This window comes from Bacillus sp. FSL K6-0972 (assembly GCF_037976035.1).
GTDB lineage: Bacteria > Bacillota > Bacilli > Bacillales > Bacillaceae > Bacillus > Bacillus haynesii.
Genome location: NZ_CP150260.1, coordinates 445,537 through 502,693 on the forward strand (window position 1 = coordinate 445,537; position 57,157 = coordinate 502,693).

The 57,157-nt window shown below is 46.5% G+C and carries 55 protein-coding genes (2 of these 55 running past the window's edge); 27 read left to right on the forward strand and 28 right to left on the reverse strand.

The window, feature by feature from the left end:
* Positions 1-407 carry the end of an arginase gene (gene rocF / locus MKX80_RS02295; RefSeq protein ID WP_154998502.1) on the forward strand. 487 nt of this gene lie to the left of the window's left edge, so the window shows 407 of its 894 coding nt (coding positions 488-894); its start codon lies off the left edge, out of view; the stop codon is at positions 405-407.
* A 48-nt stretch (positions 408-455) separates the two neighbouring features.
* Here rocF and MKX80_RS02300 read toward each other — a convergent pair whose 3' ends face one another.
* Entirely contained in the window at positions 456-1,328 is an 873-nt protein-coding gene (locus MKX80_RS02300; RefSeq protein WP_154998500.1) for a LysR family transcriptional regulator, read from the reverse strand.
* A 121-nt stretch (positions 1,329-1,449) separates the two neighbouring features.
* Between MKX80_RS02300 and MKX80_RS02305 the strand changes: the two genes are divergently transcribed.
* From MKX80_RS02305 to MKX80_RS02320, 4 genes are read left to right on the forward strand one after another with little or no spacing between them, the layout of a single operon-like run.
* A complete protein-coding gene (locus MKX80_RS02305) occupies positions 1,450-2,019 on the forward strand; it encodes a non-oxidative hydroxyarylic acid decarboxylases subunit B (RefSeq protein WP_020450128.1) in 570 nt (189 codons plus the stop codon).
* Positions 2,020-2,032: 13 nt separating this feature from the next.
* Positions 2,033-3,454 carry a non-oxidative hydroxyarylic acid decarboxylases subunit C gene (locus tag MKX80_RS02310; RefSeq protein ID WP_154998498.1) on the forward strand — a complete coding sequence of 474 codons (1,422 nt, stop codon included), beginning with the start codon at positions 2,033-2,035 and terminating at the stop codon, positions 3,452-3,454.
* 19 nt (positions 3,455-3,473) lie between these two features.
* Positions 3,474-3,701 (forward strand): non-oxidative hydroxyarylic acid decarboxylases subunit D, encoded by a 228-nt coding sequence (locus MKX80_RS02315; RefSeq protein WP_154998496.1) that lies wholly within the window; start codon positions 3,474-3,476, stop codon positions 3,699-3,701.
* A gap of 15 nt (positions 3,702-3,716) precedes the next feature.
* A complete protein-coding gene (locus MKX80_RS02320; RefSeq protein WP_154998494.1) occupies positions 3,717-4,172 on the forward strand; it encodes a pyridoxamine 5'-phosphate oxidase family protein in 456 nt (151 codons plus the stop codon).
* 34 nt (positions 4,173-4,206) lie between these two features.
* Here the strand turns inward: MKX80_RS02320 and MKX80_RS02325 are convergent, their stop codons facing one another.
* The 11 genes from MKX80_RS02325 to MKX80_RS02375 form a co-directional block, all read right to left on the reverse strand.
* Positions 4,207-4,653 carry a hypothetical protein gene (locus MKX80_RS02325; RefSeq protein WP_268342659.1) on the reverse strand — a complete coding sequence of 149 codons (447 nt, stop codon included), beginning with the start codon at positions 4,651-4,653 and terminating at the stop codon, positions 4,207-4,209.
* Positions 4,654-4,678: 25 nt separating this feature from the next.
* Positions 4,679-5,023, reverse strand: a complete 345-nt coding sequence (locus MKX80_RS02330; RefSeq protein ID WP_261763612.1) for a hypothetical protein — start codon at positions 5,021-5,023, stop codon at positions 4,679-4,681.
* Between the two features lie 66 nt (positions 5,024-5,089).
* Positions 5,090-5,536, reverse strand: coding sequence for a hypothetical protein (locus tag MKX80_RS02335; protein WP_268293481.1), 447 nt, complete (start codon positions 5,534-5,536; stop codon positions 5,090-5,092).
* A 20-nt stretch (positions 5,537-5,556) separates the two neighbouring features.
* Positions 5,557-6,237, reverse strand: a complete 681-nt coding sequence (locus MKX80_RS02340) for a hypothetical protein (protein WP_182069319.1) — start codon at positions 6,235-6,237, stop codon at positions 5,557-5,559.
* 17 nt (positions 6,238-6,254) lie between these two features.
* The gene (locus tag MKX80_RS02345) at positions 6,255-6,512 is read right to left on the reverse strand and encodes a hypothetical protein (RefSeq protein ID WP_268342660.1); all 258 of its coding nucleotides are present in this window, start codon (positions 6,510-6,512) and stop codon (positions 6,255-6,257) included.
* A gap of 45 nt (positions 6,513-6,557) precedes the next feature.
* Positions 6,558-7,232, reverse strand: coding sequence for a hypothetical protein (locus MKX80_RS02350; RefSeq protein WP_154998485.1), 675 nt, complete (start codon positions 7,230-7,232; stop codon positions 6,558-6,560).
* Positions 7,233-7,596: 364 nt separating this feature from the next.
* Positions 7,597-7,869, reverse strand: coding sequence for a DUF4176 domain-containing protein (locus MKX80_RS02355; protein ID WP_035337240.1), 273 nt, complete (start codon positions 7,867-7,869; stop codon positions 7,597-7,599).
* An 18-nt stretch (positions 7,870-7,887) separates the two neighbouring features.
* Positions 7,888-8,562, reverse strand: coding sequence for a hypothetical protein (locus MKX80_RS02360; RefSeq protein WP_154998483.1), 675 nt, complete (start codon positions 8,560-8,562; stop codon positions 7,888-7,890).
* 23 nt (positions 8,563-8,585) lie between these two features.
* The gene (locus MKX80_RS02365; protein WP_268342661.1) at positions 8,586-10,016 is read right to left on the reverse strand and encodes a T7SS effector LXG polymorphic toxin; all 1,431 of its coding nucleotides are present in this window, start codon (positions 10,014-10,016) and stop codon (positions 8,586-8,588) included.
* Between the two features lie 17 nt (positions 10,017-10,033).
* A complete protein-coding gene (locus MKX80_RS02370) occupies positions 10,034-10,312 on the reverse strand; it encodes a YwqI/YxiC family protein (protein ID WP_268314365.1) in 279 nt (92 codons plus the stop codon).
* 13 nt (positions 10,313-10,325) lie between these two features.
* A complete protein-coding gene (locus tag MKX80_RS02375; RefSeq protein WP_003178893.1) occupies positions 10,326-10,709 on the reverse strand; it encodes a DUF5082 family protein in 384 nt (127 codons plus the stop codon).
* 508 nt (positions 10,710-11,217) lie between these two features.
* Between MKX80_RS02375 and MKX80_RS02380 the strand changes: the two genes are divergently transcribed.
* The 6 genes from MKX80_RS02380 to mmsB all read left to right on the forward strand — a co-directional run bounded on the left by MKX80_RS02380 (position 11,218) and on the right by mmsB (position 19,123).
* Positions 11,218-12,207 (forward strand): substrate-binding domain-containing protein, encoded by a 990-nt coding sequence (locus tag MKX80_RS02380; RefSeq protein ID WP_268314364.1) that lies wholly within the window; start codon positions 11,218-11,220, stop codon positions 12,205-12,207.
* Positions 12,200-13,963: a sensor histidine kinase gene (locus MKX80_RS02385; RefSeq protein ID WP_315941044.1), complete on the forward strand. Its 1,764-nt coding sequence runs from the start codon at positions 12,200-12,202 to the stop codon at positions 13,961-13,963. The genes MKX80_RS02380 and MKX80_RS02385 overlap by 8 nt, the downstream gene beginning before the upstream one ends.
* Entirely contained in the window at positions 13,956-15,158 is a 1,203-nt protein-coding gene (locus MKX80_RS02390) for a response regulator (RefSeq protein WP_182069311.1), read from the forward strand. The genes MKX80_RS02385 and MKX80_RS02390 overlap by 8 nt, the downstream gene beginning before the upstream one ends.
* Positions 15,159-15,284: 126 nt before the next feature.
* Positions 15,285-16,364 (forward strand): multiple monosaccharide ABC transporter substrate-binding protein, encoded by a 1,080-nt coding sequence (chvE, locus tag MKX80_RS02395; protein ID WP_326849667.1) that lies wholly within the window; start codon positions 15,285-15,287, stop codon positions 16,362-16,364.
* A 4-nt stretch (positions 16,365-16,368) separates the two neighbouring features.
* Positions 16,369-17,937: a multiple monosaccharide ABC transporter ATP-binding protein gene (gene mmsA, locus MKX80_RS02400; protein ID WP_268335143.1), complete on the forward strand. Its 1,569-nt coding sequence runs from the start codon at positions 16,369-16,371 to the stop codon at positions 17,935-17,937.
* The gene (mmsB, locus tag MKX80_RS02405) at positions 17,912-19,123 is read left to right on the forward strand and encodes a multiple monosaccharide ABC transporter permease (RefSeq protein ID WP_043925985.1); all 1,212 of its coding nucleotides are present in this window, start codon (positions 17,912-17,914) and stop codon (positions 19,121-19,123) included. The genes mmsA and mmsB overlap by 26 nt, the downstream gene beginning before the upstream one ends.
* A gap of 57 nt (positions 19,124-19,180) precedes the next feature.
* Here the strand turns inward: mmsB and MKX80_RS02410 are convergent, their stop codons facing one another.
* Positions 19,181-20,443: an MFS transporter gene (locus MKX80_RS02410; RefSeq protein ID WP_154995579.1), complete on the reverse strand. Its 1,263-nt coding sequence runs from the start codon at positions 20,441-20,443 to the stop codon at positions 19,181-19,183.
* A 15-nt stretch (positions 20,444-20,458) separates the two neighbouring features.
* A complete protein-coding gene (locus MKX80_RS02415) occupies positions 20,459-21,376 on the reverse strand; it encodes a helix-turn-helix domain-containing GNAT family N-acetyltransferase (RefSeq protein WP_268314356.1) in 918 nt (305 codons plus the stop codon).
* Positions 21,377-21,647: 271 nt separating this feature from the next.
* Between MKX80_RS02415 and MKX80_RS02420 the strand changes: the two genes are divergently transcribed.
* Positions 21,648-23,720, forward strand: coding sequence for a beta-galactosidase (locus MKX80_RS02420; RefSeq protein ID WP_268314354.1), 2,073 nt, complete (start codon positions 21,648-21,650; stop codon positions 23,718-23,720).
* A gap of 241 nt (positions 23,721-23,961) precedes the next feature.
* Here the strand turns inward: MKX80_RS02420 and MKX80_RS02425 are convergent, their stop codons facing one another.
* Together MKX80_RS02425 and MKX80_RS02430 are read right to left on the reverse strand one after the other, a co-directional pair.
* A complete protein-coding gene (locus MKX80_RS02425) occupies positions 23,962-25,107 on the reverse strand; it encodes a phytase (RefSeq protein ID WP_268315683.1) in 1,146 nt (381 codons plus the stop codon).
* 249 nt (positions 25,108-25,356) lie between these two features.
* Entirely contained in the window at positions 25,357-26,847 is a 1,491-nt protein-coding gene (locus MKX80_RS02430) for a peptide MFS transporter (protein ID WP_154995587.1), read from the reverse strand.
* A gap of 291 nt (positions 26,848-27,138) precedes the next feature.
* Between MKX80_RS02430 and MKX80_RS02435 the strand changes: the two genes are divergently transcribed.
* On the forward strand, positions 27,139-28,875 hold the full coding sequence (locus tag MKX80_RS02435; RefSeq protein WP_244958333.1) for a right-handed parallel beta-helix repeat-containing protein: 1,737 nt from the start codon (positions 27,139-27,141) through the stop codon (positions 28,873-28,875).
* Positions 28,876-28,906: 31 nt separating this feature from the next.
* Here MKX80_RS02435 and MKX80_RS02440 read toward each other — a convergent pair whose 3' ends face one another.
* Positions 28,907-29,125 (reverse strand): hypothetical protein, encoded by a 219-nt coding sequence (locus MKX80_RS02440; RefSeq protein ID WP_154995591.1) that lies wholly within the window; start codon positions 29,123-29,125, stop codon positions 28,907-28,909.
* Between the two features lie 178 nt (positions 29,126-29,303).
* On the opposite strand from MKX80_RS02440, the gene MKX80_RS02445 reads away from it, so the two are divergent.
* Genes MKX80_RS02445 through MKX80_RS02460 form a run of 4 tightly spaced genes read left to right on the forward strand, consistent with a single transcriptional unit; the run spans position 29,304 to position 34,015 of the window.
* On the forward strand, positions 29,304-30,893 hold the full coding sequence (locus MKX80_RS02445; protein ID WP_339228534.1) for a spore germination protein: 1,590 nt from the start codon (positions 29,304-29,306) through the stop codon (positions 30,891-30,893).
* Positions 30,877-32,100, forward strand: a complete 1,224-nt coding sequence (locus MKX80_RS02450; RefSeq protein WP_268314350.1) for a Ger(x)C family spore germination protein — start codon at positions 30,877-30,879, stop codon at positions 32,098-32,100. Before MKX80_RS02445 ends, MKX80_RS02450 begins: the two co-directional genes overlap by 17 nt.
* 24 nt (positions 32,101-32,124) lie before the next feature.
* Positions 32,125-33,231, forward strand: coding sequence for a GerAB/ArcD/ProY family transporter (locus MKX80_RS02455; RefSeq protein WP_154995597.1), 1,107 nt, complete (start codon positions 32,125-32,127; stop codon positions 33,229-33,231).
* Positions 33,232-33,286: 55 nt separating this feature from the next.
* Positions 33,287-34,015, forward strand: a complete 729-nt coding sequence (locus MKX80_RS02460) for a MerR family transcriptional regulator (protein WP_268314348.1) — start codon at positions 33,287-33,289, stop codon at positions 34,013-34,015.
* Between the two features lie 30 nt (positions 34,016-34,045).
* Here the strand turns inward: MKX80_RS02460 and MKX80_RS02465 are convergent, their stop codons facing one another.
* Positions 34,046-34,729 (reverse strand): ABC transporter ATP-binding protein, encoded by a 684-nt coding sequence (locus MKX80_RS02465; RefSeq protein ID WP_268314346.1) that lies wholly within the window; start codon positions 34,727-34,729, stop codon positions 34,046-34,048.
* 15 nt (positions 34,730-34,744) lie between these two features.
* Positions 34,745-36,184: an ABC transporter permease gene (locus MKX80_RS02470; protein WP_268343111.1), complete on the reverse strand. Its 1,440-nt coding sequence runs from the start codon at positions 36,182-36,184 to the stop codon at positions 34,745-34,747.
* A gap of 217 nt (positions 36,185-36,401) precedes the next feature.
* On the opposite strand from MKX80_RS02470, the gene MKX80_RS02475 reads away from it, so the two are divergent.
* Both MKX80_RS02475 and MKX80_RS02480 read left to right on the forward strand, forming a co-directional pair.
* The gene (locus MKX80_RS02475; protein WP_154995603.1) at positions 36,402-37,088 is read left to right on the forward strand and encodes a response regulator transcription factor; all 687 of its coding nucleotides are present in this window, start codon (positions 36,402-36,404) and stop codon (positions 37,086-37,088) included.
* Positions 37,078-38,505, forward strand: a complete 1,428-nt coding sequence (locus MKX80_RS02480; protein WP_268324424.1) for a HAMP domain-containing sensor histidine kinase — start codon at positions 37,078-37,080, stop codon at positions 38,503-38,505. The genes MKX80_RS02475 and MKX80_RS02480 overlap by 11 nt, the downstream gene beginning before the upstream one ends.
* 32 nt (positions 38,506-38,537) lie before the next feature.
* Here the strand turns inward: MKX80_RS02480 and MKX80_RS02485 are convergent, their stop codons facing one another.
* Entirely contained in the window at positions 38,538-40,256 is a 1,719-nt protein-coding gene (locus MKX80_RS02485; protein ID WP_339227882.1) for a methyl-accepting chemotaxis protein, read from the reverse strand.
* Between the two features lie 136 nt (positions 40,257-40,392).
* The gene (locus MKX80_RS02490) at positions 40,393-41,754 is read right to left on the reverse strand and encodes an aspartate kinase (RefSeq protein ID WP_268343109.1); all 1,362 of its coding nucleotides are present in this window, start codon (positions 41,752-41,754) and stop codon (positions 40,393-40,395) included.
* Positions 41,755-42,030: 276 nt separating this feature from the next.
* Here MKX80_RS02490 and MKX80_RS02495 point away from each other — a divergent pair, with 276 nt between their 5' ends.
* From MKX80_RS02495 to MKX80_RS02510, 4 genes are read left to right on the forward strand one after another with little or no spacing between them, the layout of a single operon-like run.
* A complete protein-coding gene (locus MKX80_RS02495) occupies positions 42,031-42,984 on the forward strand; it encodes an ABC transporter permease (protein WP_076791861.1) in 954 nt (317 codons plus the stop codon).
* Positions 42,974-43,918: an iron chelate uptake ABC transporter family permease subunit gene (locus MKX80_RS02500; protein WP_154995613.1), complete on the forward strand. Its 945-nt coding sequence runs from the start codon at positions 42,974-42,976 to the stop codon at positions 43,916-43,918. Before MKX80_RS02495 ends, MKX80_RS02500 begins: the two co-directional genes overlap by 11 nt.
* Positions 43,918-44,676 carry an ABC transporter ATP-binding protein gene (locus MKX80_RS02505; protein WP_182071076.1) on the forward strand — a complete coding sequence of 253 codons (759 nt, stop codon included), beginning with the start codon at positions 43,918-43,920 and terminating at the stop codon, positions 44,674-44,676. Before MKX80_RS02500 ends, MKX80_RS02505 begins: the two co-directional genes overlap by 1 nt.
* A gap of 14 nt (positions 44,677-44,690) precedes the next feature.
* Positions 44,691-45,638, forward strand: coding sequence for a siderophore ABC transporter substrate-binding protein (locus MKX80_RS02510; protein ID WP_154995617.1), 948 nt, complete (start codon positions 44,691-44,693; stop codon positions 45,636-45,638).
* A gap of 188 nt (positions 45,639-45,826) precedes the next feature.
* On the opposite strand, the gene MKX80_RS02515 is transcribed toward MKX80_RS02510, so the two are convergent.
* The 5 genes from MKX80_RS02515 to MKX80_RS02535 all read right to left on the reverse strand — a co-directional run bounded on the left by MKX80_RS02515 (position 45,827) and on the right by MKX80_RS02535 (position 50,239).
* Positions 45,827-47,248 (reverse strand): MDR family MFS transporter, encoded by a 1,422-nt coding sequence (locus MKX80_RS02515; RefSeq protein WP_154995619.1) that lies wholly within the window; start codon positions 47,246-47,248, stop codon positions 45,827-45,829.
* An 11-nt stretch (positions 47,249-47,259) separates the two neighbouring features.
* Complete coding sequence (locus MKX80_RS02520; protein ID WP_234112630.1) at positions 47,260-48,147, reverse strand: TetR/AcrR family transcriptional regulator; 888 nt, start codon at positions 48,145-48,147, stop codon at positions 47,260-47,262.
* Positions 48,148-48,241: 94 nt separating this feature from the next.
* Entirely contained in the window at positions 48,242-49,084 is an 843-nt protein-coding gene (locus tag MKX80_RS02525; protein WP_268343107.1) for an isocitrate lyase/phosphoenolpyruvate mutase family protein, read from the reverse strand.
* A 110-nt stretch (positions 49,085-49,194) separates the two neighbouring features.
* Complete coding sequence (locus MKX80_RS02530; RefSeq protein WP_154995625.1) at positions 49,195-49,932, reverse strand: NADPH-dependent oxidoreductase; 738 nt, start codon at positions 49,930-49,932, stop codon at positions 49,195-49,197.
* A 19-nt stretch (positions 49,933-49,951) separates the two neighbouring features.
* On the reverse strand, positions 49,952-50,239 hold the full coding sequence (locus tag MKX80_RS02535; RefSeq protein ID WP_154995627.1) for a putative quinol monooxygenase: 288 nt from the start codon (positions 50,237-50,239) through the stop codon (positions 49,952-49,954).
* 177 nt (positions 50,240-50,416) lie between these two features.
* Here MKX80_RS02535 and MKX80_RS02540 point away from each other — a divergent pair, with 177 nt between their 5' ends.
* Positions 50,417-50,713 carry a metalloregulator ArsR/SmtB family transcription factor gene (locus MKX80_RS02540; protein WP_154995629.1) on the forward strand — a complete coding sequence of 99 codons (297 nt, stop codon included), beginning with the start codon at positions 50,417-50,419 and terminating at the stop codon, positions 50,711-50,713.
* Positions 50,714-50,777: 64 nt separating this feature from the next.
* On the opposite strand, the gene MKX80_RS02545 is transcribed toward MKX80_RS02540, so the two are convergent.
* Positions 50,778-52,208, reverse strand: a complete 1,431-nt coding sequence (locus MKX80_RS02545; protein ID WP_154995631.1) for a PLP-dependent aminotransferase family protein — start codon at positions 52,206-52,208, stop codon at positions 50,778-50,780.
* Between the two features lie 102 nt (positions 52,209-52,310).
* Here MKX80_RS02545 and gabT point away from each other — a divergent pair, with 102 nt between their 5' ends.
* Genes gabT through gabD form a run of 3 tightly spaced genes read left to right on the forward strand, consistent with a single transcriptional unit; the run spans position 52,311 to position 56,421 of the window.
* Complete coding sequence (gene gabT, locus MKX80_RS02550; protein ID WP_268293484.1) at positions 52,311-53,624, forward strand: 4-aminobutyrate--2-oxoglutarate transaminase; 1,314 nt, start codon at positions 52,311-52,313, stop codon at positions 53,622-53,624.
* A gap of 33 nt (positions 53,625-53,657) precedes the next feature.
* Positions 53,658-55,049, forward strand: a complete 1,392-nt coding sequence (locus tag MKX80_RS02555; RefSeq protein ID WP_182069292.1) for an APC family permease — start codon at positions 53,658-53,660, stop codon at positions 55,047-55,049.
* Positions 55,024-56,421, forward strand: coding sequence for a succinate-semialdehyde dehydrogenase (gabD, locus tag MKX80_RS02560; RefSeq protein ID WP_154995637.1), 1,398 nt, complete (start codon positions 55,024-55,026; stop codon positions 56,419-56,421). Before MKX80_RS02555 ends, gabD begins: the two co-directional genes overlap by 26 nt.
* A gap of 42 nt (positions 56,422-56,463) precedes the next feature.
* Here the strand turns inward: gabD and MKX80_RS02565 are convergent, their stop codons facing one another.
* Positions 56,464-57,157, reverse strand: partial view of an EamA family transporter gene (locus MKX80_RS02565; protein ID WP_182069290.1) — the 3' portion only. Its footprint extends 191 nt past the window's final position; the window shows 694 of its 885 coding nt (coding positions 192-885); its start codon lies off the right edge, out of view — the gene reads right to left on this strand; its stop codon occupies positions 56,464-56,466.

A 57,157-nucleotide genomic window follows, 5' to 3' on the forward strand; every position in this document is an offset into this window, starting at 1 on the left:
AACCGGAGCACGTCGTCATCATCGGTGCGCGCTCGCTTGATGAAGGAGAGCGCAAATATATCCGTGAAACCGGCATGAAAGTCTACACCATGCATGAAATCGACAGGCTCGGCATGACAAAGGTGATAGAGGAAACGATCGAGTATCTGTCAGCAAATTGCGACGGCATTCATCTGAGCCTCGATCTGGACGGTCTTGATCCGAGCGACGCTCCGGGAGTCGGCACCCCTGTCGTCGGAGGCATCAGCTACAGGGAAAGCCATTTGGCGATGGAAATGCTCTATGACGCAGATATCATTACATCTGCCGAGTTTGTTGAAGTCAACCCGATACTGGATCACAAAAATAAAACCGGTGAGGCGGCCGTCGAACTGATCGAATCGCTGTTAGGGAAGAAGCTGCTGTAACCAATACAAAGGAGAGGGCATCGGCATGATGCCTTTTCTTTTTTATTATCAAAATAAAGCCAAAAATTCTCTTACGGGCTTCGGCAGAAAACTGCCGGACCGCCAAACGACAGACGGCTGCAGAATGAACGGATTGTCTTGAATCTCCAACGTCTGAACATGCCGTGCAAAATGCGCCGGCAGCATGGATAGCGGCAGAATCGTCGCTCCGAATCCCGAAGTGACGAGGCTGAGCAGCGTTGTAGAATCATGGCACTCACAGACGACCCTCGGCTCAAGGTCCAATGATTGAAATTGATGGACGACCTCATCGTAAATCCCTTTTCCGTGCGACGGCCTGAGCAGAATCAGCGGCAGGCCGGCAATTTCTTTCATTCCGGCTTCCCCTTTTAAGCCATACGACTGATTCCCCGGAAGAACGAGCTTGCATGGAACCTCCGGCAGGCTTTTTGATTCGATATTTTTGCCGTGGAAAGGCGTTGTCGTGACCGCCGCATCGATCTGCCGGCTTTCCAGGAGCTCGCTCAGCCGTGAAGGCTCACCTTCCCAAATGTTAAACATTAAATTCGGATACATGTCTCTGATCTTCGAGACTTTCGAAAGCAGCAAGGCCGCGCAGTAAATCGTTGAGCCGACGGCAAGGGTTCCGTTGACTTCTTCACGCAGCTCCCGAACCTCCAAGATGGAATCCTCAAGCTTGTGCAGGATTTCTTTTGCTCTTTTCAAAAACACTTCTCCTTCATAGGTCAGCGTCAGGTTTTTCTTTTTGTTCCGGTCAAATAAAACGACTCCGAGCTCCTCTTCCATCTGCTTCAACTGTCTGGAGAGCGGCGGCTGTGCGATATGAAGCCGCTTCGCCGCCGTTGTAATCTTTCCTTCCTGTGCGATCGTAACGAAGTACTTTAACTGGCGAATATCCATTTTCTCGGCCCTCCTTTTTATACCTTTAAAGTATTATATATAGATTTAACAGATATTTTCAATATGGTAAATAGAGGCGTATCATTTTAAGTGAAGCACCAAGAGGGAAAGGGGGACGCATATGAACATCATTGTCGGGATTACGGGCGCGACCGGCGCGATATTTGGCGTGCGGATGCTGGAGTGGCTGAAGAAAACCGACGCAGAGACACACCTAGTCATCTCTCCGTGGGCAGCGGCAACCATCCTGCACGAAACGGGATATACCATGAAAGACGTAGAAAAGCTCGCATCTTTTACGTATTCCCACAAAGACCAGGCGGCCCGCATTTCAAGCGGTTCCTTTCAAACGGACGGAATGATTGTCGCACCGTGCAGTATGAAGACGTTGGCGGGCATCCGTACCGGTATGGCGGATAACTTGTTGACCCGTTCGGCGGACGTCATGCTGAAGGAACGGAAAAAGCTTGTTCTGTTAACAAGGGAGACGCCGTTGAACCAGATTCATCTTGAAAACATGCTTGAGCTGACAAAAATGGGCGCGGTGATCCTGCCGCCGATGCCGGCTTTTTATAATCATCCCCAAAATCTGACCGAAATGGTCGACCATATCGTATTCCGGACGCTGGACCAATTTGGAATCCATCTGTCTGAAGCGAAGCGCTGGGAAGGAATGAAACAGAAGAAATAAGGAGGATAACAGAATGGCTTATCAAGATTTTAGAGATTTTTTAAATACGCTGAAAAAAGAAGGACAGCTTCTTGAAGTTCAGGAAGAGGTGAAGCCGGAACCCGATTTGGGAGCCGCTGCACGCGCCGCCAACAACCTCGGAGACAAATCACCCGCTCTTTTATTCAACAACATTTACGGCTATAACAATGCCCAAATCGCGCTGAATGTCATCGGCTCCTGGCCGAACCACGCGTTAATGCTCGGCCTTCCAAAGGACACGCCGGTCAAAGAACAATTCTTTGAATTCGCGCGCCGTTATGATCAGTTTCCTGTAAAGGTGCAAAGAGAGGAGACAGCGCCGTTTCACGAAAACGACATCACAGAAGACATCAACCTGTTTGACATTCTCCCGCTCTTCCGCATCAATCAAGGCGACGGCGGCTTTTATTTAGACAAGGCATGCGTCATTTCCAGAGATGTCGAGGATCCTGAACACTTCGGCAAACAAAATGTCGGCATGTACAGACTGCAAGTAAAAGGAAAAGACCGCCTCGGCATTCAGCCCGTCCCGCAGCATGACATTGCGATCCACCTGCGCCAGGCTGAAGAGCGCGGCGAAAACCTGCCTGTCACGATTGCGCTCGGCTGCGAACCGGTCATTGCAACGGCGGCATCCACACCGCTCTTATACGATCAATCAGAATACGAGATGGCAGGGGCCTTGCAAGGCGAGCCTTATAAAATCGTCAAATCAAAACTGTCTAACTTAGATATCCCATGGGGCGCGGAAGTGGTTCTTGAAGGTGAAATTCTGGCGGGCGAACGCGAATATGAAGGGCCGTTCGGCGAGTTTACCGGCCACTATTCAGGCGGAAGAAGCATGCCGATCATTAAAATCAAGCGCGTCTGCCACCGCAACAACCCGATCTTTGAACACCTCTATTTAGGCATGCCTTGGACTGAGGTTGACTACATGGTCGGCATTAATACATGTGTGCCGCTTTACCAGCAGCTAAAAGAGGCATATCCGAATGAAATTGTCGCGGTAAACGCGATGTATACGCACGGCTTGATCGCCATTGTATCAACGAAAAGCCGCTACGGCGGATTCGCCAAAGCCGTCGGCATGCGCGCGCTGACGACCCCGCACGGCCTCGGCTACTGCAAAATGGTGATCCTCGTTGACGAAGACGTCGATCCGTTTAACCTCCCGCAAGTGATGTGGGCAATTTCAACGAAAATGCATCCAAAACACGATGCAGTCATCATCCCGGATTTATCCGTTCTGGCGCTTGATCCAGGTTCTGAACCGGCGGGAATCACCCACAAAATGATCTTGGACGCGACAACGCCTGCGGCCCCGGAAACAAGAGGACACTATTCACAGCCGCTCGATTCCCCTATAGGAACGAAAGAGTGGGAAGCGAAACTAATGAATCTGCTAAATCAATAAAAGAGGAGAGTGTTTCATCATGCATACATGTCCGCGCTGCGAATTAAAAAAAGCGGAAACCGTCAGCAAGTCACCCATTGAAGGAGCCTGGGAAGTTTATCAATGTCAGCACTGCTTTTTCACTTGGAGATCATCGGAGCCGGAGACGATCACAAATCCTGAAAAATACAATCCGGCCTTTAAAATCGACCCTTCTGAAGTCGAAACAGCCGTACAAGTGCCGGCGGTTCCAGATCGGAAAATCTAAAGGGAGGCATCCGGCATGGCTCAGCTATCAAACGAATTATTTCAGCTGTTAAACGGAGAGAAACTCGCCGGAAAGCGGCGCGAAGCGATGATGCTCCAGACCGTAACAGAAGACGGCTGGCCGCACACAGCGATGATCAGCGCCGGCGAAATCCTCGCCTTGAACAAAACCGACATCCGCCTGGCTCTCTGGCAAGGCACAACGACAACCGCGAACATCGCGAGAACAGGCCGGGCGCTCTTCGTCACTTGCTGGAAAGGCAAAGCACATTATGTGCGGCTGTCTTTAAAGAAACTGCCCGAATTAAAAGACGCCAAACACCCGAGAGCGCGCTTCGCCGGCACCGTCGAAGCGGCCCGGGAAGATATCGCAAAATATGCGGATATCATCTCCGGTGTTCAGATTGAGCTGAAGGATGAAGCGGCGGTTTTGCGGCGGTGGGAGGAGACGCTGGGGGAATTAAGGAAATGAAGAAAAGGACTATGGCGAATCATAGTCCTTTTCTTCATTTCTGCAACATTTTATTCGTCACTTTATAAGCCAAAATACAGCCAATTGTAATGATAATAATCGCGATCGAAAGGATCACGACCTTTTCAGCAACGGTATATATCGACATGGGAATAATAACAGCGCAGATGGAAAACACGCCGCCAAAATAAACAAACAGGATGAGCGGCTTTTTGTATTTTTTCCAAATCACTTGATTAATCCCGTTTTTTTCGGGGTCTGCCGGACGTTTGCGGTCTTCATCTTTCATCAATTTATTTAGCAGTAGATAAATGAGAAATGCGAATAAAGTTGCCGAGAAAATATTAAAACAGAGGATAAACAGCTTTTCTCCCAGACTCATCACCGGATTCAGAACAGAGCTGAGAACGGAGCCGCAAACGAAAAACAGGTAGACGGATAAGATGGCTTTGTTTCTTGGTTTTTGTAGAAATTTAGACATGCAGATTACTCCAATCGTAAATGATTTAAACGCTGAAAATGAGATGGATCAGAAAAGAAAAAATATAAAAGATGATGATGCTTAAAATGCCTCTGCCCACAAGATAAAGGGCGAAATACAGTTTTCTCAGGAACCAGTTGTATTTTAATAGCCGTTTGTAAACGAAGTAACCGGTGCCGACAAGAAGAAAAACGAATGTATTCGTAATTTTATGGGACCATTTTTCAGGTTTTAAAAAGACCATTTTTTCATATTCAATGATCATGTGACTCGCAATGATTAAAAAACCCAAACTGTAAGCGAAATGAGCGGCCAACATACCGGCGATTAAGTATTCGGTATATTCAACAATAGTTTCTGGTGACATCATAACTCCTTTATGAATGGCGGACTCCAGCGTTTTTTAACAAGACTTTTTTCTGATATAAAAAGCTTCTCATTCTTCGTCAGGCATTCTTTCCAAACAAGACCGGTTCAGCATTTGATTCGCCGTTTGATAAACCGCAAAAAAGCCGCACGATATCGCAGCACACAAAACCGTGAACACAGCGGATTTCCATAAGAAAGTGAGTCCGGTCATGGAAAACACGGTTGTTCCCAAAATCAGGATGCCGACGAAGTAGAAAGAGAGCGTGAACGGTTTTCTGTATTTCTTCCAAAAGATTTTCGCGACGATATTGCATCGGGGCGCGCCTTTATCTTTCTTTGGCTTATTTATGAACACATAAATGATGACTGCGAATAAAGAAATTGAAACGAACATAAAGCCGATGACGGCAAGCTTTTCCTTCCAGTTCATTGAAGGTTTGACAAGGCCGGTCAAAATAATGATTGCTGCAAGTAGGGAATAAACTGAGAGAATGATTTTATTTCTGCCTTTCAAACATGACCTCTCCTTGTGCATTAAATCCTATGCTGACTGATGATATCTTGATTCGCTTTGATGAAGAAGTATTTGTGGATGAATTTGACCCCCATCATAGAAAATAAACAAGCCATAAGCAGATAGACGGTACTCATCAACAAATAAACGGCAGACTCGGAAACTCGCAAAACGGCATGACTTATTACAAAACCGCCTGCCGGAACAGCTGCCAGGAGCATCCTTGTCGGAGCTGCTGTTTCCCTTTTGCCTTTTTTAGAATCAGGGAAAACAACCAGGTAATACCGAATGACGAGGAAGATAAAGGCGGCAAAAATGAATAGTGACAGACTGATCAGCGGTACATGAAAACCGATAGCAGAAACCATCATTTTTTGCGCTGTGATCAACTGGCAATATGACATCCCGCTGAATGATACGCCCATAAAACGAACATATTGAAGGTGGTGATGATATTCGGTCATGTTTCTAGTATTCATGATGATCATCCATATATTGATCAGGATAGCGACAGGGACGGCGGCAAAAGTGAAAAATTCGACTTTGCTCGCCAGCACAGGTAATATGCATAGAATATCCAGCATCAACACGATAAAACACGTCATTCCCCATTTCGTTTCCCGGCTGACGAGAGCTGTCAAATGTGATTGAATATTGTAAGGTAAATCTTTGTATGCAACCGTTTCTTTTAATCTCAGCAAAGCTTGTATTCCTCCGCTTATCCCTCTGAATTTTTATAATTCCCCATGTGTTTTTTCAGCCAGACCTTTTTTCTGAAGATATGTAATAGGAGTGGAGGAACGAAAAAAAATAAGCTGATAACCGAAACAAACAAGGGGATTTCTGAAGGGGCTTTTGCTCCTACCGCCCATATCGTCATAATGACTAAAAAGATACCCCCTACAGGAAATAAAATAGAGAAGATGATCATTGCCTCGTTTATTTTTTTATATAGAAAATTTTTTTCGTTTTTCATAAAAAGGCTCCTTTAGCAACACTTTATTTTTTGCTCTACTGCGTTTTAGCCTTTTTTAACAATCTGTCGATTAGCATTAATAAAAAAGAACTGATGTATAAACTTAGCGCTGATAAAAGAAAAAAGGCAGCCTGCAGCCAAAGAGAAAATGCTCATGAATAGGTTAATAACAGATTCAGAAAAATGAAGAACGATATGTGAAATCATATAGCCAGCAGCCGGGCCAGCTGTTAATAACCAGGCTGTCCAAGGAAGAACAGCTCTTTTTTGTTGTTGATGAATGGAAAACTTTATCAAAAAGTAGCGAAATGAACTTAGAGCTGCTACGGCAAGTATGAGAGCAGAAAAAATGAAAAACAGCCAATTGAATCCCAAAACTGAATAGTACATTTTCTGGGATAAAATAAACCAGCAATACGACATAGTACTAAATGAAAAACCTTTATAAAGGACAAATTCTAGATTGTTTCTATGTATTTCCATGTCTTTGAAGAATAAAATAAACATCCATAGATTAACGAATATAAGAGGTGGTAAAGCGACTAAAGTAAACAGCTTGATGCCGTTTGCAAGCAGCAGAAATAAGAGCAATACATCCAACATGAAAATATTTAATATACACATATTCTTTCTTTCATCTCGATCAACCAAAATAATTAAGTGATGTCTAGTATCTTCAGGCAATCTTCTGAATTTAGCCTTTTCATTTAATTTCAGCAATCTTATGACCCCCAATATCTGAAAAGACTTCAGGCATCCATGGCTACTTCTTTAAAGCACTAAAAAGCATTTTTTTCAAGGGATACAATGTTGAAGAGAATGTTAATTGGATTGCTTTCTTCCATTGTTTTATGGTTTCGAATGCACCGTTTCCAAGTCGGCTATTTTCGGCCTGTCTGTTTATCCCTTTATATAAATGCCTGTCGATGATGTTCTGGTTGGCTTTGTTTGAATTTCGTATTTGCCCTTTTTTAAATGCTCTATTGCTGCTCCAATTTCAGTTCCTGTACTTAGACTGCTTTTTACTTATATAGCGATCTTTTGTCCAAAAAGAAAGCGTCCCATGTATGAGACGCTTCCGTTTCTAATCGATGGCTGCTTCTTTTAAAACATGTTGAAATTCTCGTTCCTCTTCATCCTCGTAACCTTCGAAAATCACTTTCTCAATATCAGAATGGTTAAAAGCAAAAGTGTATTCTTGATTAATGTAGCCCTCGGGGTAAAAAACGCCGATATAGTCAAACATTTTCGGATCTTCGCTCACGACGATCTGTTTTCTTCCGTAAATCATTAATTTTTTTGTTCCGCCTTCTAGTAAGACGATTGAACCGGAAGGCAGAAGCTTATTTTCAAGCATCGAAAAAGTTCTCCTTTCTTATTTCCCATTAAATATATGTTGATTGGCTTTAATGAAAAGGTATTGGTGAATGAATTTGACCCCCATATAAGAAAAAAAGCAAGCTAAAAATAAATAAATATAACTCATAAACAAATGAACAATTGAATCTGCAAAGTGAAACATGAACTGTGCAATGATGTAGCCTAATCCCGGTCCTATTGTTAATAAATAGGTTCCCCATGAAGCACTTCTTTTCTCTTTTTTGCTGCGTTTTGGTAAAACAATTACGTAATATCGGATAAACCCAAGCGTAACAATGAAATAAGTTAGTAATGAAGCAATCATAAAAATAGGATTATAACCTAACACAGAATAAACATATTTTAGAGAAAGTATAAAATAACAAATCGAAGAAACAGCTCCAGTTCCTCCTTTGTATAAACCAAAGTAAGTAGGACTAATCTTATCGAGTTTTGTAAACATTAAAATGATTGTCCATAAGTTGATAAATATCATAAAAGGTAATGCTATTATTGTGAACGTTTTTTCCCCATTTACAAAGAGCGGAATACCGCAAATTAAATCTAAAAGCACAACAATACAAAATAACATTGACCATTTATCTTGGGACGATGCTTCATCTGCAATTAAATGGCGTTTGATATCTCTAGGCAATTTTTTAAATGTCGTATCTGTATCCAATCTTAACAAGACGGTTCACCTCCCATGTGAAATTACTTAAACCACCCTGCAACTGTTTTTAATCCCGATTCTACAGAGTCTTTTGCCATATCCGTAATGCTTTTTTTGTCTTTTCCCCATTTTACGCCGCCTAGAAGTTCTGATACACCAATTGTCACAACCAGGGCTGCAGCTGCACCGACTATCACAGGGGCTCCGACCGTTCCAATTACAAATGCGCTTGCAACTGCGCCAACTCCAATTGTTGCAGCACCTAATCCCACGTCTACTGCAGCATCCCCAATTACTTTTTCAGTGGAGACATTAGGGTCGTTTACATTATTCACTAAATCTTCTCCAGTGGTGATGGCTACACCTGCCCAACCCAACTTGCTTTTCATTGCGCCTTTAACTGCAGAAGAAGCCCTTGTATACTCAGCGATTTTTGGGTTGTTCCCCACTTTTAACTGTGATTTAGTCCATGTTTCTGGATAATTTTTGCCTTTGATTCCTATTGCTTTGCCGTTTTGTACCTTGTATCCGTTTATCTTCTTGCCACTATTGGTTTCTATACCTTTTTCAATTTTAAGCCCATCTTTAACAACATACTTCACACTCTTCCTAAAATCCATCGCAGCAGTAGTCGTCCCATACAAACTTCCTGCACTAGCTACAGGATACGTCCAATCGATCTCAAATGGAAGTTCTTCTTTTGTTGTGTCATCGATTTTGCCTTTTTCGTCTTTTTCGCTAAACCGTCCAAGCATCTTCTCCATCGGCGTTTCGCCGGGGTTTTGCAGGTCGTTTTGCAGGCTGCCAGGAGCTTGACTGATTGTTGAGTCATTTTGCGGTTTTAAAATTGAACCGCTTTTATACTCCGATATTTCAATCTTCGGTCCCGTATACATTTTCTCCAGCTGCTGGATGTACTGCTTCATCGTGTCGAGGTCTTCCTTCGCCGCTTTCAGCGCATTTGTCTGTTCGCGGTCAAAAGTATGAAGCTTTTCAAGCGTCTCGCTGATTTGCCTTTGGGCTTTTTTGGCGTTCTCGTTGACGGCTGAATCGTCGAGACCGGGCAGGTCGACGATGTGGCTGACAGTGGCCATCGTCTGATTGGCTTTTGCCGTCAATCTGCCTGTCAGCGATTCAGCTTGGCTGACGCCGTCATGGAGTTCGTTCTCAAGAAAGCTTTGCGAGATAAAGCCGTTTTGGTTCGGTTCAAGGGAATGAAGTGCACTTTTCGTCTTTTCTAAAAGTCCTTTGTACTCGGAAATAAAAGATTCATAAAAAAGAAGAAAAGTGGTGTGGCACTCTTCGTAGAACGAGCGGATCGCTTCACCGCCCGCGCCTTTTAAGGCGTCGTCAAGGGAGGTGAGGCCTTTGACGCTTTGTTTGACTTTTGAAATCTCGTCAGTCTGGTTTTTTAATTCGGTCAGCGTTTTGTCTAGGCCGGTTTGAAAAGCCTGAACATCTAGAGTTTTCAATGCGTAGTCCCTTCCTTCTACTTGGCTTTGATCGATGACGACAGCTTTTTGTCGGCGTCTTTTATGGCGTTGACTGCCTGTTCGGTTTGCGCAATTTGTTTAGCAAGAGCCGATGCGTATGCTTTTGTCAGGCTTTTCAAATCTTTGTTCATGCTTTCGATTTTTTTGACGACGTCAAGGTTGTTTTTGCCACTGATATCTGTCGGCACGTTCGGCTTCACAGCTTGGGCTGAATGCTTCAGTTTTGAGAGCGCCTGTTTGACTTCGCTCGTTTTGACTTTGATTTCTTGACCCATCGTAATCACTCCTTTAGCGGCGGGCTTCTCTTTCTTCTTTTTCCAGCTTTTCAATTTTCGTTTTTAATGAGCTGATATCCTTACCTAGCGAATCAATATCATCATTTAAAGAAGAGATTTTCTCCTTTAATTGTTTAAACACTTCATTTAATTGTTTTCCGCAAATATCATTGTAGGCCGTTTTCATATCGCTTCTGACGTTTTTAAAAGAATCAGCAAGGCTGCCCTGCCATGTTGTCGGCGACAGTTCGGGCTTTTTGATGCTGTCTTTTGAATCGTCAAATTCCTTTTTATCTGCTTCTAATTCGGTTTGGCAATTTTTCAGTTGTTCGAGCTGTTGTTTTTTGATGAGAAGTGTACCTTGCAGCCCGTATAAAACTGTTTTTTCCCAGATCATGTTACTGCCACCTCCCGGAAATTTGATTCAAATGACCTGTTGGGATCTGTTCATTAAAGGACCTTATTAATGTTACAACATGGTATAAATGAGTTGAATAGGAAAAATGTACCGTGATCAAAGAATCGATTCGGGCGGTGAAGTAGGGAATTCCTTATTATGACTGCGATTTTGCACTTTTCTCCATTTTCCTTCAAGGTCAAAAGGCATAGTTCTTAGGGTTGATTTTTTTATGATATTTATTTTTTGTTTCACAAACTTTAAGGTAATTTTAAGAAAGAGGCATCTTGTCGAACACTAAACAGGGTTTTTCGAACAAAATGTCAAATAGATTAGATATTTCGTATGAACAAGGGGGGGAAATTGTCTGTTTGTGATGAAAAAAGGGGACGGACGGAATTTCTGTCAGGATGCCTCAGCTGGATTCTTAGAAAAATATGCGGCCAAATATATACTTCATGATAGATTGTAAACGCTGTCTAGTCCTCTGACCAACAGGGGGATAAAGATGAAAAAGCTGTTAGTTGTTTATGCCGTAATGCTCTGTTTGTTTTTTCTGTATGTCTACGACTACTCCCGTGGCGATAAAACCGGCTCTACAGAAGCAAGCAGAAGGCCTGCGGCCGGAAGTCTGTCAGAAAAATACGTGATGGTTACGTTTCAATCGGGAATCGAATATTGGAAGAGCGGCCTGAAAGGCTTTGAGGATGCCGCGCAACTTTTCAACGTCTCTGTCGAGTATCGGGGGGCGGCCCATTATGATGTCCATGAGCAAACGACCGTTCTCGAGCAGGTGATTGCAAAAAAGCCGGCGGGAATCGCTCTTTCTGCAATAGATCCCAAAGCTTTAAACACTGTCATCGACAAAGCGCACGAGCAGGGCATTCCGATCGTTTTATTCGATTCAGACGCCCCGCTCAGCAAAGCCTCTACATATATCGGCACAAATAATATGGAAGCGGGTGCTGAGGCCGCAAGGCGAATGGCCGAGTTTTTAAATGGAAAGGGAGAAACCGCAGTCATTACCCAGCCGCGGCAGTACAATCATCAGGAAAGGACGAAAGGCTTTGAACAAACGATCAAGCAAAAATACCCAAACATGAAGGTCGCCGCTGTTTTAGACGGAAAAGGCGATGAACTGACGTCGAAAAAAGAAGCGGCGAAGATTCTGGCAAAAAATCCGTCCATCAAAGGAATTTTCACGACCGAAGCCAATGGAGCGAGCGGTGTGGCCCGTGCTGTGAAGGCGGCGGGACTAGAAGGGGAAGTATGTATCATCGGCTTTGATAAAGACAAGAAAACGCTGGACGGCATCAAAAACGGATCGATTTCCGCGACAATGGGCCAGGACACATGGCAAATGGGCTATTGGTCGCTGCACATGCTGTTTTTCTCAAATCACCATCTGAGGCATGAACGCCCGCTCCCGGCCGCGATCGATACAGGCATTACCATCATAACGAAAGAAAATGTGGAAGCTTATTATGCGAATGATTAAACGTTTGATCAATAATGCGCCGATCCGTTATAAGCTGATCAGTCTTCTCTTGTTAATCAGCATGCTGCCGACGATCGGCCTGGGCATTTTATCGGGATGGGCCGTTGAAAATATTATTGAAAAACAGGTGATCGACCAAACACTCCAGCTGATCGGCGAAGTGAACAAGACGGCTGAAGTGTATGTCAGCCACTTGCAGAACCTGACATATTTGATATCAATGAATGAAGAAATGGAAGCGTTTTTTAATCACGAAAAGGAGGACGGAGAGGCGGATTATAAGCGAAGGACGTTTTTGCAGGGCCTGACTTCTTTATATTCTGAAGCGGCGGGCATTCTCGTCGTCAATGATAAGGGTGAGATGATCAGCAATGAGATGTATGAACGCACGCCGACAGATTTGACTAAAGAACCATGGTATCAGGCGGCTGTCGATAATGAAGGGATTTTCAAGATGATCGGGAAGCCTGTCAACCGGAATATCAGAAGTCATGTGCACTACAAGGAAGACGAGGTCGTTTCTGCCGTCAGAGCTGTTATCGATCCTGAGACACAGCATGTGAAAGGCGTTGTACTTATCGATTTGAAACTGCGCGTCCTCGCAGAAGCGACAAAAAATATCCGCCTGGGGAAAACGGGTTATTTGATGATCATGGATGAGAATGGCGGCAATATTTATTCACCTGAGACCTCAAATCTGTTTCTGCCGAAAAAGTGGTTCCATCAAGACCGTTCCGGATATTTTTCGAAGCGGATCAAGGGAGAGGAATATCAGTTCATTTATGAGACGTCTTCCTTTACGAACTGGACAACGGTCGGCGTTTTTAAAGCGGGTGAACCGGTATTCGAAGTGAAGGAAATCCACTTGTATGTGCTTTTGTTTTTATTGACGGCGGCGTTTCTCGGAATGTCTGCTTCCTATTATTTGTCCCATTCCATGTCGCGGCCGATTTTGAAGCTGAATGCTGTCATGAAAACGGCGGAAAGCGGGAATTTTTCAACATTTTATCAGGAGGAAAGGGAAGATGAAATCGGGCTTTTGGGAAAAAGCTTCAATCGCCTGATGATGAGAATCAGGGAGCTGATGTCGGTCACAGAAAGACAAGAGCGCCAAAAAAGAGAAGCCGAATTAAGGGCGCTGCAGGCGCAGATCAACCCTCACTTTCTCTACAACACGCTGGATACAATCAATTGGATGGCGAGGAAGAAAGGAGCGGAAGAGGTCAGCGGTCTCGTGCAGGCTTTATCCAAGCTGTTCCGCATCTCCTTGAGTAAAGGGAAAGATATCATTCCGCTGTCTGATGAATTTGAACATGTAGAAAACTATTTGAAAATCCAAAAAGCGAGATACCGTGATAAATTAAACTACTCAATCGAAATGACCGGGCTTTGTGACGATCGCCTGATATTAAAGCTCGTGCTTCAGCCGATTGTCGAAAATGCGATTTATCACGGAATTAAAGAAAAAAAGGGGCCGGGTCATATTACGATCAAAGGCATGGAGGAAGACGGCTCGCTGATTATCAAAATCGAGGATGACGGAGCCGGAATGGATGAAGAGAAGCTAAAGCAAATAACCGATCAATTCAAACACAGGGACGATACAGCGGGCTACGGCATGATCAACGTCCATGAACGGATTGCCCTTACCTTTGGTGAGCCGTACGGTTTAACGGTTGAAAGTCGGAAAGGAGCTGGAACCGCCGTCACGATACGGCTTCCAATCTTAGCAAAAGGGGGAACAAGCCTTGCGTGAATGTTGGCGCGTACTGATTGCCGATGATGAACCGTGGATTCGGGAAGGAATACGGGATGCCGTCTCTTGGGAGCGCTATCAAATGTCGGTGTCAGCTGAAGCGGAGAATGGCGAGGAGGCATTCGAGCTCGCTCTCAAACACGGTATCGACTTATTGATTGTCGACTTGAATATGCCGATTGTAAACGGAATCACGCTGATGAAAAAGCTCCGCGGCGCACTGCCACAGTGCCGCTTTGTCATCGTGACGGGCTACGATCAGTTTGCATACGCACAAGAAGCGATCCGGCTGAATGTCGATGATTATTTGTTAAAGCCAGTTGATCCCGCTCATCTGGAACAAGTGCTCGAAAAGATCAGCGTGTCGCTGGCAGCTGAAAAAAAGAAGCTGAGCGAGCAAAAGCTTGCTGAGCAGCATATTCAACAAAACCTCAGCCTTCTGAAAGAGCATGTTTTCAGAAGCTGGATCGAAGGCCGGGCAGAGGAAGAAGATGTTTACCGGCAGCTCGAATGCCTCCGTCTGCCGGCCCGCTATCCTGAGACGCTCGGCGTCATCGCGGCCGGACATGTATGGAACAAGCCGTCTGAAGCCGACAGTCTGAAAGAAAAAGTAGAGCGCTTCTTTATCGATGAGCGGGATAAGGCTGTTTTTTTCGACGGAGACCGCCTGATTGCCGCCTGCCTGTGGCGTTCTGTTACAGAAGCTGAACAGCGGGCGCTTGCAGAGATGATCGAAGCCGAAATGCAGACAAGCGCCGCCGTCTGCTTCACGAAGCTCGCTGAAAACGGCCGCTCGGCCGCGCAATGCTACCAGCACTGCAGACAGCAAGTCTCGAAAACATTCAATATCTCGCCGGTTGTCACGAGGGCTAAAGAATATATGCAAAAGCATTTCACTGAAAGGGAGTTTTCTTTAAAACAGACGGCGGATGCGCTTCAAGTTTCTCCCGTCTATTTAAGCAGGATCATGAAGAAGGAGCTCGGCATGACATTTGTTCAGCTTTTGACGGAGATGCGCATAGACCAAGCGGTTCACCTGTTGGAAACAACCGCTCTTTCGATTCACGATATTGCCGAACAAACAGGCTATGATACACAGCACTATTTCAGCACTGTATTTAAAAAGACGATGGGTGTATCCCCCAATCAGTACCGGCGCATGTCGGGAATTGAACGAACAGGAGGAAAATTGTAATGTAAGCGCTTTAAAAAAGTCTGATTTTTATAAAAATAGTTAATTAATTCAAAAGACGGACATTCGAAAGACATGGTACAGTTGGCATGATTCATGATGGGAGAAATCAAAAGGGGGATACCAAGCATGAAAAAAAGCTGGCTGTTGATCACTGCAATGCTTTTCTGTCTCATCGTTTCCGCCTGTTCGGGGAATCAGGCAAGCGGAGGGGGAGACAAAGGCTACGTCGGAATCTCAATGCCGACAAAGTCATCGGAACGCTGGGTGTATGACGGGAAATACATGGTGAAAGAGTTTGAAAAGCTCGGTTATAAAACGGATCTGCAGTATGCGGAAGATGTCGTTGAAAACCAAGTCTCACAAATCGAAAACATGATTACAAAAGGCGTCAATGTCCTCGTCATTGCTTCGATTGACGGAGAAGCGCTGACCGACGTCCTTGAGAAAGCAAACAAGCAGGAAATTAAAGTCATTTCCTATGACCGGCTGCTCATGAACAGCAAACATGTCGACTATTATGCGACATTTGACAATCATAAAGTCGGAGAACTTCAAGGGAAATATATTGAAGAAAAGCTTGGCTTAAGAGACAAAAAAGGGCCGTTCAACATCGAATTGTTCGCGGGATCGCCCGACGACAACAACGCGCATTTCTTTTTTGACGGCGCCATGTCTGTTTTGAAGCCTTATATCGATTCTGGCAAATTAAAGGTATTGAGCGGCCAGACTTCATTTGAGCAAGGTGCGACGCTCAGGTGGGACGGCGCAACCGCACAATCCCGGATGGACAATCTGCTGAGTGCGCATTATACAAAGGCGAAGCTTGATGCGGTGCTTTCACCGTATGACGGGATCAGCATCGGAATCATTTCATCCTTAAAAGGTGCGGGCTACGGATCGGACAAGAAACCGCTGCCGGTTATTACTGGACAGGATGCAGAGCTTGCTTCCGTGAATTCGATCATTAAAGGGGAGCAGACATCAACCATTTTCAAAGATACGAGAGAGCTGGCGAAAAAAGCCGTTGAGATGGCTACATCCGTCTTAAAAGGCGAAAAAGCGGAAGTCAATGACTCAAAGACGTATGACAACGGAGAGAAGGTCGTTCCGTCATACTTGCTTGAGCCGGTCGTCGTCGACAAAGAGAACTATAAAAAAGTGCTCGTTGACGGCGGTTATTATAAAGAATCGGAATTAGGGAAGTGATCCGATGTCCGATTGCATTTTGGAGATGAGAGGCATCACGAAGGAGTTTCCCGGCGTCAAAGCGCTCGACAATGTCCACCTTCGCGTTAAAGCGGGCGAAATCCATGCCCTCTGCGGGGAAAACGGGGCGGGCAAGTCGACTTTGATGAAGGTGCTAAGCGGTGTATATCCGTACGGTACGTATACGGGCGACATTTTATATAAAGGGGAAGTATGCCAATTCAGAAATATTAAGCAAAGCGAGGAAGCGGGGATCGTCATCATCCACCAAGAGCTGGCGCTCGTCCCCCAGCTTTCCATTGCGGAAAATCTTTTTTTGGGCAATGAACAGGCGAGCCGCGGTGTCATCAATTGGCGAAAGACAAAGCTGGAAACGCTCGAATTAATGAAAAAAGTCGGGCTTCAAGAATCTCCGGATACGCTCGTTTCCCAAATCGGCGTCGGAAAGCAGCAGCTTGTTGAAATCGCCAAAGCTTTGGCAAAAAAGGTGCAACTCTTGATTTTGGATGAACCGACGGCGGCTTTAAATGAAGCTGACAGCGAGAATCTGCTGCAGCTCTTACTCGAACTGAAAAAACAGGGGATCTCTTCAATTATGATTTCCCATAAATTAAATGAGGTCACGAAAGTCGCAGATTCGATTACCGTGCTCCGGGACGGACAAACGATTGAAACGCTTGATGTTCAAAGCGGGCAATTGACCGAAAACCGGATCATCAGAGGCATGGTCGGCAGAGAGCTGCAAAACCGCTATCCTGACAGAAGCGCCAAGATCGGGGACGTCATCTTTGAAGTGAAGGATTGGACAGTTCACCATCCGCTTCAACAGGATCGCAAAGTGGTTAACATGGCGGCCCTTTCCGTTAAAAGAGGAGAGATCGCAGGAATTGCCGGACTGATGGGCTCCGGTAGGACGGAGCTGGCGATGAGCATTTTTGGAAGATCATATGGAAAAAACATCTCCGGCACAATCGAAAAAGACGGGCGGGAGCTTTACATCCGCCACCCTGAAGAAGCCATTAAAAACGGCATCGTCTATGTGACGGAGGACAGGAAAGGAAACGGTCTGATTCTGGAGGACAGCATTAAAGAAAACATTACGCTGTCCAAACTGGATAAGGTGTCGAGCCGATTGGTGATGGACGAACGGCGCGAAAAACATGAAGCGGAGGATTTTCGCCGGAAATTAAACATCAAGACGCCCGATATCAGCCAGCGGACCGGAAATTTAAGCGGAGGCAACCAGCAGAAGGTCATGCTGAGCAAGTGGATTTTTGCGGAGCCTGACGTTTTAATCCTGGATGAACCGACGCGCGGCATCGATGTCGGCGCCAAATACGAAATCTACGGCGTCATCAATCAGCTTGCCGAAGCAGGTAAAGCGGTTATTATGATTTCTTCGGAGCTTCCCGAGCTGCTGGGGATGTGCGACAGAATCTATACGATGTGTGAAGGGGAAATCACCGCCGAATTTTCCAAAGAAGAAGCTGATCAGGAGAAGCTGATGAAATATATGACCATCCGCATGAAGAGAGGGGGAGAGGCGTATGCAGACACCGGTGCAAACGGATAAAGACCGCGCTCAGCCCGGTTACTTTCAGCTGTTTCGCGACATGTATAAGCAGAATATCCGGAAATACAGCATGGTCATTGCGCTCGTGTTTATTATGCTGCTGTTTCAAATACTGACAGACGGGATTTTGCTGAGACCGCTGAACATTACGAACCTGATTTTGCAAAACAGCTACATTCTCATTTTAGCGATTGGGATGATGCTCGTCATCATCACGGGACACATTGATCTATCAGTCGGTTCAGTCGCCGCTTTTGTCGGCGCCGTCTCCGCGATGATGATCATCGAAAACGATATGCCGCTGTTTGCGGCGGTCGTCCTGTCGTTGCTTCTGGGAGCGGCAATCGGCGCATGGCAGGGATTTTGGATCGCTTATGTCAAGATTCCGGCCTTCATCGTGACGCTGGCGGGAATGCTTTTGTTCAGAGGACTCACGATGATCGTGCTTGAAGGGAAATCGATCGCTCCATTTCCTGTGTCCTTTCAAAAAATGGCGTCCGGCTTTATTCCGGACTGGCTGAACGGAGGCACGCTCCATATGACGACGATTGTCGCCGGAGCGGGTGTGTCGATTCTTTATCTCGTGTATCAGCTTCAGCAGAGAAACATGCAGAAGAAATTCCAATTTGACTTGCAGGGAAAAGGTCTGTTTGCAGTTAAGGTGTTTTTTATTATCGCCATTATCAACCTTTTTACCTACATTCTCGCGACGTACGAAGGTATACCTCTCATTTTGATCACATTGTTCGTCTTAATCGCCGGGTACACATTTGTCATGAAAAAAACCGTCATCGGGCGGAGAATCTACGCAATCGGCGGCAATGAAAAAGCGGCGGAGCTTTCAGGGATTAAAACAAAACGGCTCACCTTTATGGTCTTCGTCAATATGGGCGTCTTAGCCGCCCTTTCAGGCTTGATTTTTGCCGCCCGTTTAAACGCGGCCACTCCGAAAGCAGGAAACCTGTTTGAACTTGACGCCATTGCGGCCTGCTTCATCGGCGGTGCTTCGGCTTACGGCGGAATCGGCACGATCGGCGGGGCCATCATCGGCGGCCTTGTCATGGGGGTCATGAACAACGGCATGTCACTGCTCGGTCTCGGCATCGACTGGCAGCAAGCAATTAAAGGCCTCGTCCTTCTGATTGCCGTTGCATTTGATATTTACAATAAGAATAAAACTTCTTAATTTATAAAGAAAAACCTGTTTTTGAACATCAAAAACAGGTTTTTTTCACTAGCTTTGCTAGACTGAATGGCCTTTCTGATCCAGTGTTGGATTTATTTTTTTAGGTTCCGGCAGAAGGATGTTCAAAATGCTTGCTCCCGCCAAAATAACGATTGAAAGGTAGAAAGACAGGTTATAGCTGCCTGTTTGGCTGTACCAGACGCCGGGCAAATAAGCGCCGAGCGCCGAACCGAGCTGGTGGCTGAGGAACAGCCAGCCGAGAATGAACCCGACGGAATACTGCCTAAAATACTGGGTTGCGAGCATTTGCGTCGGGGCGACGGTCGCGAAGTCGACCAAACCGAACAAAACCGCGAAGCAAAGCAGGAGCATCGAGTTGTGGCTCGACAACAGAATGACAAGCGACAGCGCCCTTACGGCATATAAAAAGCACAAAATTTTTCGGCTGCTCCAGCGGTCTGCGACGACGCCGGAAATCAAAATGCCGATGATGTTAAACCCGGCCAGCAGGCTGACAGCGGCGCTTGTTACTTCGGTCGAAAACCCGTGGTCATGCGAAAAAGGGATAAGGTGGGTATCCATTAACCCAGTCGTTGTAAATCCGCAAATGAAAAACGGCAAGACGAGGAACCAAAACGTCCTTTTAAGAAAAACGGCTTTGTATGGAATCTTTTTAGGCTGGGCGTCCGGCTCTTCTTTTGTCTCGCCGCCCTGAGTGCCGCCGATCGGCTCTGCATTCTTTTCCGCAGGATGATTCCGCAATAACAGGATGACGATCGGAAATACGATAACAGCTAAAAACAATCCGAGAACGATGACAGTCACTTTCCAGTTAAACCAGTGGATCATCATGAGCGATCCAGGGACAAGCAGCATCTGCCCCGCGCCGAATCCCGCTTCCATAATGCCGAATGCAAGCCCCCGCTTCTCATTGAACCAGTTGGTCACGATCACGGTCGATGCGACATTCGACGCACCGCCGACACCGAGAGAAACGATGATGCCGTACAAAATAAACAGCTGCCACGGAGAAGTCACGAGGTATGTAAAAAAAATGCTCAAGCCGACCAGAAGCGTGCTGAGAGATAAAATGATCCGCGGTCCGAACCGATCGACAAGCCTGCCGATCACCGGCTGGGATACGCCGTAGACAATAAAGCTCAGCATGGAAATAAGCGAAATCGTGCCTCTGTCCATTGAAAATTCCTCTTCCCAAGGCTGAATAAAGGCCCCGAAGGAAAGGCGCACTCCTTGAACGGCCAAAAGCGTCAAAAACGTCACAAAAACGATAATCCAGGCGTAGTGTATTTTCCGTTTCATAGATCCTCCATTTCGTCAGCCTAACTCGGCATCCCAGCGTTCTTCCCGGAGCCGCTGCCCCCATAATAAAGCCTCGTCTTTCACTTCCGTCAGTCTGAATCCGAATTTTTCATACAAAGGCCGCGCTTCAGCCATCGTACTTACCGTCCATAGAAAAATTCGCTCAAACTGATTTTCTTTGCAATAATCGATGAGATGCTTCAAAAGGCGCGTGCCGACTCCCTGATGCCGAAAAGCGGCGTCGACCAGATACCATCTGAGCTGCACGGTTTTGCCGGGATGTTTAACGAGCCCGACGCATCCCGCAAACCTTCCGGCGCTCTCCGCGATCCAAATTTTTTCGATATCGGCATCAAATGTTTCGTGAAGGTAATCCAAAAATGAATCGTCCCAGCCGTGTGTCTCGGCGTAAAAGGCACGCTGTTTTTCGATCATCAGTTTGATATCGTCCGATATATAGTAATCTCTTATGGAAACGGCCGATTTTTCGGGAGGCAGGTGTTCCGACAATATGCATTGAATTGTATTCATCGCCTCCATCAGCTTTTCCTGATGGCGGCCGTCGATATGGTTCAGCATGTATTCGATTTGCTGATTGGCTTTTGCCTCCAGCTTCTTATAAATGGATTCGCCGAAGCTTGTTAAATAGATATAGTGGTTGCGGCTGTCCTCCTCGCTTCTCTTTTTATAGACCATGTTTTCCTTTTCGAACCGCTTCAGGATCCGGCTGACATAGCCCCGGTCCAGGCCGAGCGTATTTTGAAGCAGTTTGGCTGTGCAATCGGCCGTATTGTAAATTTCGAATAATATCCGGGTTTCCGTCAATGAAAAGGGGCTGTCATAAATATGTTCGTTCAAAAAACCGAGCACATTTGTGTAGAATCGATTGAACTTTCTGAATTTTAATGTGATAGAATGATTAATTTCCGTCATCTCAGAACCTCTCTCCCTGTAAATCGTTGCTTTAATCAATTATAATAAAATAGTTGATTTAGTCAAGTGTATGGAAATAAAGTTAAAAATGTTAATGATAGAGTATATTTTACAAATAAAGAAAGATAAATTCAATCATACAGGAAAATTCATCCACCAGGCAGGAAAGAGGGAAGAAAACAGAGTATATAATCTACAACCTGTTTTTGAAAGCGTTTAATGTCCGTCTCCGCGTCATATGAAAACGAGGAAGAAAGGATGAAACTTTAGGATGGTCAAACCGTATCCCCCGATCAGCCGGAAAGTTCCCCGACTGTTGCATGGAGCCGATTACAACCCGGATCAATGGCTTAAATATCCGGACGTTTTAAAAGAAGACATCCGCCTGATGAAGCTGTCCCGCTGCAATGTGATGTCTGTCGGCATTTTTTCCTGGGTTTCGCTCGAGCCTGAAGAAGGAAGGTTTACATTTGATTGGCTTGATCAGGTTCTTGATACTTTCAAGGAAAACGGAATTTATGCGTTCTTGGCTACACCGAGCGGTGCCAGACCGGCCTGGATGTCCAAAAAGTATCCGGAGGTGCTGAGAACGGAGCGTAACAGGGTTAGAAACCTTCATGGAAAGCGGCACAATCATTGCTATACGTCACCTGTCTACCGCAGGAAAACGGCGATTATAAACGGAAAGCTTGCGGAGCGCTATGCGCATCACCCGGCTGTCATCGGCTGGCATATCTCCAATGAATACGGCGGAGAATGCCATTGTGAACTTTGCCAAAACAAGTTCAGAGAGTGGCTGCTCGCGAAATACAAAACGCTGGACCGCCTAAATCATGCATGGTGGACATCGTTTTGGAGCCATACCTATACGGATTGGGACGAGATCGAGTCTCCCGCTCCGCACGGCGAGGATGCCGTTCACGGTCTGAATTTGGACTGGAAGCGTTTTGTCACGGATCAGACGGTTGATTTTTGCCGGCATGAAATCGCCCATGTCCGTTCTTTTAACCCCGAACTGCCTGTGACGACGAATTTTATGGGAACGTATGCCGGATTGAATTATTGGAAGTTTGTCGACTTGCTTGATGTCATCTCGTGGGATTCTTATCCGGCATGGCACAACAGCCGCCAGGAAGACAGCCGGCTTGGAGCCGATATTGCTTTTGTTCATGACATCAATCGTTCTCTTAAAGGAGGCCGGCCGTTCATGCTGATGGAAAGCACGCCGAGCATGACGAACTGGCAGGATGTCAGCAAGCTGAAACGCCCCGGTATGCATGAATTGTCATCATTACAGGCAGTCGCTCACGGTTCGGACACTGTTCAGTATTTTCAATGGCGGAAAAGCCGCGGCTCAAGCGAAAAATTTCACGGGGCAGTCGTGGATCATGAGGGATCAGAGCATACGCGCGTTTTTCAGGAAGTGAAAAAACTCGGGGAAAAGCTCGAAAAACTGGAGGATGTCGCAGGAACGACAGTCGAACCCGAGACCGCGATTATATTTGACTGGGAGAATCGCTGGGCTTTGGAAGATGCCCAAGGTCCGCGCAATATCGGGATGCATTATGAACGGACCGCCAAATCGTTTTATGAACCGTTTTGGCGGGAAGGCGTACCGGTTGATGTGATTCACATGGAGGCCGATTTTTCCCGCTATAAGCTTTTGGTCGCCCCGATGCTCTACATGCTGAAAGAAGACACCGCTGAAAGGATTGAACAGTTTGTACAAAATGGAGGTACATTTGTCGCCACTTATTGGTCGGGCATTGTTAATGAGAATGATCTTGTGTTCCTGGGAGGGTTTCCTGGAGGCTTAAGAAAAACGCTCGGCATTTGGTCTGAGGAGATCGATGCCCTTCATGACGGACAGAAAAACACGATTGTGATGGATGCAGATAACCGGCTCGGGTTAAGTGGAAGCTATGAAGCCAGCGAGCTTTGCGATCTGATTCATTTAGAAGGGGCCGAAGCACTCGCTGTGTACGAGGAAGATTTTTACGCAGGCCGGCCCGCGCTGACGGTCAATTTGTTCGGAGACGGGAAGGCCTACTATATCGCTTCAAGGAATGAGGCGGCGTTCCAAGAGGCGTTTATATCCAGGCTTATTGAAGAGTGCGGGATTGCCAAAGTGCTCGATACAGAGTTCCCGAAAGGCGTCACCGCCCAGCTCCGCACAGACGGCCGCCACGATTATATTTTCGTGATGAATTTTACAGCGGAAAACAGAAGTGTCTCGCTTCCGGAAGAAGCCTATACGGACGTGTTAAAAGGAACACGGAAAAAAGGCGCGCTCAAACTGCCTCCTTACGGAACGAGTATTTTAAAAAGAAGCCACAAGGTTTAGGGAGCCTCATTCTTCAGTCCGACGCTTCGTGCAAAATGCAGCAGCGAACAGGAAGATGACAGCCGAAGTGTACGCCAACACACCTTGATCAAAAACGTAAAGAAGCACCACATTTGATAAAACCGCCAACATGATAAACACTACAGCATAAAGATTTAGACGCAATACAATCCCTCCATTAATTGTTATCTTAACATAAAGAGATGTGAAAAATCCGCGGGAAATACCCGCGGATCCGTCGTTATTTGGCTCGGTTTTTCAGTTTTCGGGGATTGACTTGATCATCGATATCAGGCTTGTCGTCCAGCGCGTCGGCGATTTTTTCCCAGGAGACAATTTTGAAGTTCTGATTGACCGGTTGTCCGTTTTCCGTATTTTCGCCGTCTTGGGCGACAAAGATGCCGTATGGGTATTTTTTGCCGAGGCCGAAGCCGATGACGTCGATTCCGTCGGTATCGCTTGTCCCGTCGATTTCTTTACCGTCCTCAATTGAAAAAGCGGTGACATAGTCGTTTTTCCCGCGCCGGTCATAGATGGCATAACGGTTATCGCCCTGACTGGATGCGATCAAATACCCTTCTCCGTCCTCTCCGTAGTAAATCGTCAGCCCTTCAATATCAGCGGTTAAATGCGGTCCGTCTGCCCGATCGACGATTTTTCCTTTATCTCCACCGTTTGGCTCGGCGCTGAAAGACCAAATCGCAACGTCTTCTTCGGCGATGTACATTTTGCCGTATTCATCATCTGCTGCAAGCCCTTCTGTTTGAGAGCTCATTTTGAATGAGCGCACCTTTTTGCCCTCGACTTGTCCTTTTCCGTTGTCAAACAGTTCATATTGCTCGAATTCTCCGTTCTTTCCGGTCACCATGGCGTAGAACTTGCCGGTTTTCTGGCTGTGATAAAGGCTGAAACCATAGACCTCCTGAATATCGGTTTGAATAGGTTTTTGAGGATTGACGATGTTCTTCAGCTTGTTTTTTTCGCCGTCAAAGGCGTAAATTTCAACCGTGTTTTTGCCGTCTGACCGGTTTGAGGCTCCGGCAATATCAATTTTTTTGCCATCGAGTGGAAAATTGTAGCGCAGATCGACATTGTTTAATTTGCCAAACGGATAGGCCGCAAGCTGTTTTCCGTTTAAATCGTAAACAATTAAGCCCGATTTTTTATTTGTTGTGATCAGCCGGCTTTTTTCAGGATGCTTCGGATGAACCCAAATCGCCGGGTCATCTGCCGCATCGTCAGGGGTATCTACCGGCTCTGTTTCTGCATCTGCAGTCACCGTGAAGTTTTTATGAGCTGCAGCCTCGTTATGGGGGAGACTGCTCCATGAGGGAGACAGTAATGATGCTGCAAGTGTTGATAAAGCGAGCGTTTTGTAAAAGTTCATATCCTAACCTCCTTTTGATAACACTTATACTAGCAAATCAATGAAAATTATCATTTGAGGAAATGTAAACTTTTGTTAAAAAGCGGTGGTTTAAAGAAGCTACCGAGATTTAGAATACGAACCCGCAAAGAAAACCCCCGGAATTTTTTCCGGGGGTTGCCTTTAACAGGTATTCCCTATCTCTCATTGAATCGGAATGTATATATCCTGCAAAAAAACAGGGGAAAAGGAGTATCAGCCTGTTGCTTTTTAATTGACACCCTTCATAAATTTCTGAATTTTCGGTGACAGCAACATCAAAATGATTCCGAGCAGGATGGATACACCGCCGATGACTCCAAAGTAGGCGATCTCGGTATCAGCGCTGTAAAATCTGACGATCTGTGCGTTGATGGCCTGTGCAGAAGCGTTTGACAGGAACCATAGACTCATCGTCTGCGCTGAGAAAGCCGCAGGAGCCAGCTTTGACGTTGCGGATAACCCGACTGGAGACAAGCACAATTCCCCGAGAACGACGATCAGGAAGCTGAGCACAAGCCACATTGGATTGGCAAGTGATTCAGTGCCGTTGATGTAAGCAGGGAAAATCATGACGACAAATGACAGGCCGGCTAAAATCAACCCGAGTGAAAACTTCGTCGGCGTTGACGGCTGGCGATTTCCGAGCCTCATCCAAATCCATGCGAAAACCGGTGCAAGCACAACGATGAACAAAGGATTCAGCGACTGGAACCAAGATGAGTGCAATTGGACACCTAAAAATTCTAAATGAGTGCGTTTATCTGCATAGGTGGCTAAAATATTGGCGCCTTGTTCCTGAATCGCCCAAAACATCATCGATGCGACAAACAGCGGAATGTAAGCAGTGAGACGGGAACGTTCATCACTCGTCGTTTTCGAGCTTTTAAACATGACGATGAAATAAATCAACGGGATCAAAATACCGAGACAGCTGACGATCATCGTAAACAGCTCGATTGTCATCCATCCCATATAGATGGAATAGCCAAAGATGGCAGCGATCACCAAAATACCGATTCCAATTCGTCCGAACACCATTTTTCTTTCAGCGGGTGTCAGCGGATTCGGTACCGTTCTTCCGGCAGATCCGAGGCTTTTCTTCCGTGTCGCTAAATAGGTCAGCAGCCCGAACAGCATCCCGATGGCAGCAAGGCTGAAGCCGAGATGGTAGTTGTATGTCTGACCGACTGTGCCGACGATAATCGGCGCAAGAAATCCGCCAAGGTTGATCCCCATATAGAAGATGCTGAAACCTGAATCGCGGCGGGTGTCTTCAGGGCTGTATAAATCGCCGACAACGCTTGATACGTTTGGTTTTAAAAGGCCTGTCCCAATGATGATCAAGAACATGCTGATGAAGAACGCGGGGACGCTTCCCGGGAATGACAAAAGAATGTGTCCGAACATAATGAGCACGCCGCCGTAAAACACGGTGTTTGCAGTTCCGAGGAGCCTGTCCGCTATCCAGCCTCCGATAATGCCGGACATATAGACGAGGGAACCGTATACGGCCATAATCGAGTTCGCTGTGGTTTGATCAAACCCGAGTCCGCCTTTTGTCACCTCTGTATACAAATAATAGATAAGGATGGCTCTCATGCCGTAGTATGAAAAGCGCTCCCAAAATTCAGTGAAGAATAACGTGAAGAGTCCGCGGGGATGTCCAAAAAACCCCTTTTGCGGAATGTTTTGAAAAGTTTCTTTTTGATGGTTTGACATTCGCAATACTCCTTCTCTTTCTATGTCTATTATAAAAATCATATTCTTATATAATGTTCGTGTCAATACACCTTCAATCGATTTGAATTATTGATCGATGATGCAACAAGTTGTGAAGCGCTTTACAAGCGGATAGAAAAAAGTTTTGGAAGAAAATTTGGATTAAAAGATTTTTTAATAAAATTTTATCTATTAATGTACAAGCGGAGTTTACTAGATTGGCATATATATATAACGCGAACCGTTTTACAAAAGGAGGCTGAAAACAGCGTGCAGCAGCAACCTGATGAAATGAGAATGACAGTGGTTGACGCGACAAAGTTCGGTGCTGTCGGCGACGGCAAAACAGACTCCACAAATGCGATCAACGAATGTTTGGCATGGACAAAGTCGATGGGATACAACACGGTATGGATACCGAACGGCACATACCTGATTGACGGGACGAAAAACGGCGACCCGCGGGTTCCGTTTCGCGGCGCCGGCATCAATGTTCCGGGCAATATTCAAATTTTGATGGACGCGGAGGCCGTCATCAAGGTAAAGCCGAACAGCTCATGGGGATACACTGCTTTTTATATAGGCGGAACATCCAATGTGAAAATATCCGGAGGCAGCATCATTGGGGAAAGAGATGAACACACATATACACCGGCCCCGAGGCCTACTCATGAATGGGGATTCGGAATTTGTATTGAAGGGGCGTCAAATGTCGTCATTGAACACGTGAGAATAGCCGATTTTACAGGAGACGGAATCATTATCAGCAACGGAGGAGAAGGCTATAAGCCGTCAGAGCGTATTAAGGTAACCAATTGTGAAATCAGGCGCTCCAGAAGAAATAACTTGTCGATCACAGGGTGCGACAATGTTCTTGTTGAAGGATGCGAAATTACAGATGCGGGTACAGGCAACGGAACCGCTCCTCGCTTTGGCATTGATATAGAAGGCTATAGTGAAGGAAGTATCGTCTATGAAGAACCCGTCAATGTGATCATCCGAAACAACGTGTTAAAAGGCAATGTCAACAATGCCATTTCCAATTTCAACGGCACTTCTGTCATCATCGAAGGCAATGTCGCAGACGGTACCATTTCATACGGTTATGGAACGGGGACGACGATTGCAAACAATATCATCAAGAAAAACCCCGAATTCACCGGACAGAGCACCGGAATTAACGGCCTCGGTGTAGGGGCTTTGGAAGAAAGAAGCGATGCCGTCATAAAGGGAAATTTGATTTCCGGTTTTACGACAGGCATCGATATCCGCGGAAAAAGCGTTTTTGCTACGGGGAATAAAATCCGTGATTTTGTAAATGCCGGAATTCTTGCTTATCAAGCGTCGCAAATCTTTATTGAAGGAAATCATATTGAGAACGACGTCCCTGAACAAAGGTCCGGCACCGCTCTCAGCATCACGCAATCAGACAATGTAACGTTTTCCGGCAACCATATCGCAAATGTCGTTCTTGCGGTCAGGAGCACAGGGGACGACGTCCTAATGAAGCATAACGTCATTAAGCAATTCTCCAGGGGCATATGGATATCGCAAGGAAATGCTGTGATAGAAGGAAACTTTATTTCGCCTTCCGGCTTTCAAACGGTGCCGGAGTCATATGCTGTATCCGTCACAAATACGGCTTCCGCAGTCATTCAGCAAAACACCATCACCCGCTTCAGAAACTTTCCAATATACTGCTCGACAAATCAGCATACAAAAATAATCGGAAACTACATCGAAGATTCACCGCTGATCGTCACGATGTATCTCACCCGCGGAACACACGAGGTTATCGGCAATACGATAACGCTCAGCAGGCCGTCCTTGCCGGCTATCCTCATTTATCTTGACCAATCGTCGGACTCGGCGATCCTCAACAACACACTCCGCAGCAATACGGCTGCAAGAGTGACGGCAATTCAAACCAATACGTCCAGGCAAACCCTGATCATCGGCAATACGATTGTAAAAGGAATGATCCATTCCCACCAGACAGATACGGTCAATGGAAATATCGAAGTTTAAGCTCCCTTTTGATAGGGAGCCTTTTAGCCTTTTATGTCCTTTTTTTCTTCTTGCGAAAGTTTGCCGAGGCTTCGAGAAAAATGATAAACAAAAATAAAAGGATCATGATCCACTCGCCCACTTCTAAGATTGCAAACGTCAGGGAGTTTATGACGGCTCTTTGCAAGGTCATGCCTTGAAATACATCGAGGATGACGGCAAAAGCCTCTAAGGAAGCAAATAATAAAAGCCCGATTCCGATCAATTTCAACTTTGCACCACTCTCCGTTCCCCGTTATTTTTTCTCCTTTCATAAAGCACTATTCGCCCGGGAATAGTATAAATGTGCTTTTGCAAGGAAAAATATGAAAAACGAAAAGGGGATTCTGACAGCCATGCCATTCTTTTTTAAAGGTCGTCACCAACAGGATAACAAACAAGAATCTCTTATGAGCGGAGATAAAAACCCGGAAACTGTAAAAGTGTCTGGGTTTGTGCGTCCCTTGCTTGCCGAAAACCTGAGCATGATCAAAGAAATGACCGGAAACAGCGCGGATATCGTCATCCGCAAATTAAAAACGGGCGCTGACGAAAAAATCGAAGTAGCCGTCGTTTATGTCGGCGGCATTACAGATGAGAAAGCGATCCATGACTTTTTGCTGGAATCGATCATGAACTCCGAAGAATTGGCGAAAAAGGAGTACGGCAGGGAGGTTCTCGAGACGATTGCAAGTGATGCTGTTGCACTGGGCGGTGTCGAAAAAGAAAAGCGATTGGACAAACTGCTTGAATCTTTGATGGCAGGGGATACGATCATTTTGGCCGAGGGGACGGAAACAGCGGTTATTACGAGCACGAAAGGCGGGGAAAAACGTTCGATCAAGGAGCCTGAAAATCAGCAGGCATTCCGCGGTTCACGTGAAGGATTTATCGAAGCTCTCGACACGAATATCTCTTTGGTGCGCAGAATCATTAAAAACCCGAATCTTTGGGTTGAAAAAATGACGATGGGAAGCGTTACAAAAACCGATGTGGCGATCATGTATATCAATGGGGTGTGCGACCCGAAGACGGTGAAAGAAGTAAAAAAAAGGATGGATAGCATTGAGATCGACAGCATCCTTGAATCGGGTTATATTGAACAGTTTATCGAAGACGCCGTATTTACCACCTTTCCGACGGTATATCATACTGAAAGGCCGGATATGGTCGCAGGGAATCTGCTTGAAGGAAGAATCGCCATTTTTGTTGACGGTACACCGTTTGTCCTGCTAGTCCCTGCCGTTTTTATTCAATTTTTTCAATCTGTTGAGGATTACTATTCACGCTTTGACATTGCGACGTTCATCCGCTTTTTGCGCGTGTTGATCTTTTTTATTTCGCTTATTGCGCCTGCCGTCTACGTCGGTGCGACGACGTTTCACCAGGAAATGATCCCGACGGAGCTTTTGATCGTAATTGCCGCGCAGCGTGAAATCGTTCCGTTCCCGGCTGTGGTGGAAGCCCTGATCATGGAAATTTCGTTTGAAATTTTGCGGGAGGCGGGCATCCGGCTTCCGAAAGCGATAGGTTCAGCCGTTTCAATTGTGGGAGCCATCGTCATTGGACAGGCGGCCGTTCAGGCGGGGATTGTGTCGCCGGCGATGGTCATCATCGTAGCGATCACAGCGATTTCAAGTTTTGCTACACCTTCTTTCGCCATGGCGATTTCCGCCCGGCTCGTTCGGTTTTTCTTCATATTAGCCGCGGCGACGACGGGTTTTTACGGCATTATTCTTGGACTGATCATCATGTTTGTCCATTTATGCAGCCTGCGTTCGTTCGGTGTTCCATATATGACTCCTTTTGCACCATTTATTTTGAAAAACTGGGGCGACGCCATCGTTCGTTTGCCTTGGTGGACACATGAGAAGCGGCCTGAACTGATCGGCAATGACAATAAGGTGCGCCAAGGACAGCACCAGAAACCAGAGCCACCGGAGTCTGGCGACATGAAGACAAAACAAGAAGATGGTGATCCAAATGAAACAAAGCGTTAAGATTGTGCTCTTATTGGCCGCGATTGTCCTTCTTCAAGGGTGCTGGGATAAAAGAGAGCTGACAGATTTGCTGCTGATCACTGCCATCGGTATTGATAAAGGGAAAGATACAGAATACGAATTAAGCTATCAGATTGTCAATCCGATCAATGTGACAGGCGGTCTTCAAGGCGGACAAGGGGGAGACAGGCCGCCGATTTCAAGCTATTCTGTGACGGGCAACAATCTGACGGAAATGAGCAGGCACGCATCAGCGAAAATGTCGCGGGAAATTTATTACTCCCACACCAACCTTGTGGTTGTCGATGAAAAACTCGCCAAGGAAGAAGGCTTGATCAAAATTCTTGATGTTCTTGACCGGGACACCGATTTTCGTTCAACAGCGACGATTATTATTTCCCGGGGCCAAAAAGCAAAAACATTCATCAGGACGCTGACGCCGATCGATAAGATCCCGTCAAATAAAGTAAACAAAACGCTGCAATTTACTGAAGAGCATTTGGGAGAACAAATGAAAACGAGCGTACAAGATGTCGTAAAGTGCTTGACATCGAAGGCGAAGCACCCGATTATTTCTTCTTTTAAAGTAACCGGAAATAAGGAAAAGGGTGAAAAAATGGAAAACGTGCAGTCTACATCTCCTGAGGCAATAGTCGAAGCGGACGGGCTGGCAGTCATTAAAGAGGGCAAACTCGTCAATTGGCTTGAAGGCAAAACCGCGCGAGGCGTTTTATGGCTGCGCAATAAAATCAGCAGAACGTATTTGACCATTACATTGAATCACGAGAAAGATGCCGTCACATTTGACGTCATCCGCCAAAAAACAAAAATCAGATCTCACCTGAAAAACGGCAAGCCGGCGATTTCGGTTGACGTTGACATGGAAGGGGACATCGGCGAAACAACTGTGCCAATTCACTTGGATGATCCAAAAGTGCTGAGCGACATCGAAAGGAAGGTGGCAAAGGAACTGAAAAATGAATTGCAGAATACGATTGACGTTGTTAAGCGAAACAAGACGGATGTTCTGCAATTCGGCGATGTTGTCTATCGCGCCCATCCGCAAGTGTGGAAAAAGATGGAGGGTGAGTGGAGCAACCGGTACTTTCCTGACACAGATGTCGACATTACGGTTAACGCATATGTAAGGAGAACGGGTTTAAGGAACAACCCGAACATTTTGAATCATCACGAAGGGCGTTCTTGAATGAATGAGAGAGGAGGGCTTTAAATGGAGAAAGCGAAAATCAGTGCTGCACAGCTGTTCGTGCTGATTGTTCTGTTTGAACTCAGCAGCTCTCTGCTGATTTTTCCAGGACAATCTGCTGAACAGGACGCCTGGATCGCGATCTTGTTCGGAACAGTCGGAGGACTGGCTTTGTTTATGATGCACCACTTTTTCTACCAAGTGAATCCTGATGCCTCTCCCTACGAAACGCTGATGAATATTTTTGGAAAACCGGTTGGCTGGGGCCTGACTTTTATCTACATAGTTTATTATTGTTATATTGCGGCAAGGGTTCTGCGCGATTTTGGCGAAATGCTGCTGACATCGGCTTATCCGAACACGCCGATTATCTTCGCGAATGGATTGTTGATTGCAGTTTGTATTTTTACCGTGAGGAAAGGAATCGAGGTCCTGGCCCGTTCAGGCGAGCTGCTGTTTGGCATCATGTTTTGGCTTGCTGTCACGGGCCTCATCCTGATTGTTTCTTCAGGCTTGATTACACCGAAAGAGCTTTTGCCCATTCTCGGAAACGGCCCCGGTCCGATGCTCCATGCCGTGTTCACGCAAACGCTGTATTTTCCGTTTGGAGAAATTATCGTCTTTACATTGATCCTGCCGTATTTAAAGGAAAAGAAACAAGCGAAAAAAGCGGGGCTGTTGGGAATCGCCATCAGCGGCATTATCCTGGCTTTTAATGTGGCATTGAACATCAGTGTGCTCGGCGTTGACCTTAATATGCGGTCGCGCTTCCCATTGCTGAGTACGATCCAGACGATTCAAGTAGCCGAATTTCTGGACAGGCTTGATGTATTTTTCATGCTCGTATTGGTGATTGGCGGTTTTTTTAAGATGAGCATTTTCATGTATGCCGTAACAGAAGGCGTGACCGTTTTATTCAAGCTTAAAAACCCCTCCAAAATTGTTCATGTCATCGGCATTGTCATTTTGATTTTATCCGTCTCCATTGCCAGCAACATTTCAGAGCATGTCAAAGAAGGAATCGAGTTTGTTCCATTATATGTCCATTTGCCGATGCAGGTGATCCTTCCCGCTTTTATTTGCATAGTCGCGTATGTGAAAATGAAAAAAAATAAAAAAAAGGCCATGTAATGGATTGACCCCGCCCTTAGGGCACCCTTTAACATGACAGACGAGGTGAGGTTTGATGCTCTATACGGTAAAAGAAGTGGCCGGGTTGGCGAATATCACGATCAAAACGCTGTACCACTACCATAAAATCGGCCTTTTATGCCCCGCGGAGGTGACGGATGCCGGCTATCGCCTTTACGGGGGAAAAGAGCTGGAACGGCTGCAGCACATCTTGTTTTATCGGGAGCTCGAATTTCCGCTCAAGGAAATTAAACAAATACTGGACGGTGAAGCTGATCGACTGACGATTTTGTCTGAGCAGAAACGTCTTTTTACTGCCCGTTTGGACAGGATCAAACAGCTTATTTCTACGATCGATCTCTCGATTCAGCAGGCCGGGAAAGGAGAAGCAATGGATCAATCAAGCATGTTTAAAGGGTTTTCAAGCAGCAGGGAATGGGAGGATGCACTCGCTGAACAGAACCGCTATTTGAAGGAAGCATATGATGTCGATTTGCTGAAAGGAGAACCGATCATAGCGGAAGAAATGAATGAAAAAGCTGAAGAGGCAGCCCGTTTTATGAATGGAATGGCAGAAGCGCTCAGAGATGGAGTCAAATACAACCATGAACAAGTGAAGACCGCAATTAAACGGCACCTCGAGTTTTTGGGGATCACGCCCGACGATTTTCAGACCCAGACACGCTTCTTTATCGAAGACGATTTTCATCGCGGAATGCTTGAAAATCAGCAAACAGGCCTCTCGTATTATTTGGCGGCGGCTGCAGAAGCTTTTGCTTCATAAAAAGAAGAGGAACGGCTCATGCCGTTCCCCTTATTCTGCTGATCTGCGGTTTTTGACGGTAAAGCCGCCACTAGAAAGCCTGATGTTGACATCGGATACTTTCGCGATCTGTTCATCATGGGTGACCATGATGACACATTTGTTTTCTTGGTGGGCAAGGTTTTGGAAGAGCCGGACGATGTCCTTTGATGTATCTTCATCCAAGTTGCCTGTCGGTTCATCGGCGACGATTAAATCAGTGTCACAGCAGAACGCTCTGATGATGGAGACACGCTGCTGCTGGCCGCCGCTTAATGTCATTACTTTCTGTCTGGCCTGCTTTTCGCGGATGCCGACTTTTTCGAGCATCTCCAAAGCGTATTGTTCTTTGTTTTTGACCTGAGATCCGGTAATTTCCATGGCCGACGTGATATTTTGGAGAGCCGTCATATATGGCAGCAGGTTATAGGACTGAAAAACGATCGATACATATTGATTGCGGAAGCCGGTCAGCCCGATTTTTGAAATATTTTCTCCTTTATACAGGATGTCCCCCTCTTTTGGCACGTCAAGTCCGCCCGCCAACGATAAAAAGGTGGTTTTGCCGGAACCGGAAGTCCCGACAATCGTATATAAGAGTCCTTGGCTGAATTGAATGCTGATATCTTCGAAGAGAGGCTGATCCTGATTTTTATACCAATAGCGGACATTCTGAAATTCTAAAATACTGCCCATCATCTTCACTTCTTTCTATTCTTGTTTTGTTAAAATCGTTTTCGGATGGAGCCTTAAAACAGATATGGACGGAAGGAGTGTCGCGAACATCGTAATTAAAAGGCCGATTCCGCTGAGTGCCATTAAGTCCTCGAAGGATAATTGAATGTCGAGCTGATCAATGGCTGAGACTTGAGCGGTACTTTGTCCGAAGAAGCCTCCGCCGCCTGGGCCCATCATTCCGCCTGCAGACTGGCTAGCTGACGTTTGTTCGATTTGCTGGCTCAAGAGCTGGTTCCCGATTTGCCCCGCAATCAGGCTGCCGGTTAATGCTGAGATGCCGATGGCAAGCACTGCGCTCATTAAGATTTCGGTCAAAAACTGTCCGATGAGTTTCCAGCGTTTTTCGCCGATCGCCATCAGAACGCCCATTTCGTATTTTCTCTCCCTGATTGACATCATGACGATCAGGGAGAGAATCACCGCTCCGGCGATCGTGACAAGATAGACGACATTTTTCGAGAAGGATGCGACATTTTCAATCGGGCCGACCAACTGCTGGTACAATTGATCATTGGCGTCCAATGTGAATGTATCCAAATCAATACCTGTTTTCTTGGCAGACGCAATGAAAGCGTCGATGTTTGAGGCGTCGTCCATATTGTAGACCGCTTCATCAATCGCGTTTTTATAATCGTCGCCTTTTAAGGCCGATGCCGCCGTATACGGTGTGTAGATTTTGTTATAAGGATTTAAAAAGGAGAAGTTTTGCGCTTGATTGTTTCCAGATGAAGTCGTTTTATAGATTCCGACGATTTTCAAATTGATTGTTGTAGCTTCATCGCTGCTCGTCTTGACTTTGATCGTATCGCCGACCTTCAGCTTGTTTTCTTCAGCAAGCGTTTCTTCAATCACGGCGACTTTTTTATTCACATCATCCTTTGTTAAAGCACGGCCTTCCGTGATCTTGGACGTCCCTTCGGAAAATTCGCTGACGTGGGCTGTACTTGTTACACCTTCGATTGATACGTCAGCCTGCATCATTTGCCGGCCGCCCTGTTCATTGCCGCCCGGTCCGGCCGGCTCGTCGCTGTTTGAGTCCGATGAATCCTCGTCACCGCTTTCGATCGGATCGAAATTGTCCGCTAAAGCAGACGTTGAGGAGATGAAGTTATAGCTTTTGACATGGTCAAGGCTCGCAAGTTTCTCGGCTGATTTGACAGAAACGGGGGTCGATTCAAACCTTTTCCGGTCTCCTGATTCCTGCTGTTCTTTCATCATTTTTTCCCTGTCAACTTTGAGTGTGACGCTGCCTCCGAGCTGTTCCCTTGCCAGTTCGCTCGATTTCACGGCTGCCGACTGGATCGTAATTCCTGTCAGCACCAGCAAGCAAATCATCGTGAAAACAAACAATTGTAAAAGTGTTTTTCCTATTTTCGCTTTCATGCTCCAAAAGGCTCGTTTGAAAAAATTCATAACGCGTGATTCCTCCGTATCTATTTCATTTATTATGGCTGCGAAGTCAAACGGCAGCAGGACTTTTGCCTTATGCTTGATTTCATCTTAGCTGCTACTTATGAATAAATTATGACCAAACTGTTGCCAGACCTTTAAATGTTCAGAATTGAATTGAGAAATGGCTGAGCCCTATGTAAAATGAATCTAACGTTTGTCTAGCGGAGGCACATTAACGATGAAAATATTAATGATCGAAGATAATTTAAGCGTATGTACAATGACAGAAATGTTTTTTGCAAAAGAAGGATTTGAAACAGAGTTCGTCCATGACGGACTTGAGGGATATAACCGTTTTAAATCGGGTAATTGGGATTTGCTGATCATCGATATTATGCTGCCGTCCATGGACGGGGTCACGATCTGCAAAAAGGTCAGGGAAGAGAGCACGGTTCCGATTATTATGCTGACGGCAAAGGATACGGAATCAGACCAGGTGCTCGGTTTTGAGCTCGGGGCTGATGACTATGTGACAAAGCCGTTCAGCCCTTTGGCGCTTGTGGCGAGAATCAAAGCGGTGAGCCGGAGATATCAAAGCGCCGGCCGGCAGGATTCCGCTGACAGCGACACGCTTGAAACGGAACATTTTAAAATCAATAAAAAAACAAGAGAAGTGTTTTTGGACGGCGTTCAAATTCTAAATTTGACGCCTAAGGAGTTCGATTTATTGTATTACCTGGTGCAAAGCCCGAAACAGGTTTTTTCAAGGGAGCAGTTGCTTGAGCAGGTTTGGGGATACCAATTCTACGGAGACGAGCGGACCGTTGACGTTCATATTAAGCGGCTGAGAAAAAAGCTTGGCAGCGATTCGCGGCCGTTTCTTTACACCGTATGGGGAGTAGGGTACAAGTTCGATGAAGATTAAGTATCTCTATCAGCTGCTGGCCAGTCACATCAGTATATTACTCTTGGCTTTTCTCATCTCGGGGGCGCTGTTTTCCCACTTTGCCAAAGACTTTGCATATGAGAGCAAAGTCGATGAGCTGTCTTCCTACGGCTACCGCATCATGGGCGAAATGGAGATGCGGCCAAAAGGCGCGCCGGCCATTATGAAGCCGTTTGAGGAAATTTTGCGAAGCAGGAAAATCAGCTTCTTTTTATTTAATGAAAAGAAAGAGGTCTTGTTGACGCCGGCCGATTTGCGGCCGCGAAAACTGCTGCTCAGTGATGAAGAATGGAAAGAGCTTAAAGATGGAAAGGCCGTTGTCGTCAAAACCGACTTTAACCGTTTTAATGAGGAAGTATCGGTCGTCGCGCTGCCCAACATCGTCAACAATGAATTTCAGGGAGGCATTCTGCTGACCGCTCCGATCAGCGGGACCGAGGAAATGATCAGCGACATGAACCGCTTTATGCTCTTTACGGCAGCGGGTGTCATCTTAGTCGCTATTCTCTTAAGCTGGCTGACGTCGAAATTCCATGTCGCCCGCATTCAGAAGCTCCGCGATGCAACGAAAAAAGTCGCCGCCGGAGATTATGACATCCATATCGAAAACCGCAATAAGGATGAAATCGGTGATTTAGGCGACGACTTTAACATTATGGCCCGCAAGTTAAAAAGCTCAAGCGAAGAAATCGACCGGCTCGAAAAGCGGAGAAGGCAGTTTATCACTGACGTCTCACATGAACTGAAGACGCCGCTGACGACGATCAGCGGCTTAGTAGAAGGGATGAACAGCCAGACGATACCCGAAGATCAGCAGGATAAATGTATGAAGCTGATTACGGAGGAGACAAAAAGGCTGATTCGACTTGTCAACGAAAATCTTGATTATGAAAAAATCCGCTCCAACCAGATTACACTGCAAAAGCTGCATTATCCGCTGATCGAAGTGTTTGAAATCATTAAAGAGCAGCTGGCGCTTCAGGCGGAGGAGAAACAGAATCAGCTGATCCTCGATGTGGAGGATCATGTAATGGTCAATGCCGATTACGACCGGCTCATCCAGATTCTCGTCAATATCACGAAGAACAGCATTCAATTCACAACGAACGGAACCGTTTGGCTGAGAGGCCGGGAAGACTACAAGGAGACGGTGATCGAAGTAGAGGATACCGGAATCGGCATTGATGAAAAGGATATCGAAAACATTTGGGATCGTTTTTATAAAGCAGATTTATCACGGACGAACACCCCTTACGGAGAATACGGGCTGGGACTGTCGATCGTCAGACAGCTCGTCTCCCTACACAATGGCACGGTTGAGATTGAAAGCGAGAAAAACAAAGGAACAAAATTTATCATACGTCTGCCGCAGACGGCGAGAGATGATGATGAATAGAAACCCGCCAGACATCGTCTGGCGGGTTTTTGTTAACCTTTAATTTTGAATTTCTGGATCAGGTGCTGCAGCTCTTCGGCGTTTTGCGCGAGGATCTGTGATGCGGCGGCGATTTCTTCCATTGAAGCAAGCTGCTCCTGGGTTGCCGCACTAACCGTTTGCGTGCTTCCCGCTGCTGTCTCGGCTACTTCTTTGACGCCGGAAATGGCGGTTTCGATTTCGCTTGTGCCAGCTGTCAAGTTTTTCACCAAGTTTGTCACGTCATTAATCTGTGTGACGACCTCCGTTATCGAGTTTTCGATTTTTTGGAAAGCGCCTCCGGCTTCATGAACGACGACAAGGCCTTCTTTGACTTCTCCGGTTGCCGAAATGACCGAGTTCATCGTCTGCTTTGTATCGTTTTGAATGATCGTAATCAATCTTGTAATCTGTTCTGCTGACTGGGCCGATTGCTCGGCTAATTTCCTGACTTCATCCGCGACGACGGCAAAGCCTTTTCCTTGTTCTCCAGCCCGGGCCGCTTCAATGGCCGCGTTTAAAGCAAGCAGGTTCGTTTGTTCAGCGATGCTCGTAATCACTTCGGTAATATTCCCGATCTCATTGGAACGCTCTGTTAAATGTTTAAATGCTTCTGAGAGAGAGACGACCGTTTCATTAATAGACTTCATTTGTGCGCTTACTTTATCAATGGCTTTCGTGCCTTCAAGCGACATCAGCGCCGTTTGGTCAGCGGTGGCGGCAGCTTTTTCGGCATTGGAAGAAATTCTTCTGGCAAACTCGGTCATTCCCTTAATAACGGTTCTGCTGTTTTCAACGCTTTCCACCTGCTGATCTGAGCCTACTGCAAGCTCCTGGATCGTTGTTGAGATGTACTCGCTCGCCTTTGTGCTTTCATCCGCGCTGGCGCTCAATTCTTGTGATGATGAAGCAACTTGGTGCGACGTTTCGCCGACCGTTTCAATGATCGAACGGACGCCTGCTACCATTTTGTTAAACGATGCTGTCAGCAATCCCAATTCATCTTTCGATTGATATGTTCCTTTGACAGTAAAATCGCCTTGCTCTGTTTCTGCGAACAGCGCCTGAATGTCTTTGATCGGCTTTGTGATCAGCCTTGTCATTAAGAGTCCGATCGAGATGGATAAAACAAGCGATGCAGCAATGACAACGATGAGAAGCGTGATAATGGAACCGGCTTCTTTAGAATCCTGTTGATAGATTGTTTTGGCATTGTCAGCATTTAATGTTTGAATGTCTTCAATCAGCTGGTTGACCGTTTCCCTTTGAGGCTCCATCTCTTTTAGATAGACATCATATGCTTTATCATTTTCGTTCTTCACCGCCAAGCTGAGCATCTCGCTGCTGATATCTTGCAATTTCTTGTATTCATTTTTAAAGCTCTCGTATTTTTCAGATACGTTGTCCATTAATTTCAGCTGATCGATCTTTTCCATTAAGGTGCTGTTTTCTTCGTTTTTTTCCTTAATGTTTTTTTGCAATGTTTCATTTCGATCATCGTCTTTCGTCACCATCAACTCGAATTTGTACGTATCAAGATCAAGGTTGTTCGCTTTTAATTTTGCAAACAACTGGTTGGGAATCAATTGATCTTGATAAATCATCTCGGAACCTTTTGAAAGCTTGCTCAGCCCGCCTACCCCCTGGATGCCGACAATCGACAAAGACAGCGCTGATATGATAATGATGACAAACAGTTTGCTTCTGATTTTTATATTTCTCAACAGATTCATATGGTGTTCTCCTATCAATTTATTTACTTTACATATCGGCTTTCAAAACGGTTTTGTGAATCCATTTAAGGCAGGCAATTTAAGGGAAGGGGATATTTTCTGACAACAAAAAAACCCCATAAAAAAAGGGGTTTTTTTAAACGAGAACTTTTGCGAAAAATTCTTGGTATAATGCGCGGACCGCTTGTTTTTCCTGAGCTTCCTTAACGCCGAACATCATGCTGACTTCCGAGGAGCCCTGGTTGATCATTTCGATATTGACGCGGGCTTCAGACAATGCTTTTGACGCTCTTGCCGTCGTTCCGACGTTATGGCGCATGGCTTCGCCGACGACCATGATCAGGGCAATATTGTGTTCAATCGTCACTTCATCAGCATCCAGTTCTTCCTTGATCCGTTTGATCATCCGCTTTTCTGCTGCTTGATCCATTTGATCCTGCCTTAAAATGATCGTAATATCGTCAATGCCGGACGGAATGTGTTCATACGTCAGCCCGTCATCTTCAAGAATTTGCAGGATGCGGCGGCCGAAGCCGATTTCGCGGTTCATCAAATATTTGCTGATATAAATACTGCAAAATCCGCTGTCGCTGGCGATCCCGACGACAGGTCCGTTCGTGTTGTCGCGTGTGGCGACAACTCTTGTCCCCTCCGCGTCCGGGTTGTTTGTATTTTTGATCTGAACCGGTATGCGCGCCCGGAAAGCAGGGATCAATGCTTCATCATGAAAGACGGAAAAGCCGGCATACGACAGCTCCCTCATTTCCCGGTATGTCAGCTCGCGGATTTCTTTTGGGTTGGATACAATCGCCGGGTTGACAGAATATACGGCGTCAACGTCAGTAAAGTTTTCATACAACTCGGCTTTCAATCCATTCGCTAAAATGGAGCCCGTAATGTCAGAGCCGCTTCGCGAAAATGTCATCACTTCGCCTTCCTGGCTGAATCCGAAGAAGCCGGGAAAGATGATGATGCCCTTTTGCTGTCTCAGCTGAAACAGATTGTCATACGACTCGGGCAGCACTTGCGCGTTGCCGGGTTCGCTCGTCACGAACAGCCCGGCGTCTTTTGGACTGACATAATGTGCTTCAACTCCCCGGTGCCTGAAGTAAGCTGCTACCAGTTTGGCGTTGTTATCTTCGCCGCTTGCTTTGATCACATCAATAAACCGTTCCGGATTTGTTTTATCACCTTCGAGCAGCTGAAGCAGGTCTGCCCTGATCCGGTTGATCACGTCATCGGCAAGCCCGAGCTCAAGCGCGATATTGGCATACCGTCCGACAATCGCCTCAACCAGGCCGGGCGCTTCTTTCGATAATAAGTACTGTTCGGCGCATTCGATTAACAGGTCAGTTACTTTCGTATCCTCGGGATACCGTTTTCCGGGTGCCGATACGACGACGGCCCTCCTTTCCGGATCGGAAGTGACGATTTGAAATACTTTCTCTAGCTGAGCTCCTGATGCGAGTGAGCTGCCCCCAAATTTAACGACTTTCATTTGTTACATCTCCTAAAGTTTAAATTTTCGAAATAAATTTAATTTTAATTATTGCGCTTTTTACAAGAAGAATCAAGGTTTTTCTTTCAGGAAAGAACAAATGTGTTTTTAGGGAGGACTAATCATAGGGGAATCGCATGACTTCAACCTTTGTATCTATTAATCTTATTGACTATGTTAGAAAAAATGGTAAGATATATAAAGGCCCTTATTGATAATGATAATCATTAACGTCGGCGGAGGGGTTGCTTTGTTGTGCAAGGAGGCTACTGCAGCATGAAACTACGATACTTATTGCTAATGCTCATCATTCTTTCATTCAGCTCGATATTCATCGGCGTTAAGGAGCTTTCGCCTCTTGATCTTTTCCGCTTGAATGAGGACGAAATTCAAACGCTTTACATAAGCAGAATCCCGCGCTTGCTCAGCATCGTGCTGGCGGGAATGAGCTTGAGCATCTGCGGGCTGATCATGCAGCAGCTGACGCGCAATAAATTTGTTTCACCGACCACCGCTGGAACGATGGATTGGGCGAGGCTCGGCGTGATCATTGCGATCGTGCTTTTTTCGTCTGCAGGAATTGTGGTCAAAATACTGTTTGCCTTTGTTTTTGCACTGTTTGGCAGCTTTTTGTTCGTCAAAATTTTGGACAGAATCAAGTTCAAAGATGCGATTTTCATCCCTCTCGTCGGTATGATGCTCGGAAGTGTTGTCAGCGCCATTTCTACTTTCATGGCTTATCAGTACAATATTATTCAAAACGTCAATGCATGGTTTGAAGGGAATTTTTCGCTGGTCATGAAGGGGAGGTATGAGCTCTTATTTCTGAGTATACCGCTCGTTATCATTGCCTATCTGTTCGCCAATAAATTCACGTTGGCCGGGATGGGGGAGTCTTTTTCCATCAATCTTGGATTGAATTATAAGCGGGTGGTCAATATCGGGCTGATCATCGTATCTATTATTTCGTCCGTCGTCATCCTGACGATCGGCACGCTTCCCTTTTTGGGATTGATCATCCCGAACATCGTGTCCATCTACAGGGGAGATCATTTGAAAAACAGCCTGCCTCACACGGCGATTCTCGGAGCCGTTTTCGTCTTGTTTTGCGATATAGCGGGACGTCTCGTCATTTACCCGTACGAAATTTCGGTTGGCTTGATGGTCGGCATCATCGGGAGCGGCGTTTTTCTTTACTTGCTTTTAAGGAGAAAAGCCTATGCGTCATAAACAGAAAATGCTTGTACTCATCGTGATAGCAGCAGCATGCATCGGTTTGTTTCTGTTCTACGGCTTGCCGTCTGTATGGGAATATGCGCTTCCGCGGAGGTTTGCCAAAGTTTTTGCGATCATCGTTGTCGGTACAGCGATTGCGTATTCGTCGATGATTTTCCAAACGATCACAAACAACAGAATTTTGACGCCGAGCATTCTCGGACTCGATTCTCTCTATGTTCTGCTGCAAACCGGGATTATTTACTTTTTCGGTGCAGCCAAACTCGCTGACCTCGGCAAAAACGGCAATTTTCTATTGTCAACCGGTTTGATGGTCTGCTTTTCATTTGTGCTGTTTTTCCTGATGTTCCGCCGCGGGGGAAGGCACATCTTCCTGCTGCTGCTCGTTGGAATCGTGTTCGGCACATTGTTCAGAAGCCTGTCATCCTTTATGCAGATGCTGATCGATCCGAACGAGTTCCAAGTCGTTCAAAACAAGATGTTTGCCAGCTTCAACAATTTGAATACGGACATTTTAGTGCTTGCTTCGCTCATCATTCTGGCGATACTCGTTTACGCTTGGCGGTATAATCCGTACTTTGACGTCATTTCGCTTGGCAGGGATCAAGCCGTCAACCTCGGAATCGATTACGACCGGACGGTAAAGAAAATGCTGATCGTCGTCGCCGTTCTCGTTTCCGTGTCTACTGCCCTCGTGGGGCCGATCACATTTTTAGGGCTGCTCGTCGTCAATGTGGCGCGGGAAGTATTTAAAACGTATAAGCACAGCGTCCTGATTCCCGGAGCGGTTTTGTTCAGCATCATTGCGCTTGTCGGGGGCCAGTTCATTGTTGAAAAGCTGTTTGGTTTAACGGTGACGCTTGTTGTGATCATTGATTTTATCGGCGGGATTTATTTTATTTACCTGTTGCTGAAGGAGCGTAAATGATGATAGAAGTACGAGATATCATGAAACAATTCGGAGAGCAGACCGTTGTTCATCCCACGACTTTAACGATACAAAAAGGAATGATCACGTCCTTCATCGGACCGAACGGAGCGGGGAAAAGCACGCTTTTGTCCATCATCAGCAGGCTGATCGGCATGGACGCCGGAAAAGTGCTGATTGACGGCAAGGAAATCAGCGCTTACAAAAGCAATGATTTAGCAAAAAAAATCAGCATTTTAAAGCAGTCCAACCAGATCAACATCAGGCTGACTGTCAGGGAGCTCGTCAGTTTCGGCAGGTTTCCTTATTCACAGGGCAGGCTCTCGAAAGAGGACTGGGCATATGTCGACGAAGCGATTGATTATATGAAGCTGAGAGACATTGAGCATAAACACCTCGATCAGTTGAGCGGCGGCCAGTGCCAGCGCGCTTTTATCGCGATGGTCATCGCTCAGGATACCGACTATATATTGCTTGATGAACCATTGAATAACCTCGATATGAAACACTCAGTAGAGATTATGAAGCTCTTGAGAGACCTTGTCGAAAGTCGCGGTAAAACGATCGTCATTGTCATTCACGACATTAATTTTGCCTCGGTTTATTCCGACAGAATCGCAGCCCTGAAAAACGGGCGGATTGTAAAAGAGGGGCCGGCAGAAGACATTATCCAAACGCCGGTGCTGAAAGACATCTATGATATGGACATTCCGATCCAACAAATCGGAGATCAAAAAATCTGTGTATATTTTAAATGATGAGGTGACCTGAAGTGAAAAAACTATCTTTATTGATTATGGCATTGATAACCGTTCTTGTCGTAGCCGCTTGCGGAAACAAAGCTGCTGATACAGATGCAAAATCTTCCTCTAAAAAAGAAACCGTCACAATTAAACACAACAGCGACACAACAGATGTACCGAAAAACCCGAAAAAAGTCGTTGTCTTCAACTTTGGAATGCTTGATACGCTTGATGAGCTTGGTTTAAGCGACCGCGTTGTCGGCCTTCCGAAACAAACCCTTCCGTCTTACTTGAAAAAATATAAAGACAGCAAATATGAAAGCGTCGGCGGACTAAAAGAGCCAGATTTTGAAAAAATTGCAGAGCTTGAGCCTGATTTGATCATCATCGAAGGCAGACAGTCTGAACAGTATGACGAGTTTAAAAAGATCGCTCCGACGATCGACATTGAGCTTGACCAGAAGAACTACATGAACAGTTTTAAAGAAAATACCGAAAACATTGGAAAAATCTTCGGTAAAGAAGATGCTGTCAAAGAAGCCCTTGCGAAAATCGATGACAAAGTAGAGAAAGCCAACAAGCTGGCGAAAGAAAAAGGCGGCAAAGGATTGGTCGTCTTAACGAGCGATAAACAAATCAGCGCGTATGGAAGCGGCTCAAGATTCGGCTTGATCCACGATGTACTCGGCGTTGAACCTGTGGACAAAAAAATTGAGGTTTCCCTTCACGGTCAAAGCGTCTCTTCCGAATATATCTCTGAAAAGAATCCTGATTACCTGTTTGTCATCGACCGAAGCGCTGCCATCGGCGAAAAAGGAACAGCAAAAGAAGTCATCGAAAATGAAATTGTAAAATCAACAAAAGCCTATAAAAACGGCCATATCACATACCTTGATCCAGGCTACTGGTACCTGTCAGGCGGAGGTCTTGAGTCCGTATCTGAAATGGTGAAAGAAGTCGAAAATGGATTGAAATAAAAGAGCGAGGCTGCCGGTTCATATCCGGCGGCCTTTTTTTGGCTTGTTCAAGGAGAAAAGGCCAATTGAAATTCAAAAGGAGATGCAGAGCGGGTTTTCAATGTTCATAACGCCGCAAGGAACCCAGACTCAGTTAAATATCAAACCATAAAAAAACACGCCAGTTCGATTGAACTGGCGTGACATGATCAGCGCGCCGGCTGGCCTTGTTTGTCGGCCTGCGGCTTCTTTTTCAATGTAAACGAAAGGATAAATCCGATCAGCGCCAAGACAGCGGCCACGATAAAGGCGGAATTCATGCCGTGAATGAGCGCATTTAACGGATGAGATGCCGCAGCGTTTTTGGCTGAATTACTCATGACGGAAATCAAAACGGCCGTGCCGATCGAACCGCCGATCTGGCGCATCGTATTGTTCATCGCTGTTCCGTGCGGAATGAGGTGCGCCGGAAGTGCATTGATACCAGCAGTTGTGAGAGGCATCATAATCATGGAAGTTCCCATCATCCGCAGCGTATAAATGACGATAATAAATGTCAGCGAAGTATCCATTTGCAGATCCGCAAACGGGATCGACGTCAGCAGCAAGACGGCAAATCCGATAATGGCAAGGCCTTTTCCGCCGATCTTGTCAAAAATCCGGCCGATGATCGGTGACATGATGCCCATGGCTATCGCGCCCGGCAGCAGCATCAAACCGGAATCGAAAGCTGTCACGTCTCTGACGTTTTGCGTATACAGGGGCAAAATGGTTTCAGTACCGATCATTAATGCAAAAACGATCATACCGAGGAGCGTTGTTATCGTAAAAGTCCACGATTGGAAAACGCGAAACTCGAGTATCGGTCTTTTGATTCTTAATTGTCTAGAGATAAAGAAGAACAGGGCGACCGCACCGACTGCAAAGGAAATCAAAACAGTGTTGCTTCCCCAGCCTTCTGATCCGGCGTTGCTGAAGCCGTACAATAAACCGCCGAAACCCAGGCTGGACAGGATAATAGATATGATGTCCACTGAAGTTTCTCTTAATTTCGTGACGTTTTTCATCAGCAAGATGACAAGCACAAGATCGATCAGTGCAATTGGTAGAATAATATAAAATAAGTATCTCCATGTAAAGCTGTCGACGATCCAGCCTGACAATGTCGGTCCGATGGCCGGTGCAAAGGCGATCACCAAACCGACCATCCCCATTGCAGCTCCGCGTTTTTCAACCGGGAAAATCGTTAAAAAGATCGTCTGCATGAGCGGCATCATAATTCCGGCGCCCGCGGCCTGAATGATCCGCGCCGTCAAGAGAACCGGGAAGTTAGGCGCAACCGCACCGACGACTGTTCCCGCGGCAAAGATGCTCATCGCGGCGATGACGAGCGCGCGGCTCGAAAATTTTTCGATCAAAAAGGCGGTAATCGGAATGAGAATCCCGTTTGTCAGCATGAACGCCGTTGTCAGCCACTGAGCTTTTGTAGCGTCTATGTTCAAGTCTGCCATAATATGCGGCAGTGCCGTAACCAGGAGCGTTTGGTTCAAGATCGCGATAAACGCCCCGGCAATAAGCAAACCTACGATGATATTTCTGTTGTATGTCTGTTGTTCGGTTCCTGTATTCATATCAATCCCTCTTATTCTTTTATACTAATCGTTTGTATTTGTGAAACATCGTATTGGAGAGCCTCGATTTTTCCAAGGTAATCAAGGAGAGCCTTGATTAAATACGTGCGGGGCTCTTTGCTGAAAAGCTCCTCGCTCAGCAAATCTGCTGCTGACAGCAGTTCTGTCACGGAAAAGTCGTCTTGTGACAGGGAGGAAATCTTGGTTTTCAGTTTTTGCAAAAGGTCTTCAAGCAATTCCTCTTTTTTGGGCGGTGCCCAGCATCTTGAGAAATTCGTATAGGAGGCAATAATGTCTTCATTTAATGAACTTTTCTGATCTTCGTTCAGCTTTTTCTCTATGAAGAGATCCAGAACTGACATAATGAATGGTGGAATCGTTGTAACGTCAGGCTGCGCTTTTCCAGTGCCGACTAAAAACAGGAATTCCCTCATCAGCCCGTGGAAAATGATGACGATATCCCATATAAACGGCTCCACCTCTTCGCCGTACGCTTGAATGATAGAATCTTTATGCCAGCTGATGATCATCGATTTTGTTTCTTTTAGATGCTTTTTAAATACCGCGGTATCCGGGGATGATCCTTCATTGGAGATGAAATTGATAAATTGGCGGTTTTCTCTGAATTCCGTAATCTCCAAAGCGATTTTTTTAGCGAATCTTTCTTTTGGCGTCAGCGAGGTTTCCGTATTGATGATGGCGCTTTTGTTCAGCATTTCATGCTTTCTGAACTTGATCAATGCCAGCAAAAGATCTTCTTTAGATTGAAACAGTTTATAAATAGATGCTTTTGACATTTTGCATTCTTCAGCGATCGCTTGCATTGCAACGTTATGATAGCCTTTTTGGGCAAACAGCTTTTTGGCGGCCCTTAAGACTGCTGCTCTTTTTTCGTTCATTCCGGCTCCTTCTTTCGCAATGATAAAACTCATGGGTTACGAAAAAACCCATGAGTTTTCATAAATGAAATATTAACAGACCGAACTGTTTCGGTCAACGATTTTGTTTTGGGTCACGATGAAGGCTAATCCAATCAGCAGCTTCGCCATATGAAAGCACGCCGTCCGTCATATGACTGAAGGAGCCGCGGAGGATGATGTCTTCACCGATCTTTTTCACCAGCGACAGTGCGGCTCTGAAAGGGGCGGATCCGCAGCTGATTCGTTCGATCCCCAGTTCGGAAAGAATCTGTAAAGAGGGGGTGTGTGAGCCGGCCAGCACATTGAGCGGCCCGGATATACCTTTTCTCAGCCCGGCAATGGTGTCTGTATCACCGGCTCCGGGGATAAAAATGCAGTCCGCGCCTGCTTGTCTGTACCGATTTGCCCGCCGGACGGCTGTTTGAAGCCGGGAGCCGGGATCATCTGCATTGAGCCAGTACACATCCGTACGGGCATTGATCAAAACAGGAAGGTTCAGTTTTTTAACAGCCGCAATTTTTTCTTCCATTAATGTTGCATCACACAGCGGCTGGAAGGGGTCTTTCGTTCCGTCTTCAATATTAATACCGACAACGCCGGCCGCTGCTGCCTTTTTCACGTTTTCAGCGACTGTTTCCGGTGATTGGCCGTAACCCGCTTCAAGATCTGCGCTGACGGGAATATCCACGGCATCCATGATGGTTTTCAGTACGGAAAGCAATGCTTCAAAGGGGAGATGTTCGCCGTCGGGATAGCCGAGGGACATGGCAATTCCGGCGCTGGTTGTGCCGACAGCTTTAAAACCGCAGTTTTGAAACGCTTTGGCGCTGGCCGCATCCCAGGCATTCGGCAGAACGAATGGGCCTGACTGATGATGGAGATCCAGAAATGCTTTATACTTTGCAAATGATTTCATGTATTCCACTCCTTTTTTACATAGTGTAAATGTAAAGACCTTCGATGCTCATCGAAATGTGGAATGGAACGCATGAAAAAAGGCTATCGATCATCGATAGCCTAAAGTATCTATTCGAGTTTAAATCCTTGTTTCTCAAGCATTTCACGGATGTGAGGATAGTACACTTTATTGTAATAAGCGGATATGCCCTGCGACCAGTTTCTTGTTTCTTGTCCGTTTGTCCGTTTTGTCATGTATTCGGATATTTCTTCATCGTACGCGTCGATCAGCGGTTTTAAATCCGGTTGATACGTTTCGCTGTGCCTTACCGCTTGTTCCGGGAGGCGCGGCTTTTTCGCGGAGCGGTCTGCCGGATGGCCGACGACAAGTCCTGCGACAGGGAAGACGTATTCAGGAATATTGAGCAGTTCGATCAGCTCTTCTGCACGGCCGCGGACCGCGCCGATCGGCACAGTGCCAAGTCCCATCGATTCAGCGGCTGCTGTGGCCGTACCGAGGGCGATGCCTGCGTCGACAGCTCCGACAAGCACGGATTCCATTCCGTCTGTAATCGCAAGCGTTTCGCCGCTTTTCTCAAGGGCGATTTTCGCACGGTTGAAGTCCGCGCAGAACAAAAGGAAAACGGGGGCCTGCTCAATCCAGACCTGTCCGCCGGCCAGTTCGGCAATTTTCTTTTTCCGTTCCTCATCCTGAACCGTAATCACGGTGACCTGCTGGCCGTTGATTGAATTCGGCGCTGCTTGAACGGCTTGAATGATCTTGTCCAGCTGTTCAGGACTCACGGGCTCATCTGTATAGCTGCGAATCGATCTATGGTCTGTCAATGTTTTCAATACTTCATTCATTTCAAACGTCATCCTTTCTTTAATCCGTTGTGTGCGTTTTAACCACATTCAGAGGTTCTGATAAAAGGTCGCCCGCGGCTTGAACGAAAGCTTGAAAATGCTCTGTCTGATTATGGGCGTCAAGCGCGTCTTGATCTTTCCATTGCTCAAGCATGACAAATGTATTGGCATGCTCGGTATCTTCAAACAGCTGGTACTGGGCATTGCCGTCTTCAGCTCTTGAATGTTTAAGCAGCGGTTGTACGCTTTCGAGAAAGGCGTCGCGTTTTTCTGGTTTTACTTTCATATAGGCTTGCAATACGATCATCGGATCAAACCTCCGTCATGTCATTTAGAATTCCTTATCGTGTACGTTGTATACACAGTGAATCGATTGTTCGAAAATCATCGAACAATTGCATCGTAACATGTCTTTGCCTTGCCGGCAACCCATTTGCCTGCTTGACGAATTGTCTTGAAGTTAGGATTATGATACATTTAACCCATGAAAACAAATGAAATGAAGTTAACATCTGTTCTCCAGGCTTTGAGTGATCCATACAGGCTTGAGATTGTCAAAGCACTGGCTGACACAGCCGAAAAAACGTGCGGTACATGCACAAATCTCAATATCGCAAAGTCTACGCTGTCCCACCATTTCAAGGTGCTGAGAGAAGCGGGACTGCTCAAAGTCCGCATCGAAGGGAAGCATCATTACTACTCCCTCTGCAAACGGGAATTGGAGGAGCAGTTTCCGGGACTGATCGAGGCGGTTCTCCAGGTAGAAAAAGAACGGTGGTAAACGGGCAGACGTCGGCTTTCTAAAGCCAAGCTGATACCGGCAGGAGCGAACCTGCCGGTATTTTTTAAAGCTTCTCATCACCGCATACCGCTTCATAAAGCTTGGCAGTCCCTTCGTCGATCTGATCGGCAGCGATTTTGGCAAATCCAAGCACGAGCGAAACTGTTCCTTCATGTTTTGACTGCTCTTTCTTTAACGTAAACCGGTTCATGCCGTAAACTTCGACCCGTCTTTCCTTTGCTCTTGATAAAACCTCTTCTTCACTTCTATCCGTTTCAAAATCGGCCAAAAAGTGAAGGCCTGCGCTCTCGCCTTTAATTTTGACCCGGCCGTTAAAGGTTTTGACAAGGCTTCCGATCAGCCTTGTCCGCTTTTCTTCGTAAATCTGGTTCATTTTCTTGATGTGCTTTTGGTACTCCCCCGATTCGATCAATTCCTGCAGGGCGAGTTGCGTTAAAACGCTGCTCGATTGAATCGAGAAATGGTGCCTTTTTCTGTATCGCCTCAGCAGTTTTTGCGGCAGTACCATATAGCTGATTCTCAAGCCCGGAAGAAGCGATTTTGAAAAAGTGCCGATGTAGATGACTTTTTCAGAGCGGTCAAGGCTTTGCAGGGCGGGAATCGTATCGCTCCCGTATTTAAATTCGCTATCATAATCGTCTTCCACAATATAGCGGTTTTCCCCGTCGGAAACCCAGTTTAAAAGCTGAATCCTCCTCGATACCGGCATAATGATTCCTGTTGGAAACTGGTGTGAAGGCGTGACAAATAAAACGTCCGGATTCAGACGGTGAATCTCGCTGATCCGCATTCCTTTATGGTCGAGCTGAATCGTGGCCACCTCTTTACCTTCATTTTTCAGCAGTCGGTAAATGCGGCTGTATCCCGGCTCCTCCATCGCATAGACGGCTGAGGCGGGGAGAAGATCCTGAAGCGTGTGAATTAAGGACTGCGTGCCTGCGCTGATCACGATTTGTTCGGGGTGACACTTGACGCCTCTCGTTAAAGCGATAAAGCGTGCGATCGTCTGGCGCACTTCGTAGACGCCTTGCGGATGCGTCATTTCTCCGAGTTCGTTTACATGGGAAGAAACCGCTTTCTGTTCGCAGCGAAGCCATGTTTTAAACGGAAAATGCGCCGTATCGACGCTCATATGGGAAAACGATATCCAGCCGTCTTTATTTTCGTGCTCTTCAACCAGTTCTTTTTCCAATTGAAGGGGACCCGGCTGGCGGCTGGCGTGGAACGTTTCGATCTGCTCTACAAAAAAGCCTTTTCTTTCACGCGAATATAGATAACCTTCTGCCAGTAGCTGCTGGTAGGCAGAGTTTACCGAATTGATGCTGACGTTCAATGCTTCGGCGAGTTCGCGCTTGGATGGGAGTTTTTTCCCCGGTAAAAGGTTGCGGCTGAAAATTTCTTCTTTAATCCGTTGATAGATTTGATGATAAATATAATCCGCGTCCTTGGAGCGGTCAATCGGTAACGTAATCATAGCGCCTCCCTCTGGTACCATCAAAAATTAATGATTGGTACTTTTCATCATACCAAAAAATATTCAGAATTATAAGAAACAAAAGTGGGGGAGAGATTTTTTATGAGTTTGAACACAAAAGCATTTACAACGGAAGATTGGCAGGCCAAAAGGGATCAATTCGTGGCAAGGGGTGTCTCCAACGGAAACCGTCATCTGGCTGCTAAAGGGGAAGGTGCCGTTTTATATGATATTGACGGACGCCGTTTTATCGATTTTGCCGGGGCGATTGGCACATTAAATGTCGGGCATTCACATCCGAAAGTTGTGGAAGCTGTCAAGCAGCAGGCCGAACAGCTCATCCATCCCGGTTTTAACGTCATGATGTATCCGGCCTATGTTGAATTGGCGGAAAAGCTTTGCCGGCTTGCGCCGGGCGCCCATGAGAAAAAAGCGATTTTCCTGAACTCTGGTGCGGAAGCCGTAGAAAACGCCGTGAAAATCGCCAGAAAATATACGAAGCGTCAAGCCGTCGTTTCTTTTACCCGTGGATTCCACGGGCGCACAAACATGACGATGAGCATGACGAGCAAGGTGAAACCATACAAATTCGGATTCGGTCCATTTGCACCTGAGGTATATCAGGCACCGTTTCCTTACTACTATAGAAAGCCTGAAGGGATGACTGATGAAAGTTACGATGACATGGTTATTCAGGCGTTTGACGATTTCTTCGTCTCGTCTGTTGCTCCAGAGACAGTTGCTTGCGTTGTCATGGAGCCGGTACAGGGAGAAGGGGGATTCATTATTCCTTCAAAACGGTTTGTGCAGCATGTCGCAGCTTTCTGTCAAAAACACGGCATCGTTTTTGTCGCTGATGAGATCCAAACAGGCTTTGCCAGAACGGGCAAATATTTTGCGATTGAGCATTTTGATGCCGTTCCTGATCTTGTGACGGTGTCAAAATCGCTGGCTGCCGGCGTTCCGCTCAGCGGTGTCATCGGCCGGGCGGAAATGCTTGATGCGGCAGATCCTGGGGAACTCGGGGGCACATATGCCGGAAGTCCGCTTGGTTGCGTAGCTGCTTTAGCAGTGCTCGATATTATTGAATCGGAACAGCTCAACAAGCGCTCTGAAGAAATCGGTAAAGCCATCGAAGAGCGGGCGCTTGAATGGAAGATGAAATATCCGCAGATTGGGGAAGTCCGCAGACTTGGCGCGATGGCGGCGATTGAAATTGTCCGGGACGAAAAGACGCGGGAGCCGGACAAAGCAGCTTCGGCCAAGATTGCCAAGTACGCCAATGAACACGGCCTGCTCTTGTTGACGGCAGGAATCAACGGCAACATTATCCGTTTTCTGTCTCCGCTCGTCATTTCTGATCAATTGCTTGAGGAAGGACTCGACATCATCGAAGAAGCGCTGGAACAGCTCTAGTTTGACATCTTCTAAAAGAAGGGGCGGATTTTGATGGGTAAACAGCAAATGAAAAAAACGATGTCGCAAACGGATGTGCTATTTTTAGCGATCGGGGCTATGCTCGGCTGGGGCTGGGTCGTCCTTTCCGGCGACTGGATTTCGACAGCCGGCTTTTTGGGCAGCACCATCGCATTTATCATCGGCGGCATACTCGTCATCCTAATCGGGTTAACGTACGCAGAGCTGTCTTCTGCCATCCCTGAAACGGGGGGCGGCTTGATTTTCGTCTACAGGGCGTTCGGCCGAAAAACGGCTTTTGTCGCCGCTTGGGGTGTGCTTTTCGGCTATGTTTCGGTGATTACATTTGAGGCGGTCGCATTGCCGACCGTCATTGATTACGTCCTGCCTGTCGAACATCAGGGCTTTCTCTGGTCGCTAAGCGGCTGGGACGTGTATGCCACTTGGGTGTTGATCGGTTCAGGAGGTGCGGTCGTCCTGACCGCGCTCAATTACTTCGGCGTCAAGCCGGCCGCGATATTTCAGTCGGTTTTCACGATCGCGATTATCGCCACGGGCTTTCTCCTTTTGGGCGGGGCCTTGGTAAACGGTGACGTCGAACATGTACAGCCCCTTTTTAAAGACGGGTTCTCCGGTATGATGTCCGTCCTCGTCATGATACCGTTTCTGTTTGTCGGATTTGACGTCATCCCACAGGTTGCGGCTGAAATTAATGCCCCGAAAAAAATCATCGGCAAAATTTTGATTATTTCGATTGTCAGTGCGGTCGTGTTTTATTTGCTGATTGTTTTCGGCGTGACGATGGGGCTGTCAGAAAGCGAGCTTGCAACGACTTCTTTGGCGACCGCAGATGCAATGGTCAATCTGCTCGGGAACCAGCTGTTCGGCACGGTGCTTGTCCTTGGCGGAGTCGCGGGCATCATTACGAGCTGGAACGCATTTATCATCGGCGCGAGCCGCATTCTGTTTGCGATGTCGGAAAAAGGCATGGTGCCGAAATGGTTCGGCTTCATCCATCCGAAGTATAAAACGCCGACTAACGCGATTTTATTTCTGGGGGCGCTGGCGTTTTTTGCGCCGCTGCTCGGGCGCCCGGCCCTTGTTTGGATCGTTAATGCAGGGGGAACAGGTATTATAGTCGGATATTTGATCGTGTCGATTGCATTCATGAAGCTGAGAAAGACAGAGCCGGATTTAAACAGACCGTATAAAATCAATAAGTGGAAAACGACGGGTATATCTGCTATCCTCTTAAGTGTTATCTTTCTTGCCTTTTATTTACCAGGCATGCCGGCCGCGCTTACATGGCCGTATGAGTGGCTGATCTTGGCAGGATGGACATTGATCGGTTTTCTTTTATACAACAGCAGTTCAAAACGTAAAGGGGAGGAGATTCAACATGACCAGCATGCTAGAAGTATATAATCCTGCGACTGGAGAAAAAATCAAATCGGTTCCCCAGCAATCTGCAAAGGAAGTCGAAGAGGCTGTCGTACGCTCGCATGAAGCATTTCAAAAATGGTCGAAAACATCGGCTTCAGAACGAGCGGGCTTGCTGAAAAAATGGTTTGATTTGATTGTGGAGCAGAAGGACGAGCTGGCAAAATTAATTACGCTTGAAAACGGCAAGCCGTACGCTGAAGCACAGGGCGAAGTCATATACAGCGCAGGCTATATCGAATGGTATGCGGAGGAAGCGAAACGCATCTACGGAAGAACGGTTCCCGCATCTGTGACGAACAAGCGCATCATCGTTACGCGCCAGGGAGTCGGTCCTGTTGCGGCGATTACTCCGTGGAACTTTCCGGCGGCGATGATCACGCGAAAAGCGGCGCCGGCTTTGGCGGCAGGCTGTACCTTTATCATCAAGCCTGCGCCTGACACGCCTTTAACGGCGTTTGAGCTCGTCCGGCTAGGGCACGAAGCGGGCATTCCAAAAGACGTCCTTCAGTGTGTGATCGGCGACGGACAAGAGATCGGCTCTATTTTTACAAGCCATCCGCTGATCCGCAAGATTACGTTCACCGGGTCAACGCCTGTCGGCAAACATTTAATGAAAAACAGCGCCGAGACGGTTAAGCATGTGTCAATGGAGCTCGGCGGCCATGCTCCGCTGATCGTTGATGAAGATGCCAATATCGACCTCGCCGTTAAACAGACGATGCTGTCGAAATACAGGAATGCCGGACAAACGTGCGTCTGTGCAAACCGTCTGATCGTTCATGAATCGGTTAAGGATGAATTTGCAGAAAAACTCCGCGCGGAAGTTGCCAAGCTGAAAGTCGGGAACGGACTTGAAGAAGGTGTATCAATCGGTCCGATCATCAATAAAAACGGCTTTCAGAAAATCGTCGACCAAATCAATGACGCGGTGAATAAAGGGGCGAAAGTTCTCATCGGCGCCGAATACGAAAGCGATGATGAGAAATCATGCTACTTTGTCCACCCGACAGTGCTGACGGATGTTGACCCTTCAATGACGATCATGCATGAGGAAACATTCGGTCCCGTTGCGCCGATTACGACTTTTAAAACGCTGGACGAAGCGGTCAAGCTCGCCAATGATACGCCTTACGGTTTAGCGGCATATTTCTTTACGGAAAACTACCGCCGCGGCATCTATTTATCCGAAAATCTTGATTACGGCATTCTCGGCTGGAATGATGGCGGACCGTCAACCGTTCAGGCGCCTTTCGGCGGCATGAAGGAAAGCGGAATCGGACGCGAAGGCGGACAGGAAGGCATCGAGCCGTATTTGGAAACAAAATATTTGTCCATCGGTTTGGATGAATCATAAGTCAACATGAAAACCCGCCCTCATATCCCCGGGCGGGATTTTTTACGCTTTCACCTGTTCAGCGTTTATTTTATCCTTTTTGGGCTGATAGGAAATATAAAATATGCCTAAAAGGAGCAGTGCGATTCCGGCCCAGGAAACAAGAGGCAGCGATTCTCTGACAAGCACGGTTCCCAAAAGCGACGCTGTGAGCGGTTCAGCCAGCGACAGGGTCACCGCCGTTGAGGCTGGCACTTTGGCCAATCCTGTCGTAAATAACAGGTACGCTGCCCCGGTTGCAATGACGCCGATATAGAGGCTGACAGTCATTCCCTGAACCGATAAGATCCAGCTCAGATCGTACAGAAACAATAACGGGGCAAGCAATACAGCGCTAAAAAAGAACACGGTGCCTGTGACAGCCTCCGGCTTTTGCTTTTGCAGGAGCTTCTTGCTTGTCAGCGTGTAGACGGCAAAGGAAAGCCCGGCGCCGAGTGCGAGCAGTATGCCGAGAAAGCTCCCTCCCGATGAGGCGGACGGGATGAATAACAAGGATACGCCTGCTATCGCTGCAGCCGTTGCGATCCACCATTTCGTCTGCGGAACTTTTTTGAACACGAGCCATTCGAGGCAGCCGGCGATAATCGGAGCGCTACCGATGGCGACGACCGTTCCGACGGCGATCCCTGACAGGTTGACGGCTGAAAAAAAGAAAGGCTGGTAAAATGCCATGCTCAATGCTGCGATGATCAGCGTT

What these genes read in the sequence shown, in the direction of transcription:
- MKX80_RS02300 (WP_154998500.1), bottom strand. Translation starts at nt 1,328, where the DNA reads ATGGATATTCGCCAGTTAAAGTACTTCGTTACGATCGCACAGGAAGGA.
- MKX80_RS02305 (WP_020450128.1), top strand. Translation starts at nt 1,450, where the DNA reads ATGAACATCATTGTCGGGATTACGGGCGCGACCGGCGCGATATTTGGC.
- MKX80_RS02310 (WP_154998498.1), top strand. Translation starts at nt 2,033, where the DNA reads ATGGCTTATCAAGATTTTAGAGATTTTTTAAATACGCTGAAAAAAGAA.
- MKX80_RS02315 (WP_154998496.1), top strand. Translation starts at nt 3,474, where the DNA reads ATGCATACATGTCCGCGCTGCGAATTAAAAAAAGCGGAAACCGTCAGC.
- MKX80_RS02320 (WP_154998494.1), top strand. Translation starts at nt 3,717, where the DNA reads ATGGCTCAGCTATCAAACGAATTATTTCAGCTGTTAAACGGAGAGAAA.
- MKX80_RS02325 (WP_268342659.1), bottom strand. Translation starts at nt 4,653, where the DNA reads ATGTCTAAATTTCTACAAAAACCAAGAAACAAAGCCATCTTATCCGTC.
- MKX80_RS02330 (WP_261763612.1), bottom strand. Translation starts at nt 5,023, where the DNA reads ATGATGTCACCAGAAACTATTGTTGAATATACCGAATACTTAATCGCC.
- MKX80_RS02345 (WP_268342660.1), bottom strand. Translation starts at nt 6,512, where the DNA reads ATGAAAAACGAAAAAAATTTTCTATATAAAAAAATAAACGAGGCAATG.
- MKX80_RS02355 (WP_035337240.1), bottom strand. Translation starts at nt 7,869, where the DNA reads ATGCTTGAAAATAAGCTTCTGCCTTCCGGTTCAATCGTCTTACTAGAA.
- MKX80_RS02370 (WP_268314365.1), bottom strand. Translation starts at nt 10,312, where the DNA reads ATGGGTCAAGAAATCAAAGTCAAAACGAGCGAAGTCAAACAGGCGCTC.
- MKX80_RS02375 (WP_003178893.1), bottom strand. Translation starts at nt 10,709, where the DNA reads ATGATCTGGGAAAAAACAGTTTTATACGGGCTGCAAGGTACACTTCTC.
- MKX80_RS02380 (WP_268314364.1), top strand. Translation starts at nt 11,218, where the DNA reads ATGAAAAAGCTGTTAGTTGTTTATGCCGTAATGCTCTGTTTGTTTTTT.
- MKX80_RS02385 (WP_315941044.1), top strand. Translation starts at nt 12,200, where the DNA reads ATGATTAAACGTTTGATCAATAATGCGCCGATCCGTTATAAGCTGATC.
- chvE (WP_326849667.1), top strand. Translation starts at nt 15,285, where the DNA reads ATGAAAAAAAGCTGGCTGTTGATCACTGCAATGCTTTTCTGTCTCATC.
- mmsA (WP_268335143.1), top strand. Translation starts at nt 16,369, where the DNA reads ATGTCCGATTGCATTTTGGAGATGAGAGGCATCACGAAGGAGTTTCCC.
- mmsB (WP_043925985.1), top strand. Translation starts at nt 17,912, where the DNA reads ATGCAGACACCGGTGCAAACGGATAAAGACCGCGCTCAGCCCGGTTAC.
- MKX80_RS02410 (WP_154995579.1), bottom strand. Translation starts at nt 20,443, where the DNA reads ATGAAACGGAAAATACACTACGCCTGGATTATCGTTTTTGTGACGTTT.
- MKX80_RS02415 (WP_268314356.1), bottom strand. Translation starts at nt 21,376, where the DNA reads ATGACGGAAATTAATCATTCTATCACATTAAAATTCAGAAAGTTCAAT.
- MKX80_RS02420 (WP_268314354.1), top strand. Translation starts at nt 21,648, where the DNA reads ATGGTCAAACCGTATCCCCCGATCAGCCGGAAAGTTCCCCGACTGTTG.
- MKX80_RS02425 (WP_268315683.1), bottom strand. Translation starts at nt 25,107, where the DNA reads ATGAACTTTTACAAAACGCTCGCTTTATCAACACTTGCAGCATCATTA.
- MKX80_RS02430 (WP_154995587.1), bottom strand. Translation starts at nt 26,847, where the DNA reads ATGTCAAACCATCAAAAAGAAACTTTTCAAAACATTCCGCAAAAGGGG.
- MKX80_RS02435 (WP_244958333.1), top strand. Translation starts at nt 27,139, where the DNA reads ATGAGAATGACAGTGGTTGACGCGACAAAGTTCGGTGCTGTCGGCGAC.
- MKX80_RS02445 (WP_339228534.1), top strand. Translation starts at nt 29,304, where the DNA reads ATGAGCGGAGATAAAAACCCGGAAACTGTAAAAGTGTCTGGGTTTGTG.
- MKX80_RS02450 (WP_268314350.1), top strand. Translation starts at nt 30,877, where the DNA reads ATGAAACAAAGCGTTAAGATTGTGCTCTTATTGGCCGCGATTGTCCTT.
- MKX80_RS02455 (WP_154995597.1), top strand. Translation starts at nt 32,125, where the DNA reads ATGGAGAAAGCGAAAATCAGTGCTGCACAGCTGTTCGTGCTGATTGTT.
- MKX80_RS02460 (WP_268314348.1), top strand. Translation starts at nt 33,287, where the DNA reads ATGCTCTATACGGTAAAAGAAGTGGCCGGGTTGGCGAATATCACGATC.
- MKX80_RS02465 (WP_268314346.1), bottom strand. Translation starts at nt 34,729, where the DNA reads ATGGGCAGTATTTTAGAATTTCAGAATGTCCGCTATTGGTATAAAAAT.
- MKX80_RS02470 (WP_268343111.1), bottom strand. Translation starts at nt 36,184, where the DNA reads ATGAATTTTTTCAAACGAGCCTTTTGGAGCATGAAAGCGAAAATAGGA.
- MKX80_RS02475 (WP_154995603.1), top strand. Translation starts at nt 36,402, where the DNA reads ATGAAAATATTAATGATCGAAGATAATTTAAGCGTATGTACAATGACA.
- MKX80_RS02480 (WP_268324424.1), top strand. Translation starts at nt 37,078, where the DNA reads ATGAAGATTAAGTATCTCTATCAGCTGCTGGCCAGTCACATCAGTATA.
- MKX80_RS02485 (WP_339227882.1), bottom strand. Translation starts at nt 40,256, where the DNA reads ATGAATCTGTTGAGAAATATAAAAATCAGAAGCAAACTGTTTGTCATC.
- MKX80_RS02490 (WP_268343109.1), bottom strand. Translation starts at nt 41,754, where the DNA reads ATGAAAGTCGTTAAATTTGGGGGCAGCTCACTCGCATCAGGAGCTCAG.
- MKX80_RS02495 (WP_076791861.1), top strand. Translation starts at nt 42,031, where the DNA reads ATGAAACTACGATACTTATTGCTAATGCTCATCATTCTTTCATTCAGC.
- MKX80_RS02500 (WP_154995613.1), top strand. Translation starts at nt 42,974, where the DNA reads ATGCGTCATAAACAGAAAATGCTTGTACTCATCGTGATAGCAGCAGCA.
- MKX80_RS02505 (WP_182071076.1), top strand. Translation starts at nt 43,918, where the DNA reads ATGATAGAAGTACGAGATATCATGAAACAATTCGGAGAGCAGACCGTT.
- MKX80_RS02515 (WP_154995619.1), bottom strand. Translation starts at nt 47,248, where the DNA reads ATGAATACAGGAACCGAACAACAGACATACAACAGAAATATCATCGTA.
- MKX80_RS02520 (WP_234112630.1), bottom strand. Translation starts at nt 48,147, where the DNA reads ATGAACGAAAAAAGAGCAGCAGTCTTAAGGGCCGCCAAAAAGCTGTTT.
- MKX80_RS02525 (WP_268343107.1), bottom strand. Translation starts at nt 49,084, where the DNA reads ATGAAATCATTTGCAAAGTATAAAGCATTTCTGGATCTCCATCATCAG.
- MKX80_RS02530 (WP_154995625.1), bottom strand. Translation starts at nt 49,932, where the DNA reads ATGAATGAAGTATTGAAAACATTGACAGACCATAGATCGATTCGCAGC.
- MKX80_RS02535 (WP_154995627.1), bottom strand. Translation starts at nt 50,239, where the DNA reads ATGATCGTATTGCAAGCCTATATGAAAGTAAAACCAGAAAAACGCGAC.
- MKX80_RS02540 (WP_154995629.1), top strand. Translation starts at nt 50,417, where the DNA reads ATGAAAACAAATGAAATGAAGTTAACATCTGTTCTCCAGGCTTTGAGT.
- MKX80_RS02545 (WP_154995631.1), bottom strand. Translation starts at nt 52,208, where the DNA reads ATGATTACGTTACCGATTGACCGCTCCAAGGACGCGGATTATATTTAT.
- gabT (WP_268293484.1), top strand. Translation starts at nt 52,311, where the DNA reads ATGAGTTTGAACACAAAAGCATTTACAACGGAAGATTGGCAGGCCAAA.
- MKX80_RS02555 (WP_182069292.1), top strand. Translation starts at nt 53,658, where the DNA reads ATGGGTAAACAGCAAATGAAAAAAACGATGTCGCAAACGGATGTGCTA.
- gabD (WP_154995637.1), top strand. Translation starts at nt 55,024, where the DNA reads ATGACCAGCATGCTAGAAGTATATAATCCTGCGACTGGAGAAAAAATC.